Source organism: Actinoplanes sp. NBRC 103695, from assembly GCF_030269485.1.
Taxonomy (GTDB): Bacteria; Actinomycetota; Actinomycetes; order Mycobacteriales; family Micromonosporaceae; genus Actinoplanes.
In genome coordinates this window covers 53,836-111,175 of the sequence record NZ_BSTL01000013.1, presented here as the reverse complement: position 1 = coordinate 111,175, position 57,340 = coordinate 53,836, and the positions used below count along the sequence as shown (strand labels likewise).

General features: G+C 70.8%; 49 protein-coding genes and 1 pseudogene (2 of these 50 running past the window's edge). 23 read left to right on the top strand and 27 right to left on the bottom strand.

What is annotated here, in order from left to right:
* Both QSK31_RS24005 and QSK31_RS24000 read left to right on the top strand, forming a co-directional pair.
* Positions 1-382, top strand: the end of a protein-coding gene (locus tag QSK31_RS24005) for a hypothetical protein (RefSeq protein ID WP_285686547.1). It extends 482 nt beyond the left edge of the window; only the last 382 of its 864 coding nucleotides appear in the window; the start codon falls outside the window, past its left edge; the stop codon is at positions 380-382.
* A 30-nt stretch (positions 383-412) separates the two neighbouring features.
* Positions 413-853: a peptidase inhibitor family I36 protein gene (locus QSK31_RS24000; protein WP_285686546.1), complete on the top strand. Its 441-nt coding sequence runs from the start codon at positions 413-415 to the stop codon at positions 851-853.
* A 451-nt stretch (positions 854-1,304) separates the two neighbouring features.
* On the opposite strand, the gene QSK31_RS23995 is transcribed toward QSK31_RS24000, so the two are convergent.
* Positions 1,305-2,177: an AraC family transcriptional regulator gene (locus tag QSK31_RS23995; protein WP_285686734.1), complete on the bottom strand. Its 873-nt coding sequence runs from the start codon at positions 2,175-2,177 to the stop codon at positions 1,305-1,307.
* 88 nt (positions 2,178-2,265) lie between these two features.
* Here QSK31_RS23995 and QSK31_RS23990 point away from each other — a divergent pair, with 88 nt between their 5' ends.
* Positions 2,266-3,177, top strand: coding sequence for an NAD(P)/FAD-dependent oxidoreductase (locus QSK31_RS23990; RefSeq protein ID WP_285686733.1), 912 nt, complete (start codon positions 2,266-2,268; stop codon positions 3,175-3,177).
* A gap of 501 nt (positions 3,178-3,678) precedes the next feature.
* Here QSK31_RS23990 and QSK31_RS23985 read toward each other — a convergent pair.
* The 4 genes and pseudogenes from QSK31_RS23985 to QSK31_RS23965 all read right to left on the bottom strand — a co-directional run.
* Positions 3,679-3,798: pseudogene (locus QSK31_RS23985) on the bottom strand (IS6 family transposase); the annotation flags it as partial.
* Positions 3,799-5,216: 1,418 nt separating this feature from the next.
* Complete coding sequence (locus QSK31_RS23975) at positions 5,217-6,341, bottom strand: AfsR/SARP family transcriptional regulator (RefSeq protein WP_285686545.1); 1,125 nt, start codon at positions 6,339-6,341, stop codon at positions 5,217-5,219.
* A 326-nt stretch (positions 6,342-6,667) separates the two neighbouring features.
* Positions 6,668-7,453, bottom strand: coding sequence for a class I SAM-dependent methyltransferase (locus tag QSK31_RS23970; RefSeq protein ID WP_285686544.1), 786 nt, complete (start codon positions 7,451-7,453; stop codon positions 6,668-6,670).
* An 81-nt stretch (positions 7,454-7,534) separates the two neighbouring features.
* Positions 7,535-9,340, bottom strand: coding sequence for a tetratricopeptide repeat protein (locus QSK31_RS23965; protein WP_285686543.1), 1,806 nt, complete (start codon positions 9,338-9,340; stop codon positions 7,535-7,537).
* A gap of 57 nt (positions 9,341-9,397) precedes the next feature.
* On the opposite strand from QSK31_RS23965, the gene QSK31_RS23960 reads away from it, so the two are divergent.
* The gene (locus QSK31_RS23960) at positions 9,398-12,583 is read left to right on the top strand and encodes a CHAT domain-containing protein (protein WP_285686542.1); all 3,186 of its coding nucleotides are present in this window, start codon (positions 9,398-9,400) and stop codon (positions 12,581-12,583) included.
* Here QSK31_RS23960 and QSK31_RS23955 read toward each other — a convergent pair.
* From QSK31_RS23955 to QSK31_RS23940, 4 genes are all read right to left on the bottom strand, one after another.
* Positions 12,572-12,763 (bottom strand): hypothetical protein, encoded by a 192-nt coding sequence (locus QSK31_RS23955; RefSeq protein ID WP_285686541.1) that lies wholly within the window; start codon positions 12,761-12,763, stop codon positions 12,572-12,574. The two genes, QSK31_RS23960 and QSK31_RS23955, sit on opposite strands and share 12 nt — an antisense overlap.
* Entirely contained in the window at positions 12,760-13,293 is a 534-nt protein-coding gene (locus tag QSK31_RS23950) for a hypothetical protein (protein ID WP_285686540.1), read from the bottom strand. Before QSK31_RS23950 ends, QSK31_RS23955 begins: the two co-directional genes overlap by 4 nt.
* Positions 13,294-13,530: 237 nt before the next feature.
* Positions 13,531-15,039: a DUF5722 domain-containing protein gene (locus QSK31_RS23945; protein WP_285686539.1), complete on the bottom strand. Its 1,509-nt coding sequence runs from the start codon at positions 15,037-15,039 to the stop codon at positions 13,531-13,533.
* A 335-nt stretch (positions 15,040-15,374) separates the two neighbouring features.
* Positions 15,375-17,291, bottom strand: a complete 1,917-nt coding sequence (locus tag QSK31_RS23940; protein WP_285686538.1) for a Xaa-Pro dipeptidyl-peptidase — start codon at positions 17,289-17,291, stop codon at positions 15,375-15,377.
* Positions 17,292-17,601: 310 nt separating this feature from the next.
* Between QSK31_RS23940 and QSK31_RS23935 the strand changes: the two genes are divergently transcribed.
* The 4 genes from QSK31_RS23935 to QSK31_RS23920 are packed head-to-tail and all read left to right on the top strand — an operon-like array spanning position 17,602 to position 21,749.
* A complete protein-coding gene (locus QSK31_RS23935; protein WP_285686537.1) occupies positions 17,602-18,528 on the top strand; it encodes an ABC transporter permease in 927 nt (308 codons plus the stop codon).
* Entirely contained in the window at positions 18,525-19,403 is an 879-nt protein-coding gene (locus tag QSK31_RS23930; protein WP_285686536.1) for a carbohydrate ABC transporter permease, read from the top strand. Before QSK31_RS23935 ends, QSK31_RS23930 begins: the two co-directional genes overlap by 4 nt.
* 32 nt (positions 19,404-19,435) lie before the next feature.
* Positions 19,436-21,082: an ABC transporter substrate-binding protein gene (locus QSK31_RS23925; RefSeq protein ID WP_285686535.1), complete on the top strand. Its 1,647-nt coding sequence runs from the start codon at positions 19,436-19,438 to the stop codon at positions 21,080-21,082.
* Between the two features lies 1 nt (position 21,083).
* Positions 21,084-21,749, top strand: coding sequence for a hypothetical protein (locus tag QSK31_RS23920; RefSeq protein WP_285686534.1), 666 nt, complete (start codon positions 21,084-21,086; stop codon positions 21,747-21,749).
* A gap of 21 nt (positions 21,750-21,770) precedes the next feature.
* Here QSK31_RS23920 and QSK31_RS23915 read toward each other — a convergent pair whose 3' ends face one another.
* The 3 genes from QSK31_RS23915 to QSK31_RS23905 all read right to left on the bottom strand — a co-directional run bounded on the left by QSK31_RS23915 (position 21,771) and on the right by QSK31_RS23905 (position 26,231).
* Entirely contained in the window at positions 21,771-23,696 is a 1,926-nt protein-coding gene (locus QSK31_RS23915) for an alpha-glucuronidase (RefSeq protein WP_285686533.1), read from the bottom strand.
* Entirely contained in the window at positions 23,693-25,009 is a 1,317-nt protein-coding gene (locus QSK31_RS23910; protein WP_285686532.1) for a LacI family DNA-binding transcriptional regulator, read from the bottom strand. The genes QSK31_RS23915 and QSK31_RS23910 overlap by 4 nt, the downstream gene beginning before the upstream one ends.
* Before the next feature lie 316 nt (positions 25,010-25,325).
* On the bottom strand, positions 25,326-26,231 hold the full coding sequence (locus tag QSK31_RS23905; protein WP_285686531.1) for a hypothetical protein: 906 nt from the start codon (positions 26,229-26,231) through the stop codon (positions 25,326-25,328).
* Between the two features lie 362 nt (positions 26,232-26,593).
* Between QSK31_RS23905 and QSK31_RS23900 the strand changes: the two genes are divergently transcribed.
* Entirely contained in the window at positions 26,594-27,259 is a 666-nt protein-coding gene (locus QSK31_RS23900) for a DedA family protein (RefSeq protein WP_285686530.1), read from the top strand.
* A gap of 100 nt (positions 27,260-27,359) precedes the next feature.
* The gene (locus tag QSK31_RS23895) at positions 27,360-28,160 is read left to right on the top strand and encodes a slipin family protein (protein WP_285686529.1); all 801 of its coding nucleotides are present in this window, start codon (positions 27,360-27,362) and stop codon (positions 28,158-28,160) included.
* A 53-nt stretch (positions 28,161-28,213) separates the two neighbouring features.
* Here QSK31_RS23895 and QSK31_RS23890 read toward each other — a convergent pair whose 3' ends face one another.
* Positions 28,214-28,423 carry a hypothetical protein gene (locus QSK31_RS23890; protein WP_285686528.1) on the bottom strand — a complete coding sequence of 70 codons (210 nt, stop codon included), beginning with the start codon at positions 28,421-28,423 and terminating at the stop codon, positions 28,214-28,216.
* Positions 28,424-28,472: 49 nt separating this feature from the next.
* Between QSK31_RS23890 and QSK31_RS23885 the strand changes: the two genes are divergently transcribed.
* Positions 28,473-28,952 (top strand): nucleoside deaminase, encoded by a 480-nt coding sequence (locus QSK31_RS23885; RefSeq protein WP_285686527.1) that lies wholly within the window; start codon positions 28,473-28,475, stop codon positions 28,950-28,952.
* A 29-nt stretch (positions 28,953-28,981) separates the two neighbouring features.
* A complete protein-coding gene (locus QSK31_RS23880; RefSeq protein ID WP_285686526.1) occupies positions 28,982-29,947 on the top strand; it encodes a hypothetical protein in 966 nt (321 codons plus the stop codon).
* Positions 29,948-30,059: 112 nt separating this feature from the next.
* On the opposite strand, the gene QSK31_RS23875 is transcribed toward QSK31_RS23880, so the two are convergent.
* The 6 genes from QSK31_RS23875 to larB are packed head-to-tail and all read right to left on the bottom strand — an operon-like array spanning position 30,060 to position 35,398.
* Complete coding sequence (locus tag QSK31_RS23875; RefSeq protein WP_285686525.1) at positions 30,060-30,506, bottom strand: hypothetical protein; 447 nt, start codon at positions 30,504-30,506, stop codon at positions 30,060-30,062.
* A gap of 52 nt (positions 30,507-30,558) precedes the next feature.
* Positions 30,559-31,674, bottom strand: coding sequence for a sulfotransferase family protein (locus QSK31_RS23870; protein WP_285686524.1), 1,116 nt, complete (start codon positions 31,672-31,674; stop codon positions 30,559-30,561).
* Between the two features lie 59 nt (positions 31,675-31,733).
* On the bottom strand, positions 31,734-32,546 hold the full coding sequence (locus QSK31_RS23865) for a ferritin family protein (RefSeq protein WP_285686523.1): 813 nt from the start codon (positions 32,544-32,546) through the stop codon (positions 31,734-31,736).
* A gap of 35 nt (positions 32,547-32,581) precedes the next feature.
* Positions 32,582-33,397, bottom strand: coding sequence for a hypothetical protein (locus tag QSK31_RS23860; RefSeq protein WP_285686522.1), 816 nt, complete (start codon positions 33,395-33,397; stop codon positions 32,582-32,584).
* Positions 33,390-34,724 (bottom strand): nickel pincer cofactor biosynthesis protein LarC, encoded by a 1,335-nt coding sequence (gene larC / locus QSK31_RS23855; RefSeq protein WP_285686521.1) that lies wholly within the window; start codon positions 34,722-34,724, stop codon positions 33,390-33,392. Before larC ends, QSK31_RS23860 begins: the two co-directional genes overlap by 8 nt.
* Positions 34,721-35,398: a nickel pincer cofactor biosynthesis protein LarB gene (larB, locus tag QSK31_RS23850; protein ID WP_285686520.1), complete on the bottom strand. Its 678-nt coding sequence runs from the start codon at positions 35,396-35,398 to the stop codon at positions 34,721-34,723. Before larB ends, larC begins: the two co-directional genes overlap by 4 nt.
* 88 nt (positions 35,399-35,486) lie before the next feature.
* On the opposite strand from larB, the gene larE reads away from it, so the two are divergent.
* From larE to QSK31_RS23825, 5 genes are all read left to right on the top strand, one after another.
* Entirely contained in the window at positions 35,487-36,299 is an 813-nt protein-coding gene (gene larE, locus QSK31_RS23845) for an ATP-dependent sacrificial sulfur transferase LarE (protein ID WP_285686519.1), read from the top strand.
* 108 nt (positions 36,300-36,407) lie between these two features.
* A complete protein-coding gene (locus QSK31_RS23840; RefSeq protein ID WP_285686518.1) occupies positions 36,408-38,684 on the top strand; it encodes an HAD-IB family hydrolase in 2,277 nt (758 codons plus the stop codon).
* Entirely contained in the window at positions 38,681-39,874 is a 1,194-nt protein-coding gene (locus tag QSK31_RS23835) for a zinc-dependent alcohol dehydrogenase (RefSeq protein ID WP_285686517.1), read from the top strand. The genes QSK31_RS23840 and QSK31_RS23835 overlap by 4 nt, the downstream gene beginning before the upstream one ends.
* Positions 39,875-39,915: 41 nt before the next feature.
* Entirely contained in the window at positions 39,916-41,493 is a 1,578-nt protein-coding gene (gene larAH / locus QSK31_RS23830; RefSeq protein ID WP_285686516.1) for an NPN-dependent hydroxyacid isomerase, LarAH14/15/16 family, read from the top strand.
* Positions 41,490-42,473: a lysophospholipid acyltransferase family protein gene (locus QSK31_RS23825; protein WP_285686515.1), complete on the top strand. Its 984-nt coding sequence runs from the start codon at positions 41,490-41,492 to the stop codon at positions 42,471-42,473. The genes larAH and QSK31_RS23825 overlap by 4 nt, the downstream gene beginning before the upstream one ends.
* Before the next feature lie 13 nt (positions 42,474-42,486).
* Here QSK31_RS23825 and QSK31_RS23820 read toward each other — a convergent pair whose 3' ends face one another.
* The gene (locus tag QSK31_RS23820) at positions 42,487-42,747 is read right to left on the bottom strand and encodes a YciI family protein (RefSeq protein ID WP_285686514.1); all 261 of its coding nucleotides are present in this window, start codon (positions 42,745-42,747) and stop codon (positions 42,487-42,489) included.
* A gap of 9 nt (positions 42,748-42,756) precedes the next feature.
* On the bottom strand, positions 42,757-43,140 hold the full coding sequence (locus tag QSK31_RS23815) for a DUF4440 domain-containing protein (RefSeq protein WP_285686513.1): 384 nt from the start codon (positions 43,138-43,140) through the stop codon (positions 42,757-42,759).
* 427 nt (positions 43,141-43,567) lie between these two features.
* On the opposite strand from QSK31_RS23815, the gene QSK31_RS23810 reads away from it, so the two are divergent.
* Positions 43,568-47,125: an nSTAND1 domain-containing NTPase gene (locus QSK31_RS23810; protein ID WP_285686512.1), complete on the top strand. Its 3,558-nt coding sequence runs from the start codon at positions 43,568-43,570 to the stop codon at positions 47,123-47,125.
* On the opposite strand, the gene QSK31_RS23805 is transcribed toward QSK31_RS23810, so the two are convergent.
* Positions 47,110-47,487 (bottom strand): winged helix-turn-helix transcriptional regulator, encoded by a 378-nt coding sequence (locus QSK31_RS23805; protein WP_285686511.1) that lies wholly within the window; start codon positions 47,485-47,487, stop codon positions 47,110-47,112. The genes QSK31_RS23810 and QSK31_RS23805 overlap by 16 nt on opposite strands.
* A gap of 65 nt (positions 47,488-47,552) precedes the next feature.
* Here QSK31_RS23805 and QSK31_RS23800 point away from each other — a divergent pair, with 65 nt between their 5' ends.
* Positions 47,553-48,179 (top strand): NADPH-dependent F420 reductase, encoded by a 627-nt coding sequence (locus tag QSK31_RS23800; protein WP_285686510.1) that lies wholly within the window; start codon positions 47,553-47,555, stop codon positions 48,177-48,179.
* A 1-nt stretch (position 48,180) separates the two neighbouring features.
* Here the strand turns inward: QSK31_RS23800 and QSK31_RS23795 are convergent, their stop codons facing one another.
* The 5 genes from QSK31_RS23795 to QSK31_RS23775 all read right to left on the bottom strand — a co-directional run bounded on the left by QSK31_RS23795 (position 48,181) and on the right by QSK31_RS23775 (position 54,333).
* Entirely contained in the window at positions 48,181-48,849 is a 669-nt protein-coding gene (locus tag QSK31_RS23795; RefSeq protein WP_285686509.1) for a response regulator, read from the bottom strand.
* Positions 48,839-50,548, bottom strand: coding sequence for a sensor histidine kinase (locus tag QSK31_RS23790; RefSeq protein ID WP_285686508.1), 1,710 nt, complete (start codon positions 50,546-50,548; stop codon positions 48,839-48,841). The genes QSK31_RS23795 and QSK31_RS23790 overlap by 11 nt, the downstream gene beginning before the upstream one ends.
* Complete coding sequence (locus tag QSK31_RS23785; protein ID WP_285686507.1) at positions 50,545-50,922, bottom strand: hypothetical protein; 378 nt, start codon at positions 50,920-50,922, stop codon at positions 50,545-50,547. Before QSK31_RS23785 ends, QSK31_RS23790 begins: the two co-directional genes overlap by 4 nt.
* 112 nt (positions 50,923-51,034) lie before the next feature.
* Complete coding sequence (locus tag QSK31_RS23780) at positions 51,035-51,850, bottom strand: SAM-dependent methyltransferase (RefSeq protein WP_285686506.1); 816 nt, start codon at positions 51,848-51,850, stop codon at positions 51,035-51,037.
* 1,076 nt (positions 51,851-52,926) lie between these two features.
* Positions 52,927-54,333: a class I SAM-dependent methyltransferase gene (locus tag QSK31_RS23775; RefSeq protein WP_285686505.1), complete on the bottom strand. Its 1,407-nt coding sequence runs from the start codon at positions 54,331-54,333 to the stop codon at positions 52,927-52,929.
* Between the two features lie 22 nt (positions 54,334-54,355).
* Between QSK31_RS23775 and QSK31_RS23770 the strand changes: the two genes are divergently transcribed.
* The 4 genes in view from QSK31_RS23770 to QSK31_RS23755 are tightly spaced (at most 24 nt apart) and all read left to right on the top strand, a layout consistent with a single transcriptional unit that may run on beyond the window.
* Positions 54,356-55,054: an MBL fold metallo-hydrolase gene (locus tag QSK31_RS23770; protein ID WP_285686504.1), complete on the top strand. Its 699-nt coding sequence runs from the start codon at positions 54,356-54,358 to the stop codon at positions 55,052-55,054.
* 24 nt (positions 55,055-55,078) lie between these two features.
* A complete protein-coding gene (locus tag QSK31_RS23765; protein WP_285686503.1) occupies positions 55,079-55,780 on the top strand; it encodes a helix-turn-helix transcriptional regulator in 702 nt (233 codons plus the stop codon).
* 19 nt (positions 55,781-55,799) lie between these two features.
* Complete coding sequence (locus QSK31_RS23760) at positions 55,800-56,660, top strand: class II fructose-bisphosphate aldolase (RefSeq protein ID WP_285686502.1); 861 nt, start codon at positions 55,800-55,802, stop codon at positions 56,658-56,660.
* A protein-coding gene (locus QSK31_RS23755) for an HAD-IA family hydrolase (protein WP_285686501.1) crosses the window boundary here: on the top strand, positions 56,657-57,340 show its 5' portion. 69 nt of this gene lie beyond the right edge of the window; 684 of the gene's 753 nt are visible here — the first part of the coding sequence; it begins with the start codon at positions 56,657-56,659; the stop codon falls past the right edge of the window. The genes QSK31_RS23760 and QSK31_RS23755 overlap by 4 nt, the downstream gene beginning before the upstream one ends.

Sequence of the window (57,340 nt, the reverse complement as noted above, 5' to 3'; positions counted from 1 at the left end):
AACCTGGTTCCGTACCCGGACCTTGCTGGAGCGTTTGTCGTCCGACTACCGGCCGCGGGTCATCGCAGACGACCGATACCGGTCGGCGCTGACGGCCTGGGCCGCGTGCGTGCAACGTCGGGGCTACCCGGTCGAGACACCGGCCGGTCTGCGTGATCGAGTCGCGCCCGCCACGAGTGGCCGGCCCGGCAGGGCGGAGATCCGGGCCGCCGTCGCCGAGGCCGACTGCGCCGCCGCGACCGGGCTGGTTCGCAGCGCGCACAAGGTCGAGGCGGAGTATGCCGCGCGAACGTACGCGGAGAACCGGGACCTGGTCGAGCAGTACCAGAAGTTGTCCGTGCGCGCGCTCGTGGTCGCACGGGGCACCACCGGTGGCGAATGAGTCGCACCGGACAACGAGAAGGGACGCGAGATGACATTGAAAAGGATCGGGGCGGCCGTCGCGACGCTGATGATGGCGGGCGGTTTCGTCCTCGCGGTGGCGCAACCCGCGGCTGCGGACGCCACCTGTCCGGCTCAGAACTTCTGCGCGTGGGCGCTGGGGCGGCACGAGGGAACCAGATGGCAGACCCCTGGCAACGACATCAACTGGCACGACGGCCTCGGCGGCATGGCGGGCGACCGCATCGCGGACGACGACGTGTCCTGGGCCAACAACGGATCGCCGTGTTCCGGCTGTGACCACGTCCGGGTGTACCGCAACGTCGGCTACGACGCCATCACCCTCTGCATCCATCGTGGACAATGGGTGACCATCGGCCAGGGCGGTGCCGCCCAGAACGCCGGGAACCTGGGTTCGTCGCATCGCTGGGGCGGTGAGTGCGGCGCCGGGGAACCGCAGATCCCGGGCTGAACCACGCCGCCACCCGACCGGGCCGTCGTGCTCTCTGGGCCTCGCCTTCGAGGCGAGGCCCAGCCCCGGGCGGTCGCCCTTTCGAGACCCAGCAACGCTACGCCTTCTGCCGAGCCGAGCCGAACCGTTTGCGTCGTGCTGGTCACCTTCGCCTGAGCCGATGGTGAGACGGCACCGCTACCGGAGGCTCATCGATTAGGGCGTGCTCCTGCGGGCGGCTGGGTCATTGAGCGGACCCTTCAGGCAACTGGCGCATGGTCGGTATTCGTTCATGCGATATTCCCCAACCCGGTTCGGAAGGTCTCTGACCCGGACCATCCAGACGGCTCCAAACCAGCCGCCCTCCTGCGAGGCTGGGTCGCCTGCCTCGGTGACAGAAAGTTGCGACTGAGCATTCACGGGCCTCTCGCCAGTACGCTCAACTGCCGAGAATCGTGCACTCGATTATGAGCTATTCGCGGGTGGTCTGCGAGTATTGGGCACGGCGAAACGCGCCGGGGGGCATGCCGTATTGGCGGCGGAACGCGTTGGCCAGGGCGTACTCGGTGGAGTATCCGGTCCGGCGGGCGATTACGGCGAGCGGTGCGTCGGTCTCGTCGAGCAGGCGGGCGGCGTGGCTGAGGCGATGGGTCAGCAGATATGTCGCTGGGGGCTGGCCGATTGCCGAGGTGAAGCGGCGGGTGAACGTGGCTCTGGACATGCCTGCGGCCCGGCTCAGTTCTTGCACTGTCCATCGGGTGTCCGGGTGGGTATCGATGGCGTGGATGGCTGCGGTGATCTTCGGGTCGTGCGTCGCAGGCCACTTCGTCGTCTCTAGCCATCGGCGCAAAGCGTGCGTGAGCGTGAGGTCCAGCAACGCGTGGCGAGTCGCATCGACGATCAGCCCCGCCGCCTGCTGTTCGTCGAGCAGCGCGGCCACGGTATCCGACTGGCCGACTGCGGGGACGACGATCGGGTCGGGGAGCGCGGCCAGGTAGGGATGCACCGCCTGTCCGTGTCGCAGGCGGTACGCGCCGCAGAGGAATTCGAAGTCGGCGGGCGCGGGCGCGGGGTCGACGATGCCCAGTTCGACCGGCGCCAGTCCGCGCAGCGGCCGTGGTTCGGAGGCAAGTCCGTGGTCTGCACCTGAGGTGATGAGCACGACGTCGCCCGTGTTGAGTTCAACCGCTGGCCCGTCTTCGGGGAGCAGCCAGCCAGTGCCGTGAAGAACCACATGGAAACCGGTGCCGACGAGCCCGGCGTAGCTCAAGCCCCAAGCGTCGGACAGCCGGAAGCGTCGTACGGTTCCGCGACCCACCCGCAGCGCGGCAATCGCCTGACTCATCGCGTCCACCAACGCCATGCTACATACGTGCAAGTGCCTGCGCCGTCGGAGCATTTCCCCGCAGCCGGGGAGGCGGTTGGCTAGGGGAATGAGAGATTGTCTTGTCATCGGGGCGGGCGCGGCCGGGCTCAGCGCCGGTCTGACGCTCGCGCGTGCACGGCGCACGACTTTGATCGTCGACTTCGGGCGCCAGAGCAACCTGGCCGCCTCTTCCATCGGTGGCCTGCTCGGGTACGACGGACGCCCGCCCGCCGAGTACTACGCCGCCGCCCGCGCGGAGCTTGCCGCATACCCGTCGGTCGAGCTGGCTCGGGGCGAAATTAGGCAGGCGAGCCGACAGGAGGACGGCACCTACGAGGTGACGTTCGCCGACGGGCGTCTGGAGTACGCGCGCACTCTCCTGCTCGCACCGGGCATGGACTACCGGTATCCACAGGTGCCGGGACTGGCTGAGCGGTGGGGTGGCGATGTGTTCCACTGCCCGTTCTGCCACGGTTGGGAGGTCCGCGACCGTCCCACAGCCGTCCTGGCAGCAGGGGCCGTTGGTTTGCACGGCGCCATGAACTTGCGCGCTTACACCCCTGACATCACGTTGCTGACCAACGGCTCCGAGCTTTCCGACGTGCAACAGGCCCAGCTGGCTGCCGGCGGAGTCAAGTGGGACGAGCGACCACTCGCCGGCCTCGCGGGCGAAGGCTCGCGCCTGAGCGCAGTCACCTTCACCGACGGCACCGACCTTGCCGTCTCCGCCATGCTGGTCAAGGCATTCCTCTACCAGCGATCGACCATGGCCCAAGACCTCGGCGCCACGGTCACGATGTCGGACGAACACCTCGGCGTTGAGTCAATCGTCGTTGACCGATTGTTCCGCACCGGAGTCCCTGGCCTCTTCGCCGCCGGCGACGCGGCCACATCTGTCCCACCATCGATGGCGGCCGCGGTCGCCTCGGGCTACCTCGCCGGAGCGACTGCCGCCGTGCAGATAGCAGCCGGATACTGAACGCCAACAGGGGCTTGTCCGGATCTGCCGCCGAAACCGCTCGGTTGTAGGGAGTTCCTACAGCGGCGCCTCGTCGAGCGACAGTGTGAACGCGGGGCCCGGTTGGCGCCACGTCCGACGATCCTCCGACACAGTTCCGACATCACAGATCCTCTGTTTGAGCAGCCGCAATATGCCGAACCAGCTCAACCGCCCTACGATCCATGGCCGTGACTTAATCACACTGAAGTACATTTCCCGCCCATGACGCGGGCGGCCATGTCCCGTGCCCAGAGGCGGTATCTCAGCGCCGATGGTGGAAGCGGTCCCCAGCGAAGAATTCGGGCGGCGGTGTTCCGGCGGGCAAGCCGACAAAGGTGATCCGCTCCGAATCTGTGCGCAGACCTCGCGGGAGACGGCATCCAGAGCGGACGCCCGCTCGCCGAGGAAGCGCCCCAGCCGTGCCGAGAGGGTCTGTTGTGTTACGAGATCAGCGGTCACGCTGAGCTGACCGAACACGAGTCAGATGGCTGCGGCGAGTTCGGTGAACGCCGCCGCGAGCCGTAGCGCCGGGTGCGCCTTGACTCCGAGTTCGTAGTGGCCGCGGCGCGGATTCTGGACGAAGGCGTGCCCGGCGATCACCACCTTCGCTGTCCGGTCGGCCTGGGTCTTCCTCCGCAGTACCAGATCGCCTGACGGGCGTAGAAGTCGTCGCCGCACACGCGGGGGTCTTCCGTTCTTGCGCGACGACATCGAGGGGCGAGGACCGGTGGCCCCGCACGCGCGGGAGTATTTCCTAACTCGGCCAGGCTGCCGTTGAGTTTCCCCGCATTTGATGGAGCGCCTTCGGGGCGCGAGCAGTTTCCACGCATAGCGCGGCCTACGGTGCTGACCACCATGGCGGGCCCGACTCAGATGGGCGGCTGGGCCGGGCGGTCCCCGGCCTCCGTCGCGATGGTCTGCGCGCGGTCCAGTTGGTCCAGTGCCTCGCGATATCGGGACCCGTGCGACAGCGCGTGCGCGGAGAGCCGCAGGGCCAGGCTCTCGACCGCCGGTTGCGGACGTGCGCGATCGCCTCCAGCCCGGCCTGCCAGGTCGCGATGTGGTCGAGCACGTGACCGCGCCAGCGCTGGTAGGTGTCCAGCACCCAGGCGAGCTGCCACGCCTTGTCCCACCAGCGCCGGTGGATCGCGAACTCCTGCGCCGCCAGCAACCCCGGATATTCGGCGTCCATCCAGGACAGTGCGGCTGCCTCGTCGGCGACTGGAACGGGCCGCACGCTTTCGGACATCGGCCCGAAGTCCTCCGGGTGGGGTTGAGGATGCGGTCGCCCTCGGTCGCGGTCAGCAGGTAGAAGTCGAGCAGCCTGCGCAGGCTCGTCTCGCGGTCGTCCTCGGTGAGCTCCTGTCCGGCCCGCTCGGTCAGGTAGAGACGCACCAGGTCGTGCAGCTTCCAGCGCCGGCCGGGCTGTTCGCCCAGCAACGAGAACCGGTGCAGGGTGTGCAGGGCGACGAGCGCGTCGTGCTCGGGGAGACCGCTGAGCGCCGCGACGGTCAGCACGCTGACATCCGCGCCGGGGGCGAGGGCGGTGAGCAGGAGCACCCGAGCTTCCCGCGGGGCGAGCGCGGCGTAGGACCAGGACAGCACGGCGCGCAGGCCGGTGTGCGGCGGGTCCCCCTCAAGCGCGGCGAGCCGGGTGCCGGTGTCCGTCAGCTCGTCGGCGACTGCGGGCAGCGCGTATCGGGGGCGTACCGCCGTCCGTGACGCGGCGATGCCCAAGGCGAGCGGCAATCCGCCGCAGGCGCTGATCACGGCGGTGACGGAGGGGGCATCCTCGGCGAGCCGGTCCTCACCCAGGCGCGCGCTGAGCAACGCCCGGGCCTCGGTGCCGTCGAGCACATCGAGGCCGACAGGTTCCACGCCGTGGCCGGCGATCAGGCCGGTGAGCGTGCTGCGGCTGGTGACCAGCACCGTGCAGGTCGCGGACCTGGGCAGCAGCGCCGCGACCTGGACGCCGTCCCGGGCGTTGTCGAGCACGACCAGCAGGCGTTTGTCCGCCGTCACGGTGCGGTACAGGGCCGCCCGCGCATCGGTCTCGGCGGGCACGGCACCGGGTGGCACGCGAGCGCGCCGAGAAACCCCAGGAGGGCCGCGCCGGCGGTCAACGGTTCACCGCTCGGGTCGAAGCCACGGAGGTTGACGAACAACTGCCCGTCCGGGAACCGATGGCGGTGGGCATGCGACCAGCGCAGCACCAGCCAGCTCTTACCGACCCCGCCCGCGCCGTGCACGACACAGACCGCAGGCCCCGGCCGGCCCTCGCGGGAACGTCCGGAGATGGCGGTCAGGGCCGCGAGCTCGCGCTCCCGTGCGATGAAGACGGGCACGTCGGGCGGCAACTGGGCAGGTCGCGACTGGTCCTGCCGAATCACCACCGCGCCGCCGGCGGGCTCCTCATCGCGCAGGATCGCCTCGTGGAGGCGATGCAACTTGGCCCCGGGCTCGGCGCCCAGTTCCGCGCCGAGCCGGGCACGCACGTCGGCGAAGAGCTTCAACGACTCCGCCGTACGCCCGCCGGCGTGCGACGCCGTTATGAGCGCGCCCGCGATCGTTTCGTCCAGCGGAAATTCGATGGCCAGCTGGTGCAGGCCGTCGATCACCAGATCGGCGCGCCCGGCTCGAACCGCGGCCTCGGCCCACCGCACGGTGGCCTCGGCGTATTGTCGGCGCCAGGCATGTCGCACTCCGTCCGCCCAGCGGCCGGTCAACCCGGTCAATGGTTCGCCACGCCACAGTGCCCGGGCGTCGCCGATCAGCGAGAGGCGCCTTTCGTCGCCCACGGCGACGTCGTTGGCGCGCTCGACCAGAGTTCGGAACTGGAGATGGTCGACCTGCTGGGCGTCTAGGTCGAGCCGATAGCCGCCCGATCGGTGCAGCAGCCGCGCCGGACCGTCGGTACGGCTCACGAGTAACGCCCGCAACCTGGCTACATGCGACTGCAACGCCCGGCGTGCCCCGTCTGGCGGCGCGTCGTCCCAGACCCGGTCGATCAGCGTCTCGGCGGTGACCGTGCGGCCCACGTCGACTGCCAACGCCGCGAAAACATGCCGTCGCTGCGGCGGTCCGACCTCCCGGATTTCTCCGTCGAGGCGCAATTGCACCGGCCCCAGCAGGAGAACTTCCACGCTGTACCACCACCGTCCACGAAGCGTCGCCCTCAAGGACCGCAGCCGTGCCGCCGTGCGCAGTCCCGGCCGCGCCGCCCAGCAAACCTGGGCGGATCAACGGTGTGACCAGAGCAGTTGGTGATCGGCCTGGCGACCCGTGTGGCAGTGGTTTGTCTCGACCCGGACTCGCCGAGGCTAAAGCCCGGCGCTCGAAGTCGATTGAAATTCAACCGGTGAGCACAGGATCTCCAACGGTCCGCTTCGACAGGCGAGTTCACAGTGGAAGACCGTATTGCCGCGTTGCTTCTTCACATAAACCGCCGGCGGTCCGGCAGCGATGCCGATCAATCGGCACCGGCATCGCTAAGGCGGACTCGCCAGACCTCCTCACTCGGCCATCGGCGAGCCCAGTCGATATCAACGTAATCGAAAACGGTGGCAGCGCCCTGTCCCGGTTCGACCTCCAGCAGTTCTTCCACTACAAAACCGCATGTTCGCAGAAGTCGAATCATGGGACCGTGCGGCAGGTGGAAAATGACGGCTCCGTCGGCGTCCTCGATTCGCGCGAGCCCGAACTGATCCCTGCGCAGACTCGTCTCAGCTGGCCCAGCATCGGGCGTGCAAAGAGTCAGCAGATCTGAGTTTCGCATGAAGATGAGCTCGCCACCGGGGCGGAGCAGCCTGGCTGCCTCAGGGATCCATACGTACGGGTCGCACCACGCGACGGCACCGTGTTCGCTGATGGCAAGGTCGAAACTGGCGTCCGGGAAGGGAACCTGCTCGGCGTTGCCGTGCAGCAACGGGAAGTGAACGTCGAACTCATCCTGCATGGCTCGTGCCGTGGCGAGCTGCTGCTCGGAGTTGTCGATCCCCACGGGCCGACCACCCGCGCGTGCAATCCATGCGGACAGGTACCCGGTGCCGCAGCCCAAGTCGATGACGTCCTTCCCGACGAGATCGGCGGGAAGGACGGCCAGTTCTGTCTGCGGGACAGCCCAAATACCCCAGTGTGGATCGGCAGCCCACTGCCGGCGCGCCCGAGCGGCGAACCCAGCGCTGAGACCGCTGTCCCACACCATACGATTGCGACGCACATGATCCGGGAGCTCGCCGGCAATCCGATCATCCATGCCCCGAACTTGATCGCGCGAATCGCCGCGTCGCAACTGATTTCCTCCCATCCGCGCCCTGGACAGCGACGATGCCCGCGGTCAGCGCGAAACGCGGTGCAGGGCGGCGAGCGCGGCGACGATCTCATATTCGCGGTCGCGTTTTGCCTCCGCCACGACGGAGTCGATCGCCAGCCGGTATTCCCGCGCTGCCGCGTCGAACTGGTCCAGCTCGACGTACGCGTCGGCGAGTCCTCGATGGGCGGTGGAGCGGGCCCGCTGGGCGTCCGGGCTGACGAGGGCCTGGGTCAGCACGAGCTCGAACTGGCGGATCGCATCGGCCGCGTTCTGTTCCGGGTCGCCGGCCAGCCGGCGCAAGTGGGCGCGGCCGTACTGGTTGCGCAGCTCCAGCCGCAGGGCGGTGGGCGCGACGTCCGGGCCGAGGGTTTCCCTGGCCCGGTCGAGGAACATTTCGGTGGCCTCTCCAGCGTCCCGCTCGGCCTGCCGCCCCCGCAGCAAGGTGACCGCGGCGGTCTCATCGGCGGAGAACTCGTGGTCGGCCTCCGCGGCCATCGCCTGGTCGAGATGAAACGCGGAGAGGGACTCGTATTCGAGCCGGAGCAGCCGGTCGTCCTCCCGTTCGGCCAGGTGACGGTATGCCATCGCGAGCTGCGCAACGGAGTTCGGCCTCGACAGGTGGCCGAACTCGTCGGCGTGGGTCAGGCCGTTCTCGGTGTGCGTGATGCCGGCGCGCAGGTCGTTCACGTCGCCGTCGTCGCCGGCCAGCTCGAAGCGCCGGAGCAGGGCGAGGCCGAGGTTCGACGACGCCTTCGCCCACTGCTCGGCGTCGATGATCGGGGTGATGATCTCCAGGGCCGACTCGGCCGCCCGGATCGCGGCCTCGGTGTTCTCCATCGGATCGCCGAGCCTGCGGTTCGCGTACGCGAAGGCCAGGTTGTACTGCGTCATCGCCCACCGGAAGGTGTCACCGGCACGTTGCCGGGCGGGCAGCGCGGACTGCAGCGCGAGCACGGCCCGTTCCCCGTTCTCCGGATCCTGGTCGAGCAGCGAATAGCAGATCCCGAGGTTGTGCATGCTGGTGCCCCAGAGCGCGCTGTCCGCCTCCTCGTCGATTCCTTCGAGTGCGTCGAGGAAGGCGGCGACCGCGGCCTCCAGCAGTCGCTCTCTCGCCGCCCGGTCGGTGTTCTGCGCGCCCTGCACCTGCAGGTCGATCGCTCGCTGCACCAACCCCGCTGACGAGACGCTCGGCGGCGGAGCGTTCGGTGCGTCGAGGGCGTCGAACTCCCGGCGCGCCGCTTCGAGCGAGGCGCGGGTGCGATGGTGGAGCGCGGGTTCGGCATCCGGTGGCCGTACGCGGAGGGCGGCCTCGTAGGCCGCGATGGCGGCGACGATGTTGTCCCGCCGGTTCCCCTCGCGGCGATACATGTACGCCGAGCCCAGATTCTGCCGGCTCACGCCCCACTCGCGGCGGCTCGTTTCGGGTGTCTGGATTCGCAGCGCCGCCTGCAGCACCCGCAGCGCCTTCTCGTAGTCGCCCCGCGCGATCAGCACCGAGCCCAGGTTGCCGAGCGTCTGCCCCTGCAGCAGCCGCTCCTCGTGTCCGTCGAGCTGGTCGAGGACCGCGACGGCGAGTTCGTAGTAGCCGATCGCCTTGTCGAGGTTGTCCGGGCGGGCGCCGTGGATGCGTTCCTGGACGCTCATGGCGAGCTGATAGAGACCGAACGCGAGCTGCGCCGGCTGATCCCCTTCGAGCAACATGGACACGCCGGCTCCGAGAAGCTGGATCGACCGTTCGAGGTTGTCGGCGCGGTTCCCGTGCGGCAGTTCGGCGTACCGTATGCCGGCAGCGATGAGCTCGGCGGGCGATGGCGTGTCCTCGGACGTCATGATGCAATCGTCCCCATGCACGCGACTGTATCCGCGGCGCCGCATGAGCGATCGGTTGTGAAGACTCTTCGGTTCGGCTTCGGTGCCGGGGATTCGCCGCACATCTCGATCTCCCTCGAGCTGCCGGGGCTGTCCCGGCACGCCGAGGTCCCCGTGCCGTCCGTCGCGTTCGAACGCTCCGACGAACTGCTGGTCCGCTGGTACCTGGAGGACTTCCGCCGCTATCCCGCCGAGCCCGCGCCGGTGATCGCGGCCCGGGCCGCACGCCGGCTGGACGACCTCGGCGAGGCACTCTTCGACGCCCTGTTCGGCACCGGCGCGGGCGCCGACCTGTGGCGGGCGGCCCGGCCGGAGCTCTCGGATCTGCGGATCGAAGTGGATCCCGCCTGCGACGAGGCGATGCAGGTTCCGCTGGAGATGCTTCGCGAGGCCGGCTCCGGTCTGGTCCCGGCAGTCGCTGCCCGCGCGTTCGTCCACCAGCCGGCCGGTGCGGCGCCGGTCCCGCCGAGGCGGCCGGGGCCGTTGCGGATCCTGCTCGCGATCTGCCGTCCCCGGCTCGGGCGGGACGTCCCGTTCCGCTCGGTCGGCGGCCGCGTGGTGGCTCTCGGCGAGCGGTTCCCGGACCTTGACGTTCAGGTGCTCCGGCCACCGACCTTCCGCCGGCTCTCCGACGCTCTGCGGGACGCCGCGGAGCGTGGCCGGCCGTTCGACCTGGTTCATCTGGACGGGCACGGGGTTTTCGGCACGGCCCCGGCGGCGGACGGCGAACGCCTCCCGGAGGCCGACGTCACGCAGGGGTTCTTCCTCTTCGAGGACGCCGAGGTGGCGGAGAACATGATGCCGGTCGGCGGCGCCCGGCTCGGACGGCTGCTCGCGGAGTACGAGGTGCCGCTGCTGGTGCTGAACGCCTGCGGCTCGGCCCGGAGCATCCCGGCGTGGGCCCGGGACGAGTCGTCGCCCGAGCCGGTGGCGGATCAGCGCAGGACGTTCGGCTCGCTGGCCCGGGCCGCGCTCGACGGCGGCGTACAGGGTGTCGTCGCGATGCGCTACGACGTTTACGTCAGCACCGCCGCCGTCTTCGTCGAGAAGCTCTACCAGCGGATCGTCGAGGGTGACGAGTTCGCGCAGGCGGTGTCGGCCGCCCGGCGCGAACTCGCCCGGCCGCGTGCCGGCGAACGGGACGACGACTGGCTGGTGCCCGCCGTCTATGCGAACGGGCCGATGAGGATGACGACCGGCGCGCCGGCGCGGACCGCTGGGCATCCGGCTCGGGCCCCGCTCGCGGAGCTCGACAGCGCCGACGACGTGATGCTCCTGCTCGACCGGGCTTTCGACGGCGCCGATGTGGTGCACCTCCGTGGCCTCATCGGCAGCGGGAAGTCCACCGTCGCGCAGACGTTCGGCGACTGGTACCGCCGCACCGGTGGCACCGACACGGTCGTACGCGTCTCGCTGTCCGACGACGACGCCGTCTCGACGACCGGCCCGGCCGACCGGGCTTTGTGGATCATCGATGACCTCGATGTCGCGGCACCGTGGCATCCGGCCGGTCGGCCGGACGGCGACCGCGAGCGTCTCGGCGACCTGATCGGCCGACTGGCCGGCGGCGGCGCGAAGGTGCTGCTGATCGCGTGCGGCGGCCTGGACTGGCTCGGTGTCCGCGCCTCCCGGGTGACCACGCAGGTGCTGACGCCCGCCGACTGCTCGGCGGTGGCCGCGGGCCGCGGCGCTCCGGCGGACGAACGATCGCGGGGTAACCTTCTCGCGCTGCTGGGCCTGATCGACGGACCGGCGGTCACCGAGCCGGCGGTCCACGCCGCGGCCCGGGTGCTCCGGCACCGATTGGACGTCGGCGACAAGCAGATCCTGAGCCTGGTGGGTTGGTTCCACGGCACCGTGTCGGCACTGCACCTGAGCCGGAGCGCCGCCAGGCTGGGTATGCCGTTGACCTACGAGCCTGCCCGCGACCTGCTCGAATGCGTCGCCGACTGCGGTCTGCTCGCGCCACAACCGGTCGATTTCTACGCCATCCACCCGCTCCTTCCGGCGGTCCTGCGGGCCGCCGGCGTCGGCCCGCCGGACCCCGGCAGCGTCGGCGACCCGCTCAGCGCCGAGTTCGACGCGTACGGGCACGCGCTGTCCTGGGGCCATGAGATCGGCGAACGCGCCATTCTGCCGGTCATCGCGGCGGATGAGGAGAATCTGCTGGAAGCGGTGCCGGCGAGCCTGCGCAGCGGCCACCCCGAGGCGGCGCTCGGGCCGATGCAGGCCCTCCGCGCCCTTTACACGGGACAGGGCCGACCGGAGGCGTGGCTCGCGGCGCTCGACCTCCTGGTGCCCGCGATGATCGGCCCGGACGGGCTGCCGCGAATCGATCTGACCCTGGAGGCGCCGCTGTCCGCGACGATTCTGCGCGGCTACTGCCTCGAACGGGCGACCGCCCGCGGTGAGGCCGATCTGGCCGCCCGGATTCGGGACCTGCTCGGCGCCGGCCGCTCCGGCGGTGAAGCGACCCGCGCCCGCGTGCTGGAACTGGGCACGAGTGAGGACGAGGCCGACGTCCGCGAGGCGGTCAACCTGGCGAACCGCCTCGGCGATCAGCAGCTCGAAGCGTCCATGCTGATCCAGCTCGGCCATCTGCACCGCCGGACCGGCGACGCCCGGTCGGCGTCGGTCGCGCGCACCTATTTCCTGGAGGGCCTGCGGATCGTCGGGGATCGCGACTACGCGGTCATCGCCCGGGCGTTCGAGGGCCTCGGCGCGACGGCGATCCGGCGCGCCGAGATCCTGGCGCAGGAAGACGCGCAGCGCCGGTACGACGCCGGCGAGCTGACCAGCGGACCGGGCTCGATCATCGAGATCCGGTTCCCGCCGGAGGCCGCCGAACTGGTTCGTGAGGCCCGGCGCCACTACGAGAACGCGATCACGGCGGTCGCCGGCCGGCCGGACCTGCTCGCGCCGCTGTACTACAGCCTGGCGAGCATCGAACGCATCACCGGCGACCTCGGGCGCGCGGCCGACCACCTGCAGCAAGCGCTCGCCGCGTACGTCAGCCGCGGAAAACTCGCGAGCGCCGGCCACGCCCGGCACCTGCTGGCGCTGATCATGTTGAAGGCGGGCCGCACCGAGGACGCACGCATCTATGCCGAGCAGGCCGAACGGGACATCCTCGCGGCCGGTGTCACCGACGGTCTGGACGATGTGCGGCAGCTGCTGTCCGGCATCGGGCGGTCAACCGTCTGACCGGCCGGCCTCGTCCTCCGGGGGTTGCTGCGGGTCGGGCTGGTCCGCGGTCCGGGCGGGGTCGGGTGCGCCCGCCGGCCGGCGCAGCAGCAGCCGGCGGCGGTCCTCGTTCAGTTGCCGCTCGTCGGAGCGATCCCAGCTCCGCTGGAACTTCGCCGTGGAATCCGCGTCATCGGTCATGCACTGTCCTTCAATCTTGTCCACCCCGGTCCCGGAGCGATCACTGAGGAGATCCACCGGAAACCGGATCGTCGGCCGAGGGCCGGCGGCGACCAGACCTGCGCCTCGAGGCGGAATCCGGCCCGGTCGTGGTCGGCGGCGCGCCCGAGCAGGACGGTCGTCTCCTCCTGCACCTGCTCGGCCGTCTCCAGCCAGTCGTGTGAGGTGAGGATGGGAACGAGGGCGACCTTCTCCTCGGACAGCAGCGCCGGCCCGTTGCCGGCATCGGAGCGCAACTCGTAGACGTACAGAACTTTGCCGTCGTCCTTCAGCTTGAACCGGCGTACGCCGCGGTTGACGAGCGTGACCGTCGCGACCACCATGAGGCCGTCCACGCCCTCATACATCGCGGCCGTGACGGACAACTCCGCACGCGGCGCGAACAGGCGGCCGCGAGCGAACTTCAGGTAGGCCCAGCCCCCACCGACGATCAGGGCCAGAGCCGTCGTCGCGTCCTTCGCGACCTGCACTATCTGAACCGCAGTGGACACCCGCTCATCGTAACGATCCGCGTCATCCTCCCGCCCCGCTCACCCGGCACCGGAGTCGCAGCAGGATTACCTTCGGCGCCCACCACGCCAAGTTGCCTGCTCAGAGGACCGGCCATGTCGGAAACGAAGCCGCGAAGCCCGCGGGCCGCCGCCGGGAAACCGCCGCGCTCGTGGTGACCGGATCTACGACACCTGCAAGTGGACGAAGGTGGGATCTGGGCACACGGGCTGCTGAACCTACGGGACGGCGTACCCGAGGATCTGCTCTTTGGTTCTTTGCTCGCAGTCCGGTTGTGTGGAGATGAAATGGTCGCCGTTGCCGGGTATGTAGCAGCGGTAGAGGGCTACCCGGCCGGGGCCCGGATCGGTGTTGATGTGGCCGACCGGGCCCAGCGGCGGCAGGCCCTCGCAGGCCGGGTCGCGGCTGATCAGGTTGTGCTGTCCTACCCGGCATTCGAACAGCGGGATGGTGCCTGCCGCAGGTTCTCGCCAGAGGCGCCAGGTGTGCTCGGTGGTGAAGCCGGGCGGGAGGATGCGGGTGGAGGCCCAATGACCTCGCGTCTGGTGGTAGCCGCGGGTCAGGCGGGTGTACGGGAGGTGCTCGAAGCCGCACGACAACCGGGGTGGGGTCAGGTCGGATCGGTTGGCCAGCGCCCACGTTGTCCAGGCCGGCTTGGCGGTGCCGTCGGGGTTTCGCAGGCCCAGGGCGAGGCCGCCCGCTACCTCGTCGGGGTGGTCGCTCATCCGGTGGTACACGTAGTTGGTGATGCCGGGGGTGCCCAGGACGTTGCGGAACGAGTCGCAGACGGCCGCGGCCTGCCTCGCGGGGGAGGACGGGGTGCGGGAGTTGATGCCGCTCTCGGTCAGCTGGACCTGTGACCAGGCCGCTACCTCTGAGGGGAAGGTCGCGCGTAGCCAGCCGATCAGGGTGCCGACGTTGCCGTAGCTGACGATGGGGTAGTCGTCGGGGCCGGTGACGTCGCTGCGCAGGTCGGGGGCGTACGGGTGGAAGGCGACCCGCCACTGCCGGGCGCCGGCGCGGGACGCCAGGCCGCGCAGCACGGTCATGCCGGACAGGGTGGCCTCGTGCGCCGCGGGGCGGTCCAGCTCGACGCCGAACTGGTGGTCCAGCGAGATCAGCACCCGCGCGGTGGACTGCTCGGCGGCGACCCGGTCGTACGCGGCGTTGTAGTTCGCGGCGATCTCGTCCAGCCAGCGGGCGGTGGAACAGGCGACGCCCTGGCCGCAGCCGATATCGAACCAGTTGTTGGAGTTGACCTCGTTGTGCACGACGAAGTCCGCCACCCGGCCGTGCCCGTGCCGCCCGTCGTAGCGTTGGGCGAGCATGCCGGTGAAGCGGCCGTAGTCCGCCGCGTCGCCGGGTGTGCAGAACACCTCGAAGCCCGGCGCGACGGGGGAGCAGGGCTTGCCCTGCCGGGCCCAGTCCGGTGTCCCGTACGCGACCCCGGTGACGACCAGCCCGCGCGCGGACCAGTCGCTGATCTCGGCGTCCACCTCGGCCGGCACCGTGAAGCACTGGCCGTCGTACTCCTGCTCGCCGGCCGTGCACGGCGCCTGCCGTCGGGTCGGCTGCCACCGCGACCAGACCAGGTTCACGGCGACTCCGCCGGTGTTGTTGCCCGCGATCTCGTCCTTGTCCGGCCAGAAGTCCGGCTGGAGTGCCTTGATCCGGTACGCGCCGCGCTCCGGATACGGCAACGGTTCGGCGTCAGGGCTGACCGTCACGGCCGAACCCAGAACCGCGACGACTATCGCCAAGCTTCGTAAAGGTCCCATCAGATTCGCCACCTCCCGCGCTCACCCTGGCTCACGGGGCTGTCGTGGCCCTGTCGCCGAGCCTTCCCCGATTGCGGGAGATCGGCATGATGCGCGACTGCGAATCGCGGGGTGCGGAGGGACGCCGAGCGGAATGCGCCCGAGGCGGCTGTCGAATCCGACGTGGACACCGAGGTGGCAGGGCCGGCGGAGCCGGTCGTGCCGATACGGAGGCTGGTCACGCCGAGGAAGGTGAGCTCCCGGCCGGACCTCGGGATGAGCCCCGGGGCCCGGCCGTGAACTCGTCAGGGGAGCTGGAGCCGGGCTGGACGGCGCAGGGACGGCGCGGCCGGAGCGGGACCGGTCGTGACGTGCGGTGCGGTGGCTCCCGGGGCGGGCAGTGAACCGCTCGCCAGTGGCAGCGTCAGCGAACTGCCGGCCAGATCCAGGCTGACCGTGGCGCCGGTCGTCGGCGGCGTCGAGTACTCGTTGTCGCTCTGCTGCAGGATCAGGCCGAGGACGTGACCGGAACGCACGATCTGGTCGGTGGCCTGCAACGGCACGGCGATCGAGTACCAGCGGCCCGGCCTCAAGGGCGTACGGAAGGAAAGCGAGACGTGGTGCGCCGCGTCCTGCCAACCGCGGGTGAGGACCGCGTGGTCGCTGGTGACCACATCCTCGACGGTGTCGAGGTAGCAGGCGTCGTCGGCCGGGGTCGACGAACCCCAGCACGACTCGGTGCCCACCGTGGTGATGCCTTCCTCGGCGCCGAGATAGTTGACCCGGGTCGCCGTGCCGTAGTCGACCAGCCGCGCGGTGAGCTCGGTCGTCGGGCGGTCCACCTTGACCCGCAGGGTGGCCTGGGGGATGCCGGAGAGTCGCAGGTCACGCCGCAGCGGGGCGGACAGGAAGGCCACCCGCCCGGGGACGGGAGTGTTCGGCGAGCCGGTCGCCGCCGCCTCGCTCAGGTCGGGGTTGTCCGCCCAGGTGCGCGAGCCGCGTCCAGAGACGCCGCCGAGCGTACCCGTGGAACCATCGCCGTTGCCCAGGCTCACCCGCACCGGCCGGGCGCTCGGGGCCGGCCAGGTGGGCTGGTCGACCCAGGTGCCCGGGGCGGTCTGGATGCTCGCCCGCGGCTCCCGGTCGATCCCGTTGCGCAGGCCCTGCAGATAGAAGTCGAACCAGCGGTGCAGCGTCTCCACCCAGGCGGCCCGGCGGAAGTCGAACGGATCGACATGACCCGTCTGCGAGAGCCAGATCTTCTTGGGTACGCGCAGACTGTTCCACCAGAGCGCGAACTGCGAGGTGCTGACGTTCGTGTCGTTGACGCCGTGCACCACGAAGACGCTGGCCTTCACCCTGCTCGCGGCGGGCCGGTAGTTGCGTTCGGCCCAGAAGGCGTTCAGGTTGCCGGTGTCGTCGTCGCTGTCCGTGGCGAGCTCGGCGAGGTTCTGTGCGCACGCCTCCGGCCGGCTGCTGACGTACTCGCTGAGGAACGGGGCGTAGCCGGGGGAGCGGATGACGCCGTTGTAACGGGTGTAGTCGTACCAGCTGGAGATGCCGGCGATCGGCACGATCGTCTCCAGTCCCTCGACGCCGGTCGCGGCCACACCGTTGGCGACCGAACCGTCCCAGGACTTGCCGATCATGCCGACCTTGCCGTTCGTCCACCGGGTGGCGACCGCCGGGGTGCCGTCGGCGTACGTGGCCCGGGCCCGGCCGTTGAGCCAGTCGACGACCGCCTTGGCCCCGAGCACCTCGTCGCGGCCGCCGACATCCTCGCAGCCGGTGGAGCGGTTGGTGCCGGTCAGATCGGCGGCCACGAACGCGTACCCGCGAGGCACGAAGTAGTTGTCGTAGTAGAGCGGCTCCTTGGCGATGGTCCCGGCCGCGTCGTACTCCTTGAGCTCTCCCTCGTTGCCGCGGCCGCAGCACGCGTAGTAGGGCGAGGCCTCCATCACGACGGGCACGCGCAGGTGCGCGGCCGCGGTCTCCCGGGGGCGTACGAGGTCGACGGAGACCTTGTCGGGAACGCCGTCGTGGTCACCGTCCAGGGTGGTCTGCACCCAGACGCTCTCCCGGATGGCGTTCGCGTACGAGTAGGTGGGCACGGTGCCGGTGCCGCGCACGTGCGGGACGGTGGGCGCTGCCTGCGCCGGGACCGCCGCCGAGGCTAAGACGGTCGCCGCCCCCGCGACGGCGGCCAGGATGGTCTTCATCATGAGCTTCGATGAAACGGTACGGGGGGCCGGACCGCAATAGCTGCCGATAGTTCCGGCTGCGAGCGACGCCTTCCCGGTGCCGGCGGATGTGGACGATCACGTCTCCATGGGGCAGTCACTTTCTCCACGTACTTGATCAAGTGCCTGTTCACAAGCCTGCGAAGCGGTCTTGGGGACCGTCGACTGATTCGACCTGAAATCTTGACACGACGGAAACATGGGGCCTAACTTCCCATCTGCACATGCCGATGTACCGATGGAAGTTTTGTGGCTCTTCCGGTAATCGGGCGGGGCAGGAGATTGGTGGAGCATGGAGCCGTCCGTCCACACCCGCCGGCGCACGTGGCGGGCCGCGGTGCGGCGGGACTGGCAGCTGTACTCGCTGGCCGTGCTGCCCCTGCTGTTCTTCGCGGTGTTCCGCTATCTGCCGATGCTCGGCAACCTGATCGCCTTCCGGCGGTACTCGCCCGGCGGTGACCTGTTCGGCGAGTACTGGGTCGGGTTGCGCTACTTCAAGATGTTCCTGTCCGACCCCACGTTCTGGCAGGTCTTCACGAACACCCTGGTCATCGGTGGGCTGACCCTGCTGTTCTGCTTCCCTCTGCCGATCATCCTCGCCCTGCTGCTCAACGAGGTGCGCACCCGCTGGCTGAAAGGGCTCGTCCAGACCGTCTCCTACCTGCCGCACTTCCTGTCCATCGTGGTGGTGGCCGGCATGGTCCTGCAGATCGTCTCGGTGAACGGCGTCGTCAACCAGGGCCTGCTCGCGGTGGGGCAGGACGCGGTCTCGTTCATCCAGGAACCGGGCTGGTTCCGCACCATCTACGTCTCGTCCGAGGTGTGGCAGACCGTCGGCTGGGGCACGATCCTCTACCTGGCCGCGCTCACCACGATCGACACCGACCTGTACCAGCAGGCCCGGGTGGACGGCGCGAACCGGTGGCGGCAGACCTGGCACGTGACGCTGCCCGGCATCCGGCCGACCATGGTCACACTGCTGGTGCTCAACATCGGCACGTTCCTGGCGGTCGGGTTCGAGAAGGTTCTGCTGCTCTACAACCCGCTCACCTACCCGACCGCGGACGTCATCTCCACCTACCTCTACCGGGTCGGCATCGTCTCGGGAAGCTTCAGTTACGCCGCCGCGATCGGGCTGTTCGAGTCGGTGATCGGGCTGGCCCTGGTGCTGGGCGCCAACCGGCTGTCCCGCCGGGTCGTCGGATCGAGCCTGTGGTGACCGCGATCCGGCCGTCCCGTGGTTACCGCGTCTTCCAGGCGGTCAACGCGGTGGTGCTCACCGTCGTGGTGGTGGTGACGCTGTTCCCGTTCGTCAACATCGTCGCCCGGTCGTTCAGCGGCGAGCGGGAGATCCGCACGGGTCAGGTGAGCGTGTTCCCGCGCGGCTTCAACGTGACCACGTACCAGCACGTCATGTCGGACACGATGTTCTGGACGAACTACCGCAACACGGTGGTCTACACGGTGGTGGCGACGGCCATCTCGCTCGTGCTGACCACCTGTTACGCGTACGTCCTTTCGAAGCGCCAGTTGAAGGGCCGCGGTCTGCTCGTGGGCATCGCGGTCTTCACGATGTTCTTCAACGGCGGCCTGATCCCGAACTACGTGCTGATCAGCGCGCTCGGCATGCGCAACACCTTGTGGGCGATCGTGCTGCCGAACGCGGTCAGCGTCTTCAACCTGCTGGTGATGAAGGCGTTCTTCGAGAGCCTGCCGGTCGAGCTCGAGGAGGCCGCCGCCGTCGACGGGACCACCACCTACGGCACGCTGTGGCGGATCGTGCTGCCGCTGTCCAAGGCGGTGCTCGCCACGATGCTGCTGTTCTACGCGGTGTCGTTCTGGAACTCGTGGTTCGCCGGCTTCCTCTACATGGACCGGCAGGAACTGTTCCCGGTCACCGTCTACCTGCGCAATCTGATCGCCGGCGCCACCGCCGGGTCCGATCAGACCACGTCCAGCGACACCACGCTGCAGATCGCGGCCGGCATCCAGGCCGTGACCATCGTGCTCACCACCCTGCCGATCCTGCTCGTCTACCCCTTCATCCAGCGGTACTTCGTCTCCGGCGTGATGCTCGGCGCTGTGAAGGGCTAGCCCGTCCCGTCCTCACACCTTTGGAGTTCACCATGGTTCAGCTATCCCGGCGGCAACTGCTGGCCACGGCCGCCGCCACCGCGGCCGTCTCCCTCGCGGGCTGCGACGGCGGTGACGGCGAGGCGGACGCCGGCGATCTGGACGGCAACAAGGCCGGCGCGATGGACGGCTTCAAGGTCGGCGACCAGTTCAGGGCGACCGAGCCGCTCACGTTCTCGATCATGATGCTCAGCAACCCGAACTACCCGTTCAAGGCGAACTGGTCGTTCCTGGCCGAGCTCACCAAGCGCACCAACGTCTCGTTCGAGGCGACCGCGGTGCCGGGCAGCGACTACAACCAGAAGCGCAGCGTGGTGGTCAGCGCGGGCGACGCCCCGATGATCATCCCGAAGACGTACCACCCGGACGAGGAGGCCTTCATCGCCGGCGGCGCGATCCTGCCGGTCAGCGACTACGCCCACCTCATGCCGCACTACTCCGACAAGGTGAAGCGCTGGAACCTGCGGGCCAACCTCGACACCTTCAGCCAGCAGGACGGCAAGTACTACCTGCTTCCCGGCCTGCACGAGAAGCCGTGGCTGGACTACTCACTCGCGATGCGTACCGATATCCTGGAGAAGCACAGCCTGCCCGTTCCGGCGACGTGGGACGAGGTGACCACGACCCTGCGGGCGCTCCGGAAGGCGTACCCGGACCGGTATCCGTTCTCCGACCGGTGGAGCACGCCACCGCAGCCGGGCGCCAACAACCTGATCGGCATTCTCGGCACGGCCCACGGCACGCACGCCGGCTGGGCCTACAACAGCACCACCTGGGACGGCGCCGCCGGCAAGTTCGTCCTCAGCGGCGCGATGGACCAGTACCGCCAGATGCTGCGGTACCTGGCCACCCTGGTCAGCGAGAAGCTGCTCGACCCGGAGAGTTTCACCCAGACCGACGACAACGCCCGGCAGAAGTTCGCCGCCGGCAAATCGTTCGTGATCAGCACCAACGCGCAGACGCTGGTCTCCGAGAACCGCAAGGACATCGCGAAGATCCCGGGCGCGACGGTCGCGAAGATTCCGGTGCCGATCGGCCCGATGGGTGCGACGGTGCCCAGCGAGTCGCTGCTGGAGAACGGCATCATGATCAGCAAGAAGGCCCGGGAGAGCAAGAACTTCGTCGCGATGATGCAGTTCATCGACTGGCTCTGGTACTCCGACGCGGGCCTGATGTTCAGCAAGTGGGGCATCGAGGGAGACACCTACACCGGCAACGTGGAGGACGGCTCGTTCAAACTCGACCCGCGCGTCAAGTGGGGCGGGCTGAACCCGTCCGCTCCCAAGGACCTACAGGTCGACTACGGGTTCTTCAACGGCGTCTTCGCGTACGGCGGAAGCACGAAGATGTTGAACTCACAGTTCTCGGAGGAGGAGAAGGCGTTCCAGGCCGAGATGAACAAGCGCACGACGCGCGAGGTGCCGCCGCCGCACCCGCTCAGCCCCGAGGAACGCGAGCAGGCCGCCCTGTGGGAGTCGACCCTGAAGGACCACGTGTTCCAGCAGACGCTGCGCTTCGCCCTGGGCCAGCGGCCGCTGTCCGAGTGGGACGCCTACGTCGCCGAGTTGCGAACCAAGAACATGGACCAGTACGTCGACCTGGTCAACAAGGCGTACCAGCGGTTCCAGGAGAAGAAGTGAGATGACCACGACCGACACCGGGCGGCGGTTCGGCGCCGGGCCGCTCGCCCGGGCCGCCGCGCTCGTGCACACCCTGCTCGTGGTGCAGGTGCTGACCCTGCTCGCCGGCGCGGCAGGCATCGTGCCGCTGGTCCTGCTCGACCGGGATCCGAGCAACATCGTGCTCGCCGCGGTGTGCGCGATTCCGGCCGGGCCCGCACTGTCGGCGGCGCTCTACGCGCTGCGCCGGCGCAGCACCGACCTGGCCGACCTCGCACCGGCCCGCGCGTTCCTGCGCGGCTACCGGATGAACCTGACGGGCGTGCTCAAGCTGTGGGTGCCCTGGCTGGCCTGGGAAGCCGTCCTCGGGATCAACCTCGCGCACGGCCGGTGGACGATCCCGGTCGCGGCGGTCGCGCTCGCCGCCGCGCTCTGGCAGGCGAACGCGCTGGTGATCGCGTCGCTGTTCGCCTTCCGGGCCCGGGACACCGCACGACTGGCCGCATACTTCCTGGTGCGTACGCCGTTGGTGACGCTGGGCACCGCCGGCCTCCTGGCCCTCGCCGCCATCGTCGTCCTGTTCTGGTCCGAGGCCGTGCTGGCGCTGGTCGCCGTGGTCTTCGCCGCGGCGTTGCTCCGCACCGCCCGGCCCTTGCGGTCCGAGATCGAGGAGAGATTCATCCGCTGACAAACCTCCCGGGTACGGCGGTCAGTGGATCCGGCGGCCCTTCGCGTCCGGCACCCCGGATTTGCGGAAGAAGTACGTGTTGATCTGATCCCGCCACTCCTCGGCCGAACGCACCTGCTCGTCGAGCAGCTCACGGACCCTCTCGTACTTCTCCGGCGGCACCAGGCCGGCCACCTCGGCCCAGCGCTCGCGCATCTCGGCGGCCTCGCGCGCACCGGCGAAATGCGCGTCGTAGATGTGCTGGATCACCGTGCCACCGCCGGTCAGCACATGCTGGTACGGCAGGTGGTGAAAGAACAACGCCAGTTCGTCGGGGCACTCGTCCGGCGATTCGTAGATCCGTGCCCACGGCGGCGGATAGAGCCCGGCGCATCCGGTGCCGGTGGCCACGGTCCGGTCCACGCCGACACCGTCCCGGTCGGCGTGGTGGTAGGTGCCCCACCGCGTGTACTCGTAGCCGTCGACGTCGGGACCGTAGTGGTGGCCGGGACGCACCATGAAACCCACACCCAGCGGGGCGGTGTACCGCTCGTAGGTCCGCCAGGAGTCGTCCATGATCGCGTGCAGGGCGTCACGCAGCCGGGCGGGCGCCCCGGGGAACGTGAGCGTGACCCACTCGTCGAGCACCGCCGCCGGTTCCAGCGCCGGATTCCAGCCGAGCCGGCCGTACGCGTAAAGGTTTGCCTGAGCCAAGGGGTGACCGGTCCAGAACGGGTCGTCGCCGGTGTTGGCGACGGCCACGAACTCGGCGGCGAACCCGGCGAGCGCCGGCCCGTGCACCCCGCGCAGCAGTTCACTCCACATCGGAGCGAGGTAGCACACGTGCCGCTGCTGGCCGGTGTACTCCTGGGTGACCTGGAACTCGACGCCGACCCGGGTGGCCGGCATGGCGGCGATCAGCGGTGCCGCCGGCTCCCGTGCCTGGAAGTCCATCGGGCCGTGCTTGACCTGGAGGACGACGTTCTCGCGGAAGGCGCCGTCGTGCGGTGTGAAATGGTCGAAGGCCGCACGGGCGCGGTCGACGCCGCGATCCCGCCAGTCCTGCCGGTGGTTGTAGACGAAGGCCCGCCAGTGCACGACCCCGCCGTGCGGCGCGAGGGCGTCGGCGAGCAGGTTCGCCCCGTCGGCGTGCGAGCGGCCGTACGTGAAGGGGCCAGGCTGACCCTCCGAGTCCGCCTTCACCAGGTAGCCGCCGAAGTCGGGGATGGTGGCGTACACGTCCACGGTGGTGCTCTCCCACCAGTGGCGCACGCGCTCGTCCGCAGGGTCGGCGGTGTCCAGGCCGTGCAGGACCGGCGCCGCGAACGACACCGAGAGGTGCGTGCGGATGCCGTAGCGGCGGAACACCCCGGCCAGCTCGGCCACCTCGCCGAGCCGGTCGGTGAGCAGGCGCGCCTCGGTGGCGTGCACGTTGACGTTGTTCAGGGTGACCGCGTTGATCCCGCAGGCGGTCAGCAACCTCGCGTACGCGGTGACGCGCGGCAGGTCGCGACGGGGCGCGCCGTTGTGCCAGAACAGGGAGCCGCCCGCGTAGCCCCGCTCGACCTGGCCCATCACCGGGTGGACGTCCACGTTGTCCCAGTGATCGAGCATCCGTCGCGGCACCGCGGGACGGAAGGTCCCGGTGGACGACGCGTCGCCGAGCCGTACGAGGTGGAACATCCCGTGCAGCAGGCCGTGCGGGTGCGCGGCGCGGAGCACGGTGTGCTCGTCGGCGGCGGTCAGCTCGTACCCCTCGGGTCCGAGCGCGTCGTCGCCGCCGAGGCCCAGGTCGAGGTCGCATGGTTTCCCGCCGGGCCCTCGGACGACCTCGCCGCCGAACCGCGCACAGGCCCGGCGCAGCTCGTCGACGACGGTGTCCACCAGCAACCCGCGACCGGTCACCCGGATGCGGCGACCACCGATCGCACGCCAGGCCTCCGGCGGCAGCCAGGCCGCATCGTTCATGGCACGGGCCGGCGCGGCGGGGCTGTGCTCTCGCGCACCACGAGGGTGGTCGCCAGTTCGACACGGGCCTGATCCGGTCGTTCCCCCGCGGCGAGCGTCAGCACCATGCCCGCGGCGGCGGCTCCCATCTCGGTCAGCGGCTGGCGCACGGTGGTCAGCGACGGTCCGCAATACAGGGCGTTCGGGATGTCGTCGAAACCGATCACGCTGAGGTCCTCCGGGATGCGCAGGCCGCGCCGCCGGGCCGCCTCGTAGACGCCGAGGGCCTGCAGGTCGTTGCCACACAGCACGGCGGTCGGCCGGTCGGGGCCGGTCAGCAGATCCAGGCCGTGCTCGAGGCCGTCGCCGAACGAGAACAGGCCGAGGCGTACGCGCCGGTCCGCCAGCCCGATGCCGGCGGAGTCGAGTGCCGCCCGGGTGCCCTCCAGCCTCGCGCGGGCGCACAGCCGGTCGGGCGGCCCGGTGATCATGGCGATGTCCCGATGACCGAGGTCGAGCAGGTGCTGGGTCGCCACGATCGCGCCGCTCCAGTTGGTGGCGCCCACCGAGGGCACGTCGTGCGACGGCTGCCCGGTCGGGTCCAGTGCCACCAGGGGAATCCCGCTCGCCGCCAGCAGGCTGTGCTGTTCGGGCGCCGCGTCGAAGTGCGCGGTGATCACACCGGTGGGCCGCCGGGCCAGCAGGTCCGCCGCCCAGGACCGGCCGGCCGCGACGTGCGGACCGGCGTCGGTGAAGCTCACCGCCAGTTTCCGGGCCCCGACGACCCGCTGGACGCCGTGCATGATCTGGATGGCGAGGCTGCTCTGCATGCCGTAGAACACGACCTCGACGCTGGCCGCGGCGACCACCATCTCCGGACGGCGGTACTCGTGCTCGCGCAGCACCGCCTCCACCCGGCGCCTGGTCTCGGATGCGACCCCGGAGCGCCCGTTGAGGACTTTCGACACGGTCGGAGGAGACACGCCGGCGATCCGCGCGATCCGCGCGACGGTCATCTCGCCGCGCCGTCGTCCTCGCCGGGCGCCCGGCACCCGCGGGGTCGAGGCGGTGCCGGGATCGGCGGCGGCCGGTCGGGGGGCCGCGGGTGTCACGGCACGCTGCCGGCGCCTCGTTTCGCGCTCGGCCAGGAGGCGGTCACGGACCCTCGCCGCCTCGGCGGGTGCGCCCGGTCCGGCGGGAACCGTCTCGGTCAGGTGGATCCGCCTGCCCGACACCGGGTCGACGCCCGCGTAGACCCGCACGCGCAGAGACCCGCTGGGAAGGGTCTCGATCTCACCGCGTGGCTGCCGCGACGATCCGGCCGGCTTCCCCATGGAGCGAGGGTAACAGGGGAGATCGGCTCCACGACTCTGCTGGCGGGCGTCCTGTTTTCGTTTACGAGCATGGGTGGATGGAGTTCGGAGCCGGTGGATTCGGGGCGGTGACCGCCCGCACCTCAACCAGGCCGGATACGCCGCCCTCGCCGACGGGGTACTGGTGACGCTCTTCGCCGCGGGCGACTGACCGCCATCGATGGGTGTGGTGTAATCTTCACCGCCAGGACCGGCGTCTCCCCCCGTGGACGCCGGTCCCTTTGCTTGTCCGTGCCCGGCCGGCGCGCGGTCGTCGCCGCGCCGGCCGGGCGTCAGGTCAGCAGGTGCCGAGGTCCTGCCAGGTGGTGGCGCTGGTGCCGGGGCGCACGGCGGTCGACGCGACGATCGCCCGGTACTTGCGCTGATTCCAGTAGAGCTGGTCGTTGGCGACGTAGTTGCGCTTCGGCGACCAGACCGGGCCGGGGCAGGCGTTGCTCGGCGGGGTGCAGCTCTGCCAGGTGGCCGGGCTGGCGGTGTAGTTGACGTTGCGGAACTCGTAGTTCGCCTGCTCGTCGACGAAATCGAACGCCGACCCGGTCAGGTTGGTCCAGGCGGCGCTGTTGATCCGGACCTTCTGGCCGAGCATCTTCGTCGGGTTGGTGCACGAGATGACCGGCTCCGTCGCGCCCGAGTCGGCGAAGTGCTCGATGTCGTGCGTGTACATCTCCGGACCCTCGGCCCGGGGCAGGTCCTGCATCAGGTAGCGGTTGCCGACGCCGTCGTTCATGTTGACGTACAGGCAGATGTACGGGCCGTTGGCGTTGAACGCCTTGCTGGCGTTGCAGTACTCGTACACGAAGGTGACCTGCTTGCCGATCGGCAGGTTCGCACCCCAGCTGAGGCAGTGCCCACCGGTGCCCCAGGACTCGAAGCAGTCCGGGTTGTTGCCGGTCAGGCCGTTGTCGTCACCGTAGTAGTAGACCCACCAGCCCTCGGTGTCGGTGTAGTAGATGCCGCCCTCGATGTTGGAGAACCACTGGCCGACCACGCCCCAGGCGTTGTTGGTGGACTGCGGCACCGTCCAGGTGACGGACCAGGCCCGCACCGAGCTGAGGTCGGAGTTCGCGTAGGAGGTCCTCAGGGGGTAGACGCCCTGGGTACCCACCGTTCCGGGAGGCGGCGGCGGGTGCGGGACGGCGGACGCGGGCGTCGGGGCCACCGCGACGGTGAGCACGCTCGCCAACAGGGCTCCGAAAAGCCAGGTCAATTTACGGACAGCGGTACGTTTCACAGTGCTCCTCCTGCAGAAGACTGCTCGTCAGGGCAGCCGGACAAGCGGGCAGCACACCCCCGTGCTGAACCGCGGGCACGCGTCATCGCGCGCCCTGGACGGCGTATCACCAGTCTCTTTCCCCGTGTCGCCGGGACGTTCCCTCAGGATGACGTCCATCGATCCGGCTTGCCGCAGCCTATAGCGACAAGCTCCAATCGCGACACCCCGCTCGGTGGTGCTAACCCCACCTCTGATCGACGTGCTCGCACCATCGAGCGGCGTCCCCATGATCCGTACCGTCGACATCAACGACCACCAGGAGGGGGCGAACGATGATGGACCACCTGATGCCGCTGATCTCCTCGCCGTGGCTCTATGTGATCGTCTTCGCCGCGGTGCTGGTGGACGGGTTCCTCCCGGTCATGCCGTCGGAGACCGTGGTGATCGGGCTCGGCGCGCTGTCGGTGAGCGGCCGGCCGAACCTCGTCGCGCTCGCGGCGGCCGTGGCGGCCGGCGGGATCGTGGGGGACCGGGTCTCGTACTGGCTGGGGCGCAAGGCCGGCGCCCGGATGGTCAACGGCAAGCTGGCAGTGGCGCGGGCCAAGGCGGAACGGGCGCTGATGCGGTACGGCGGCGTCGCGATCATCGCCGGGCGCTTCCTTCCGTACGGGCGCACGGCCTCGACGATGGCTTCCGGTTCGGTCGCCCTGCGGCGGTTCCGGGTGTTCAGCGCGCTGGCGAGCATGGCCTGGGCGGCGTACGCGATCGGACTGGGGCGGCTGGGCGGCGCCGCGTTCGCCGGTAAACCGCTGCTGGGTGTGGCCCTCGGCCTGGCGCTCGGGATGGTCCTGGCCGGTGTGCACACCGTCGTGGAGAAACGGCGCGGCCGCGATAATGCGTTGTGGCCGGCGGCGGAGATTTGCCATTCTGATCTCGGCCCGGCGGATTCAGAAGTACGCGCTTCCGCAGCGGATGCATTGGCGATCCAACCACGCTGATCCGCTGTCCTCCTGGCGACCGATCCTTCACATCGGAACCGCTACGGGCCGCCCTAATTCTTTCCAGAGAAATGCTAGGAAAATGTCCCACCATCACGAGGTGATCGTTCACAGCGGATTCCGTGGCCTGCGTTACACCGACGGCCGTTTCGACCGGGTGCTCGAGCCCGGCCGTTACGAGCTGCCCAAGCGGCGTTACCCGCGGCAGCGCATCCCGCGCGTCACCGTCGTCCCGGTCGACGTGCGCGAGCGGGAGCTCAACATCAAGGGCCAGGAGATCCTCACGGCCGACAAGGTCGCCGTCCGGGTCAACATCATCACCCATTTCCGGGTGGTCGACCCGACCGCGGCCGTCGAGCGGGTCGCCGACTACAACGACCGCATCTACAGCGACGTGCAGCTGGCCGCGCGCCGGTCGCTCGCGTCGATGACGCTCGAGGCCATCCTGACCAACCGCAACCAGCTCAGCGAGGACATCCTGCGCGACGTCGAGGGCGTTTCCGCGGGCTACGGCGTGCAGATCATCCGGGCCGACGTGAAGGACCTGGCCTTCCCGGGCAACCTTCAGGAGATCATGAACCGCGTCCTCACGGCGCAGCGCATGGCCGAGGCGCAGATGGTCGAGGCCCGCACCCGGGCCGAGCGCGACACGCTGGAGGCGAACTCGAAGGCGGCGGCCCAGCGGCTGGCCGCCGAGGCCGACGCGGAGGCCAAGCGGATCCGCGCCGACGCCGAGGTGGACGCGCTGCGCCGGCTCGCCGCGGCCGCCGAGGCGTACGCGGAGCACCCGGCCCTGCTGCGCCTGCGTGAGCTGGAGACGCTCGGCGCGCTCGGCGCCAACGCGGAGGCCCGCATCTACATCGGCTTCGACAAGCACGCCGAACGCCCCACCGGCGACTAGGTGGTGTTTCAAACCCGGCCAGGCGCGAGGCGCGGCCCGGGTTTGAACACCACCTAAGCCTTGGTGCCGGCGGCCACCCACATGGTCAACGTGGCCACCTCGCCGTTGCCGCACCCGGCGTCGAGCAGCTGCCCGGTCGTCTCCCACAGGGCCAGCCCGGCCGGCCGCACCCGGCGGATACCGCTCGCGCCGGCGGCGTTGGCGAGGTACTCACGGAGGTACTGCGGTTGCTCGGTGCTTCCGAACGATGAGAACGCGATCATATCGCCCTGCTACGTGCGTTCCGGGCCGATGTTCACCAGAGTGGTGGACATGACGACCGACCCGCGCGACGAGGCGCATCTGCGACGGTGTGTGGAACTGGCCCGAGAGGCGATGGCGGACGGTGACGGCCCGTTCGGTTCGGTGCTCGCCGGCCCGGACGGCGAGGTGCTGGCCGAGGACCGCAACCGCGAGACCAGCACGTCCGATCCGACCGCCCATCCCGAGTTCGCCCTGGCACAGTGGGCCGCCCGGCACCTGCCGCCGGAGACGCGGGCCGCCGCGACCGTCTACACCTCCGGTGAGCACTGCCCGATGTGCGCCGCGGCTCATGCGTGGGTCGGCCTCGGCCGGATCGTGTACGCCGCGTCGAGCGCCCAGCTGGCCGGTTGGCGTGCGGGCTGGGGGCTGCCGGCCGCTCCGGTGGCGGTCCTTCCGATCACGGCGATCGCCCCCGGCATCGTCACCGCCGGGCCGGTCCCGCCCTTCGACGAAGAGATGCGGCAGCTTCACGAACGGGCCGCCGGGTAGGTGCGGGCGGCTCGATAACATGGCCGGTCATGAACCCCTTCACGGCCGGAGAGGATGTCGAACGATCCGTACGCGAATGGGTGTTCGCCGAGCGGCTCCAGGAACTGGTCGCGATCTTCGGGGAGAGGATCCCGGCCACCGGCACGCGCGCGGCGCTCGCGTGGCTGGACGAGTTCTCCCTGCGCCGGTGGGATTTCCGGGGCGGCCGGGAACGCTCGGCCATGCGGCACCACGAGTTCACCTTCGCCGAGAGCGCGGCGATCATGGCGACGATGCCCGACCTGGGGCTCAGCGGCCGGATCACGCCGAGCCGGTCCTCGTACGACCGGATCCTCATCCTGGGTGGCGGCGCGCCGGCCTGCCTGACCAGGCCGGCCTATGCCGCGAGCCTGATCGCCGGTGGCCTGACCGCGGGCGGCGTCGCCGTGCTGGGCAGCGACCGGCCGCTACGCGAGCGAGAGGCGGCGTTCCTGGCGGAAGAACGAACGTTCTTTCCCCATGTGAACGGGGCAGCCGCGGTGACCGAGGCGGACGCCATCGAGCTCGGGGCGCGGGCGGCCTTCGGTGACGGGCTACCCATCGAGGTGGTGTGCGCCCAGCACCAAGCCGGGGGTGGCGGCCAGGGTGGTCGCGGTGCGGAGGGTGGTCGCGGTGCGGAGGGCGGGCGCGGCGGCCTGCGGAAAGGCCGCGCCAACACGGCCGACACCTATGTGGCGTGGCGTGCGGCCGACCCCGCCGACCTGGACAGTGTCCTCATCGTCACGACCGACATCTACGTGCCGTTTCAGCACTTCGACGCCGTACGCAAAATCGGTCTTGCTCTGGGGTGCTCGGTGGAGACCGTCGGCGTCCCGGCGGGATATGAGCTGCCGACCGGCTACCGGGTGCGGTTCACGCTCACGCATTACCTGCAGGAGGTGAGGTCGGCCATCCGGTCGCTGCGCCGCCTGCTGGCCGCGGTGGACGGCGACGTCGCGATGGCCGACTCGCGGTAGACGGGTGACCGGGGCGCCCGCCGCGCCCGGCTGAAGGGCCCCGCCGCGCCCGGCTGAAGGGCCCCGCCGCGGCCTGGCTGAAGGGCAGGGCGCGGCGACCGGGACAGGGCCGCTAGGCGACCGGGGCGGTTTGCAGGGCGTCGGCGAGGAGCTGGGCGTTCTTCTTGTCCGAGCGGGGAAACGTCAGCGAGATGCCGTCGCCTTGGTCGCCGAAGGCCAGGCGGAGCAGGCTGACGAAACCCATCTCCGCCTCGGCCAGCCGGACCTGGTGCCGGGGCAGCTCGCCGAGGCACTCCTTGCCGGGTCCGCCCATGAAGGTCTGCGGCAGGAAGAACACCCGCCGGTCGGTGACCACCGTGAACTGCTTCGAGCCGGCGGTGAGCAGGTGCGAGCCGAGCCCGCCCGCGGCGTCCAGGATCAGGCCCTGCTTGACGACGGTGCCCATCCGGCCGGCCGTGAACTTGCCGACCAGCGCCCGCGCGGCCGCTAGCGGCTTCTCGCCGGGCTGGAGGCGGTCTGCGAGGCGCTCGAAGGCGCGCTCCTGAAGCTTGAGATTCACGAGGACGAATGATAAGCGAGCCCCCGACGGCCGGGGAAGGCGTCCTCCCGGCTCACCGAGGGCTGAGGCGGGCGCGCACCTCCGCCGGGTCCAGGCCGTACTCGCGCGGGGTGCGCGGGTGCCGCCGCGGCCGGCGTGCCGCGGGGGCGGGCGCGACCTCCCCGGCGGCGTCGTCGAGCCCGCGCCAGATCTCCGCGGCCGTGCCGGACGGATCGTCGGCCAGCCGGTGGTGGTCGACATCGACGAAGCGGTCCGGATGCGCCGCGCGGACCGCACTCGACCGCTGTACCGCCAGCGCCCAGATGTCCAGCCACTCGGGGCCGATCATGGCCGGGTCGGACGGCTCGTTCTGCAGCAGCCGGATCGCCTCGACGAGCTGGCACCACGACGTCAGCGCGCGCACCGGATCGCGCCGGGTGTGCACGATGGTGGCGTCCGGGAACACCCGCAGCAGCGCGTCCAGGTGGTGCAGATGGAAGGGTGATTTGAGCACCCAGCGTTGTGCCGGCCGCCGCCACTGCAGAGCCTGCAGGTACCCGCGCAGGTGGCGGTAGTCGTCGTCCGCCGGCCGCGCCTCCCACCAGCGGCGATAGCCGGGCATCGGGGTCCGCGCGAGGTGCCCGAGGTGATGCGGCAGAGCAAAGAGACATTCCTCGGGTACGCCCGGAGCAAGCGGATGCAGATCCCGCAGCACCGGGACCGCCGCGTGGTAGAAGCGCGCCATGCACGTCACCGACCACCGGGCCCGCCGCCGGGCGATCGGGCCGCGTGCCAGCGGGTGCATCAGCTCCCACAGCAGTGGAGCTCGCGCCACGGGGTGCCTGGCCAGCAGACCGTGCAACAGGGTCGTGCCGGTCCGCGGCAGCCCGGTCACCACGATCGGACGGTCGACCGGCTGCGCGAAGACCTCGGGCGGCAGGCGCCTCAGCGCGTCCTCGTTGACGAGCCGGCGCCGCACCTCGGACCGCGCCCCGCACTGCCCGATGGGTGTCAGCGGCGCAGCCGTCAACGCGTCGTGCAGGACCCGCATACCGCCCGCGAAGTCGCCCGGGCCGGGTGGACCGTCGAGAGTCGGCGGCGTACCGGTGGCCCGCTCGTGCCGGCCACCGACGGCAGGAGCCAGCACGGCGTTGAGCGGCCGTACCCACCACGCGCGATGCACTGTCACCCGCGCATCATGGCCCGGTCTCGTGGGCGAGTGGCGGACCGTCGCCCGGGTCGAGCGGGTCAGGCGGGGACGGGGGCGGCTCCCTCGGCGAGCAGGCGGCCGAAGGAGTTGGCGAAGATCTGCAGGCCGGACAGGCCGGGCAGGGCGCTGATGCTGGCGTCCAACCGGCGGGCCTCGGCGGCGCCGGCGGGGCCGCTCATCAGCTGGCCGAAGACGTACACGACCTCCTCGTGCGGCATGATCGACGAGCCGACCGGGCGCCACACCTTGTCCAGCAGGAAGCGCGTGATGATCTGCGCCTTGCGGCTGTCGGCCAGGCGTTTGCGGGCCTGGGACACGTAGAAGGCGACGTGTTTGCTCTCCTGCTGGGCGATCCGGCGGAGCAGTTCGGCGAGCACCGGATCCGTTTCCAGCGCGGCCATCCGCTTGTACGCCGAGACGGCCGTGTACTCGTTGGCCGCACCCCAGCTCATGTGCACGGCGATGAAGTCCTTGCCGACCAGGCGGCTCAGCGTGGACTGGGTGGCCGGATCGAGGTAGTCGCGCCAGCCGAACTTGAGGCGGTTGGCCCGCAGCTCGTCGAAGCCGACCTCGATGTCGTGCATGCGCAGCACCGACGCCAGCGCCTCGCCGTGCCAGAACTCCTCGCGGTTCCACGTCACCATGAAACGGGCCACGTCGTCGTCGGTGTGCGACGGCGTCGTCAGCAGGTCGCGGGTGTAACAGATGGTGTGGTACTCCACGTCGGTCATGTAGCGCAGGGTGCGCAACGTGTCCGGCGGGAGGGGATTGTCGCGGAAGTGGTCGAAGTCGAGGTCGTCCCATCGCACGGCGCGGGAGCCGGCCGCGTATTCGTCGATGTCGAAGGCCATGGTCGAGACGCTACCTAACTGTCGATGCCGGTTGTCTATCGTTTCCGGAGTCTCGCGGCAATCCTGGCACCGATGCGTCTGGTGAGGCCCGGAATGGCCGCCACCTTTTTGCCGATCGCCTCGGCGCGGGCCCAGCCGTCGGTCGCGCCGAACACCGCCTCGTGGAACCGGCGGCGGTCACCGGGCGCGCGGCGCAGCGACCCGATCGGCCAGACGGCGTGCTTGAGCTCGCCACGCGCGACCCGCACCGCGCGCACCGAGGCGGTCAGCCGCCGGTGCGTCTCGGCGGCGAAGAACTCCTCGTGCCGGCGCTTGATCGCCGCGATGCGGTCGATCACCTTGCGGAGCGCGCCGTTGCCGGCCCGCTCGGCCAGCACCTGGTACGCGGCGCCGAGCACCCACTCGTCGATCAGCCCGGCGGCCATGTGCGCCCCGACGACGGCGTCCCGCTGACCGACGGCGATCACCGTGCGCCACAACGGACCGCGCCACGCCCGCCGCTCGCCCCACCGGCGCCGGGCGCGTTCCTCGGCCACCGCCCGGGCGCGCGGGTCGCCGTGCGCCTCCAGCACCGCGTCCAGCGCGTCCGCGATCCAGGACCGCTCGTACGCCCACGTCACCAGGAACGCGGTCACCCGGGCGTCCTTGTGTGTGGCCGTCATCAGCACGTCCCGGAAGTGCTCCATGGTCGCGCTCTCGACCCGGCCGATGAATCGCACCAGGTCACGGTCGGCGGGGTCGAGCGGTTCCGCGGCGAACGGCGCCAGGTCCAGTTCGTCGCGGAACGGGCCCTGCGCGTTCCGGGCGAAGGCACGCACGTCGAAGTCGGTTCGCTCCTGCACCTCAGTCACTGCCGGTTGCCTCCTTGCGGGCCAGGTCCAGCACGTGGGCGATGGGCAGGCCGGCGGCGGTCGCGGCGGCCTTCGCGTCGTCGTACTCGGGTTGCGCGGTTATCAGGTCGCGGCCGAGGTAACCACGCTTCACCCCGATCACTTGTCCGGCGACAGTGACCTTGACCTCGTCACGGCGAAGATGCAAGCGGCGCACGCCATGGATTCGGAGACCGAGGGTCGTCGTACTGGTGAAGATCAGGCGGCAGATCAGGTCCACCCGGGACGGCTCGGCCAGCACGGTGAGCACCTGACCCGGCCGGCCCTTGCGCATCAGCACGGGCGTACTCCAGGCGTCGGCCGCACCGACCGACCGCAGGCTCTCCAGCAGATCGGGCCAGACCCGCGGGTCGAGGTCGTCGATCGTCGCCTCGATCTGGCTGAGTTCGGCCGCCGACCAGTCGGCCTCGCCGGCCGCCGCAACGGTGGCCGCATCGGCCGTCGCCGCCCCGGCCGTGCCCGACGTGCCCGACGTGCCGGTCGTCGCCGTGCCTGACGTGCCGGCCGTCGCCGTGCCCGACGTGCCGGTCGTCGCCGTGCCCGACGTGCCGGTCGTCGCCGTGCCGACCAGGACCCGCACCACGTTCGGGTGGGTGTCCGGGTCGCGGGTTCCGGCGCCGATGCCGACCGCGCGGGTGGTCATGGCGGGCGGCGGTCCCCACGAGGTGGCCAGCGCGACCAGCAGCGCCGCGCCGGTCGGGGTGCAGAGCTCCATGGTCGCCGGATGCGCGGCCATCGGCGCCCCGGCGGCGGTCAGGATCTCCAGCACCGCGGGGGCGGGCAGCGGCATCCGGCCGTGCGCCGCCCGAGCCGTTCCGGAGCCGGCCGCGACCGGTCCCACCACCCGGACCGCGCCCTCGCCGAGCAGGCCGAGATCGTGCAGCGCGAGCGCGCAGCCGACCACGTCGGCGATCGCGTCGAGCGCGCCCACCTCGTGGAAGTGCACCTCGTCGATCGGGATGCCGTGCACGCGCGCCTCGGCCTCGGCCAGCCGGGTGAACGCCGCCACGGCGAGGTCGTGTGCGGGTGCGGGAAGCCCGGCCGCGGCGACGATGGCGAGCAGGTCGGGAAGCCCGCGGTGGGTCGACGTCTCGGGCGCCTCGACGTCCGCCTTGGTGGCGCGGAAGCCGTGCCGGCGTACCCCCGACGTGGTCAGCGTGATCGGCTCCACACGCAACGCGCTCAACCCGGCCCGGACCACCTCCTGGCTCGCGCCCGCGTCCAGCAGCGCGCCGAGCAGCATGTCGCCGGCGGCGCCGTTGGAGGGATCGATCCAGAGGAGGTTCATCGCGCGATCCGCCGGGCGATCCGGGCCGCGGCGACACCCGCCCCGAAACCGTTGTCGACGTTCACCGTGAGGATGCCGGGCGCGCAGCTGTTCATCATCGCCAGCCAGGCCGTCACGCCGTCCATGTTCCAGCCGTAGCCGACGCTGGTCGGCACCCCGATCAGCGTGACGCCGGTCAGCCCGCCGAGCACCGACGGCAGCGCGGCCTCCATGCCGGCCACCGCGACCACCACGTCGGCGGCGTCGATCCGGTCACGTTCGGCGAGCAGCCGGTGCAACCCGGCGACGCCGACGTCGACCACCATGTCGGGCGCCGAGCCGAACACCCGGACGGTCGCGGCGCACTCGGACATCACCGGCAGGTCGCCGGTGCCGGCGCCGACCACCGCGACCACCCCGACCGGCGTGGGCGGCGGCCCGAGCACCGCGGTCCGGGCCACCTCGTCGAGATCGGCGTCCGGGAGTTCGGCGCGGCACCGCTCCATCGCCTCGGCGGACAGCCGGGTGGCGAGCACCGCCCGATCGGGGTGCGCCCGGTGCAGTCCGGCCAGGGCGCCGACGATCTGCTCGGGCGTTTTGCCGGTCCCGAACACCACCTCGGGATCACCTGTCCGGGCGGCACGATCGACGTCCAGGCGCGCGAAACCGAGGTCGTCGATTGGTGACCGGGACACCCCCTGGTTAGCTTGAGCCATCGCTCCCCGTCTCGATCGGAGTCGTACCGTGGTCGTCTCGCCCGCAGTTTCCCCTGATGTGGACCGCATGCTCGGCGACATCGCCGGTTACGGCCGCACGCTGGTGGCTTTCTCCGGCGGCGTCGACTCTAGTGTCGTGGTGGCCGCCGCCGCCCGTGCTCTCGGCAGGGAGCGCGTGATCGCCGTCACCGCTGTGTCACCCGCTGTGCCCGCCGCCGAGGTGGAGTTCGCCGGAGAGTTCTGCGCGTCGCTCGGCGTCGAGCACCGCCTGCTGCGTACCGACGAGATGGCCGTGGCCGGCTATCGCGAGAACGGGCCCACCCGCTGTTACTTCTGCAAGAGCACGCTGCTCGACACGGTGGCCGAGCTCGCCGAGCACGAGCACTTCGACAGCATCGCCGTCGGCACCAACGCGTCCGACCTGGCGGCCGGCTTCCGTCCCGGCATCCGGGCTGCGGCCGAACGCGGGGTGCGGACGCCGCTGGCCGACGCGGGGCTGGACAAGGCCGCGGTCCGGGAGGTCGCCCGGGCATGGTCTCTCAACACGTGGGACAAACCGGCGGCTGCGTGCCTGTCCAGCCGGATCGCGTACGGACTGACCATCACCCCAGCCAGGCTGTCGCGCGTTGAAGAGGCGGAGCGCGAGTTGCGACGCGTTCTTACCCCGCACGGGGTACGGGACCTGCGCGTGCGTGATCTTGGCGATAGCGTGCGGGTCGAGGTAGATGCGAGGCTGGTCGGCCAGGCGCGGAGTGACGAGGAGGTACGGCGGACCGTCGAGCGGGCAGGCTTCGGCAGCACACCGATGGTGGTGGAGCCGTTCCGATCCGGTTCGATGAACGACATGCTCGCGGACCCCGACCGATGGCGTCATGCCTGAGGCCGAAGTCCGTCGATCTCGTCGCACGATGTGAGCTCACGCATCCTGTAACGTAATCGGCATTGCCGATGATCAACGTCTTAGCAGGCCCGTTCGGTTAGGTGGACATTGGGGACTATCGATCAGGCCGAGGGGCAGGAGCAGGACGGACACCTGCTGCTGACGGGGGCGACAGGCTTCCTCGGCCAGGCGACGTTGGAACGCATCCTGGCCAGTCATCCGCGGCTGCGCGTCACGCTCCTGGTGCGCGGCAGGACAGGCACGACCGCTCAGGAACGCGTCGACCGGCTGCTACGCCAGCCGGTCTTCTCGCGCTGGCGCGAAAGGGTCGGCGCGGAGGTGGCGGCCGCTGAGGTCGCCGCACGCGTCCGTGTCCTCGACGCCGACCTGGGCAACCGTGACCTGACCCTGCCCGACGACCTCACCGCGCTGGTGCACGGCGCCTCGACGGTGTCCTTCGACCCGCCGGTCGACGAGGCGTTCCGCACCAACGTGCAGGGCGTTCGCGACCTGTACGAGGCGGTGCTGCGCTCCGGTGGCAACCCGCACGTCGTGCACGTGTCGACGGCGTACGTCAACGGCGTGCATCACGGCCCGGTGCCGGAGATGTCGCTGCGCCACGACGTCGACTGGCAGTCCGAGCTCGCCGCCGCCGAGGCCGCGCGGGCGTTCAGCGAGGCCGACTCGCGACGTCCGGCCACCCTGCGCGGCCTGTTCGACGAGGCAAAGAAGGTGCACGGCAAGTCCGGGCCCCGGTCCACCGCCGTCGCCGCCGAGGCCCGCCGCCAGGAGTGGGTGGAGAAACAGCTGGTCGAGCACGGCCGGCTGCGCGCCAAGGTGGCCGGCTGGCACGACGTCTACACGTTCACCAAGGCGCTGGGGGAGCGGGTCGCCGAGACGCTGCTGACCGGCAGACGGCCGCTGACCGTGGTCCGCCCGGCGATCGTCGAGAGCGCGCTGCGCCACCCGTACCCGGGGTGGATCCAGGGCTTCAAGATGGCCGAGCCGCTGATCCTGGCGTACGGGCGCGGCCAGCTGACCGAGTTCCCCGGCCGCCCGGACGGCATCCTCGACGTGATCCCGGTCGACATGGTGGTCAGCGCGGTGCTCGCCGCGGCGCTGCGCCCGCCGGAACCGGAGAAGCCGCACTACCTGCACGTGAGCTCGGGCGACCGCAACCCGCTCACGTTCCGGGAGATGTACGAGCAGCTGCACCGGTTCTTCACCGACAACCCGATGACCGACGGCGGCTATGGCCACGTGACGCCGCCGACCTGGGAGTTCCCCGGTGCCACGCGAGCCGATCGGCTGCTGCGTACCGGTGAGAAGATCTTGGATCTGGCGCAGGACGCCCTGCTCCGCGGCCCGCACTCGGAACGCACCCGGCGCTGGCAGGACGACCTGACCCGCACCAGGGAGGACACCGACGCCCTGCGCAGGCTCTCCGACCTGTACGGCGACTACGTGCAGAACGAGGCCGTCTACCGCACCGACAAGCTGCTCGCGCTGCACCACAGCCTGACCGGCGACGAGGCGGCGACGGGCGGCTTCGACCCGGCGGACATCGACTGGGGCCACTACCTGCGCGAGGTGCACTTCCCGGCGGTCACCGGCAGTCGCCGCGGGCCGGACAAGCGACGCTCGCGCAGCCGCGGGCCGAAAGAGGTCAACCCGACCGGCGACAACCGCACGGTCGCGATCTTCGACCTCGAGGGCACGATCGTCAGCTCGAACCTGATCGAGACCTACCTGATGGCCAAGCTGAACGAGCTGCCCCGGGGCGAGTGGGCCGGCGAGATGGCCGACCTGCTCCGCCGGATGCCGCGCTACCTGAGCGCCGAGAGGCACGACCGGGGCGAGTTCATCCGCACGTTCATGCGCCGGTGGGAGGGCTTCGCCGAGGCCGACCTGCGCAAGATCGTGGCCGACAAGGTGGGCGACGCGCTGCTGCGCCGGGCCCACCCGCAGGCGATCCGCCGGATCCGGCAGCACCGCAAGGCCGGGCACCGCACGGTGCTGATCACCGGGACGCTGGACATGCTGGTCGAGCCGATCGCGCCGCTGTTCGACGAGACGGTGACCTGCCGGCTGCACGTCCGCGACGGGATCTGCACCGGGTTCCTCGACCGGCCTCCGCTGGTCGGCGAGGCCCGGGCGGCCTGGCTGGTGCAGTACGCCGAGGCAGCCCAGCTGGATCTGGCGTCGTCGTACGCGTACGGCGACAGTTATTCCGACCGTCCGCTCCTGGAGGCGGTCGGCAACCCGGTCGCGGTCAACCCGGACACGCGCCTCTACCGGCACGCCACCCGCAAGCGCTGGGCGGTGGCCGACTGGACGGCGCACACGATGAGCGCGGTCGACTCGATGGTGGAGACGGTCTGGTGAAGCAAGTCGCCCTGGAGTACCACCGGTCGGTCGGCCGCTACCTCGCCGGCCGGGCGATCACCGGCACCCGGCTGGGCGGCCGGGCCGCCGGGTCGGTGGCCGCCGGACTGGCCCCGCTGCGTGTCGTGCAGCGGCCCGACCCGACTCTGCCCGCCTCCGGCTGGACCCGGGTCCGCCCGCTGCTCTCCGGCATCTGCGGCTCCGACCTGGGCCTGCTCACCGGCCGGAACTCGCCGTACCTGGCGTCGCTGGTCTCGATGCCGTTCGTGCCCGGTCACGAGGTGGTCGGCGAGACCCTGGACGAGCTGGACGGCCTGCCCCGCGGCAGCCGGGTGGTGCTCGACTCGGTGCTCGGCTGCGTCACCCGTGGGCTGACACCGTGCGCGAGCTGCGCCGCCGGCAAGCACGGCCGCTGCGACAACATCACCACCGGCCACCTGGCGCCCGGCATTCAGACCGGCTACTGCGCGGACACCGGCGGTGGCTGGAGCCGGCAGTTCGTCGCCCACCGCACCCAGCTGCACGCGGTGCCGGACGAGCTGACCGACGAGGCCGCCGTGCTGGTCGAGCCGTTGGCCTGCGCGATCCACGCGGTCCGGCGGGCGGACGTGCCGACCGACGCGACCGTACTGGTGATCGGGGCCGGCACCGTCGGCCTGCTGACCGTGCTCGCGCTGCGCGCCTTCACCAAAGCCGGGCCGATCATGGTCATCGCCAAGCACGCACGGCAGCGCGAGCGGGCCCGCGAGCTCGGCGCCACCGAGGTGATCGGCTCCGATCGGGCCCTGCGGACGCTGCGCCGCAAGACCGGCGGCTTCGTGGTGAAACCGGAGATCGGCGAGGAGTTCCTGCTGGGCGGTGCCGACGTGTCGTTCGACTGCACCTCCGGCTCCGGGCTGACCACGGCGACCCGGGCGACGAAAGCCGGTGGCACGGTCGTGATGGCCGGCATGCCGAACACCGATGTCGATCTGACCCCGGTGTGGTTCCGGGAGCTGACCATCGTCGGCGGCTACGCCTCCAGCGGCGAGGACTTCCCGGATGCGATCAGTTTGGCGCAGGATGCTCCGCTGGGTGGATATGTCGACGCGGTGTACTCGCTGCGCCGGTGGTCCGAGGCCATCCAGCACGCGACATCAGCCGGACGGCTGGGTTCCATGAAGGTCGTCTTCAACCCGAGACTGGACTGAGGAGCGACCATGAACAACGAAGTAGCAGAAGAGGGAGACCGATGAGCCGGCCCGGGTTCGTGCTCGAGGTGGACGAGCGTACGCCCGCATTGCTGATGCACCAGGGCGAGGGCTTCCGCCTGGAGAAGCTGCCGATGGGCAGCCGTGTGATCTATCCGCCGGAGTCACTGCCCGGCCTGCGCGACGTGGACGAGGAGATCCGCAAGGCCCTCGCCGCCCCGGTCGGGCGCCCGCCGCTGTCCGAGCTTCTGTACGCCGGCATGCGCCTGACGATCGTCTTCGACGACCTGTCGCTGCCGCTGCCGCAGATGCAGACCCCGGACATCCGGCAGCGGGTCATCGAGCACGTGCTCGAGGCGGCCGCGGCCAAGGGCGTCGACGACGTCGAGCTCATCGCCGGCAACGCCCTGCACCGGCGGATGACCCCGGCCGAGCTCAAGCGCACCGTCGGCGACCGGGTCTACCGCTCGTTCTTCCCGCACCACCTGAAGAACCACGACGCCGAGGACAAGGAAAACCTCAAGGAGATCGGGCACACCCGGCACGGCGAGGTCGTCGAGATCAACCGCCGGGCCGCGGAGAGCGACCTGATCGTGTACGTCAACATCACGCTCACCCCGATGAGTGGCGGCCCCAAGTCGGTGTCCGTCGGCCTGGCGTCGTACCGCAGCCTCAAGCATCACCACAACGTGCAGACGCTGCGGAACTCGAAGTCGTTCAACGACCCGCCGAACAGCGCGATGCACCACTCGTACAACCGCATGGCCGCGCTGCTGGCCGAGAACGTCAACGTCTTCCAGATCGAGACGACGGTCAACAACGACATGTTCCCCAAGCAGATGGACTTCCTGAACAAGCGGGAATGGGAGTGGAACCTCAAGGACCAGGCCGCGTTCCTGGCCGTCCGCCGGGCCAACGAGCTGGTGCCCCCGGCCAAGCGCCGGCAGATCTGGCACCGCACCGCCGCGCCGTACGGCATCACCGGGGTGAACGCCGGCGCGCCTGAGGACGTGCACCCGATCACCCTGAAGAACGTGCTGCGCCAGCAGCTCACCGAGGTGAACGGGCCGTCCGACATCGGCATCTGGGGCCTGCCGTACATCTGCCCTTACAACGTCAACTCGATCATGAACCCGATCCTGGTGATGAGCCTCAGCCTCGGCTACCTCTTCAACATGTACCAGAATCAGCCGATCGTCCGGCCGGGCGGCGTGGCGATCTTCTACCACCCGGTGCCCAACGAGTTCCACTCGGTGCACCACCCCAGCTACATCGACTTCTTCGAAGAGGTGCTGGCCGAGACCACCGACCCGGTGGCCATCGAGACCAAGTTCGAGGAGCAGTTCGCCACCGACCCGTGGTACATCCACCTGTACCGGAACAGCTACGCCTACCACGGCGTGCACCCGCTCTACATGTGGTACTGGGGTGCTCACGCGCTGGAGCACCTGGGCGACGTGATCTTCGTCGGCGGCGACCGCAAGACCACCGAGCGGATGGGCTTCCGGTCCGCGTCCACGCTGCAGGACGCGCTGGAGATGGCCCGCGAGCGGGTCGGCAGCAGCCCGACGATCACCTACCAGCACACGCCGCCGATCGCGATGGCGGACGTGCGATGAAGAGGCGGTGGTTCGCCGGGCTCCGCGACGACTGGCGGATGGTGCGGCAGGCGCGGGACATCCAGGGGCAGACGCGTACGCCCCGGACCGCGCAGCCGCACGAGCTCGTGCACCGGCCGAGCCCGTTCGGCACCAACTGGGCGCGCACGCCGGGGGTCCAGGCGGCCCGGCAGGTGATCCAGACCGGGCTGCTCAAGCCGGTCACCTGGAACACCGTCAAGCCGGACGTCGAGGGCCTGGACCACCTGGACAACCTGGACGGCCCGGTGGTCATCGTGGCCAACCACTCCAGCCACCTGGACGCCCCGCTGATCATCGGCTCGCTGCCGTGGCGGCTGCGGCGCCGGCTGGCGGTCGGCGCTGCCGCGGACTACTTCTTCGACAAGAAGTGGGCCGCGGTCATCACGGCGCTGGTGTTCAACGCGTTCCCGATCGAACGCCGCGGCTCCGACCGCCGCCGCAGCCTGGCGCCGCAGCTGCTGGCCGACAACTGGAACCTGCTGCTCTTCCCCGAGGGCACCCGCAGCGAGGACGGCTGGATGACGCCGCCCCGGCTGGGTCCGGCACACCTGTGCGTCCAGCGCCGGGTGCCGATGGTCCCGGTCGTGCTCCGCGGCACGTTCGCGGCGATGCCCCGGGACCGCAACTGGCGTCCCGGCCAGCACCGGGTCGTGGTCCGCTACGGCAAGCCGATCCACCCGGAGCCGAACGAGGGCGCCCGCGCGCTGCACGCCCGGATGATGAACGCGCTGGCCCGGCTCTGGGCGGAGGACGAGCTCGGCTGGTACGGCTCGCTGCGCGCCCAGGCCAAGGGCGAGCTGTCCCTGCCGACCGGCCCGCTGGAGATCACCGCGGCCGAGTCGGAGTCCGAGTCCGGCGCCGGCTCGACGGACGGACGGCCGAGGCCGGTCGTCCCGTCCGGTTCGTGGCGCCGTGTCTGGGAGGCCAGCCGCCCGATGCCGCCCAAGCGGAAGGACTGACGCCGAACGGGCATCAGGTGAGAATGGGCGACCACTCCCGGACGGCCGCGATGGTGACGCCCTCGGTGCGGAAGTAGGGGTCGGCGGCGATCACGTCGTCGACCGTCTCACGGTCCGGCGCGTCCAGCACGATGAGCGCGCCACTGTCGTCGGCGAACGGCCCGGCCGTCTTGACGACGCCCTGCTCGTGCAACTGGGTCAGGAGCACGCGATGCGCCGGCCGGGCCGCCAGCCGTTCCGCGGCCGGCGTGAAGCTCAACTCGATGATCCACATGCGAGCACGCTACCGCTCGTCGTCCCAGGCGGCCGCGCTGATCCGCCAGCCCGCGCCGGTGCGCACGAGCTGGAGGGACTTCATGCCGCGGCCACCGGTCTTGCCGTAGGCGCAGAAGTGCTGGGCGATGTCGCCGTAGAGGTCGGTGTGGCCGTCCTCCGCCCACTCGCGGAAGTCGGTGAGCGTGCCGTCGGTCAGCAGGGCCTGGCGCGGGGCGATGAACGACTCCACGTCGTAGACGGCCGGCTCGCCGCCGCAGGTGCGGATGATGATCGCCTCGGGCAGGAAGAGGGCCCGCAAGGCGGCCATGCGCTCGGCGACGCCGTCATCGGTGGAGAACGCGGCGAAGAAGACCCGCACGATCTCGGCGATCTCGTCGCGGTCGGTGGTCACGCGCGCGGCCGGGGGAGATGGTCGAGGGGGAGCGCGGCGCGGCTCTTCACCGTACGGATGGCGAAGGTGCGCCGGGCGTCCACCACCGGCGGGATGGCCAGGATCTGTTCCAGTCGAGGATGGCACGATCTGTCGTGTCGAAGGCGATCACCGCAACATTATTGCGCCGTTGCCCCCGAGGACGCCCAGCTTTGCCATCGTGTGCGGCGATGATCTCGCGATGATTGCGTCATGTCCCTCACCGCCACCCGCGGCGTCGGCGGTTACGCGCGGCAGGGACTCGGTGGGCGCCTGGCAGCCCGGCTCGCCCCGCGTCACGCGCGAGCGGCGGCAGTGACGGTGAGTGGGCAGCTCGGGGCGGCTGTCCGGCCGCTGTCGACGATGTATCGATCAATGCCGGACAATGTCGCCGACACATGGGGGTGTGATGGGGCGCAAGGAACGTCCGGTCGATCCGGCCGAGGGGCCACTGCAGCGTTTCGCATGGGAACTGCGGCAGCTGCGCGAGGCGGCCGGGCGGCCGACCTATCGATCGCTCGCCGCGAAGGTGCACTACTCGGCGTCGATGCTGGCCGAGGCGGCGGGTGGGCGCGAGATGCCGACGCTGGCGGTGACCCTGGCGTACGTCCGCGGCTGCGACGGTGACGTCGAGGAGTGGCAGCGACGCTGGAAGGAGCTCACCCCCGACGACATCCCGGTGTCCGGGGAGTCGCCCTACCAGGGACTGTCCACCTTCGAGGCCGCCGACGCCGACCGGTTCTTCGGGCGCGCGGACCTGACCGCCGAGCTCGTCGCGCGGATGGCCGAGGCGCCTCTGCTCGCGGTCTTCGGCGCCTCCGGCAGCGGCAAGTCGTCGCTGCTCCGGGCCGGGCTGGTGCCGGCCTGGGAGGGGCCGAGCGTCGTGTTCACCCCGGGCGCCGAGCCGCTGAAGGAGCTCGCCGCCGCGCTACCGGCGGAGCCGGACGACGTCCTCCTGGTCGTGGACCAGTTCGAGGAGGTCTTCACGCTGTGCCGCGACGAGGACGAGCGCACGCGGTTCATCGACTCCCTGCTGGACCTCGCCGGCCCGGCCCGGCTCGTCCTCGGCGTGCGGGCCGACTTCTACGCCCACTGCGCCTCGCACGCCCGGCTGGTCGCCGCGTTGCGTGACCGGCAGCTGCTGGTCGGCCCGATGAGCGACACCGACCTGCGGGCCGTGATCACCGGACCGGCGCAGCAGGCCGGCTGCAAGGCGGAACCGGCGCTGGTCGAGGCGATCGTGACCGACGCGGCCGGTCAGGCGGGAGCGCTGCCGCTGGTCTCGCACGCCCTGCTGGAGACGTGGCACCGCAAACAGGGCAGCACTCTCACCCTGGACGGTTACCGGGCGGCCGGCGGTGTGGCGGATGCGATCGCGCAAACCGCCGAACGCGCGTACGCCAGATTGGACGGTGCGAAGCAGAAGCTCGCCGAGCAGGTCTTCCTACGGCTGACCGCCCTCGGCGACGGCACCGAGGACACCCGCCGGCGGGTCGCCCAGGCCGAGCTGCCGGACGGACCCGAGGCCCGCGACGTGCTCGCCGGCCTCACCGCCGCCCGCCTGATCACCTACGACCACGACACGGTGACGGTCGCCCACGAGGCGCTGATCCGGTCCTGGCCGCGGCTGCGCGGCTGGCTGACCGCCGACCGCGAGCTGCTCCGTGAGCACCGCCGGCTGACCGAGGCCACCGGCGAATGGGAGCAGCACGGCCGCGACGAGGCGTTCCTCTACCGCGGGAAGCGGCTGGCGCCCTGGGACGGCCGGCCGTCCGACCACCTCAACCCGGCCGAGCTGGCCTTCCTCGCGGCCGGACGGCACCGCGAGCAGCGTGAGCTGAACGTGGCGCGGCGGCGTACCCGGCGGACGGTGTCGCTGCTCAGCGCGGCGGTCGTCGTGGTCACCGCGCTCGGCGTGGTCAGCGCGGTGCAGGCCCGGCGGGCGGCCGGGGAGCGCGACGTCGCCTATGCCAACCAGCTCGCCGCGGACGCCCGCGAGCAGCTGTCGCTCAAACCCGACCTGTCGCTGCTGCTGGCCCGCCGGGCGATGACGATCCGGAGTACGCCCGCCGCCGAGAGCGCCCTGCGCCAAGCCGCCGCCGACTCCCGGGTCCGGGCCATGGCCGCCTCCGGGCAGGGCCAGGTCTTCGGGGTGAGCTACGACGGCACCGGCAAGGCGATTGCGACCAGCCACGACAACGGCACCGTCCAGGTGTGGCGACAGGGCGCCGACGGCGCCGCGATGGGACCGCCGCGCGTGCTCCGCGGGCACAAGGGCGAGGTGTGGAGCCCGGCGTTCAGCGCGGACGGGCGCATGCTCGCCGCCGCCGGCATCGACGGCACGGTCACGGTGTGGGACGTCTACGGGAGCGACAAGCCACGGATCCTGAGCGGGCACGACGCTCGCGTGTGGACTGTGGCGTTCAGCCCCGACGGACGCAGCCTGGCGAGCACCGGCGACGACGACGCGGTGCACATCTGGGATCCGGCGACCGGCGCCGAGCGGGCCGTGCTTCCGATGAGCGGGGGCGTGGCCAAGGGTGGCGGGTGGCAGATCGGCGTCGCGTACAGCGCCGACGGGCGCTTCCTGGCCGCCGGCGGCGGTGACGGGCTGGTCCGCGTCTGGAACGCGGCGGGCACCGGGAAACCGCGGGAGCTGCGCGGCCACACCGGTTCGGTGGAGAGCATGGCGTTCAGCCGGGACGGCCGCACCCTGGTCACCGGCAGCATCGACGGCACCGCCCGGGTGTGGCCGATCGGCCGGTCCGGATCCCCGGTGGTGCTGCGCGGGCAGAACGGCGGCACGGTCGAGACGGTCTCGATCAACCCGACCGGTGACCGGGTCGCCGCCGGCGGCAGTGACGGCACGATCCGGGTGTTCAACACCGACAGTGACACCGACCCGCTGCTGCTGCCCGGGCACGACGGGCCGGTCTGGAGCGTCACCTTCAGCCCCGACGGGCGGCACCTGCTCAGCGGCAGCGGCGACGGCACCATGCGGGTCTGGGACGCCACCTATCCGGGCGACGCGCACCTGCGGCGCGGCCACGCCGGCGCGGTGTGGACGACCGTGCTCGCCCCGGACGGGCGGAAGGTGGTCACCGGCGGCGACGACGGCACGGTGCGCATCTGGCCGGTCGCCGGCGGCGAGGCGCAGGTTTTTAAGGGTGAGATCGGCGCGATCCAGGGCGTGGCGATGAGCCCCGACGGCGCCCGGGTGGCGGCCGGGGGTGACCGTCTCCAGGTCTGGGACATCGCCACCGGCCGGACGCTCGCCCTGAGCGACGACAGCGCCTTCGACGTGGCCTTCCTGCCCGACGGCCGGGTGGTCAGCGTCGGCGACGACGGCCAGGTCCGGGTGTGGGACGCGACCACGCGCAAGTCCACCGTCCTGCCCGGACCCGCCGGCTCGACGCGGTCGGTGGCCGCCTCCTCCGACGGCCGCCACGTCGCCGCCGCGGGCCGTGACAGCACCGTACGGATCTGGGACGTGACCGGCGACGCTCCCGCCACCGTCCTGCGCGGCCACGAGGGCGGCCTGGTGTGGCGGGTCGTCTTCAGCCCCGACGGCCGGTACCTGGCCAGCGGCGGCAGCGACGGCAAGATCATTATCCGGGACGTGACCGGCGCCCGGCCGCCGGTCGTGCTGCGCGGCCACCGGGGCAGCGTGTGGGGCCTGTCCTACAGCCCCGACGGCCGGATGCTGGCCAGCAGCGGCGCCGACGGCGGCATGCGCATCTGGCGCCTCGACCAGCCGTCGACCGCGACCGTCCTGCGCGGCTTCGGCAGTCCCGTGGAGGGCGTCGCCCTCGGACCGGACGGCTACACCACCGTCCACGACGACGGCACGGTGCGCCTGTCCCGCTGCGACGTGTGCGCCCCGATCGACCGCATCGAGGAACTCGCCGAGCGCCTCACCACCCGCGACCTCACCGCCGACGAGAGGAAAAACTACCTGACCTCCTGAGGTCGTTCCTGTGCCTCGAAAAGCGCGTCGCCGTGGCGGATGATCCAGTCGGCGAGGGCGCGCATCGGCCCGTCGGCGAAGGTCCGGCCGAGGGATGTCAGCGTGTAGTCGACGCGTGGAGGCGCCTCGGCGTAAGACCTCCGTTCGGCCAGGCCGTTGGAGACGAGCCGGTGGAGCGCCTCGGTGAGTGCCTTGTCGCTGATGCCGCCGATGCTCGCCCGGAGCGCGCGGCGCCGTTGCGGGCCGGACGTCAGCGCGGCCAGAACCACCGGATCCCACACGTGCGCGAACAGCTCCGTGCCCATCCGCAGCCGGCAGTCCGCCACGAAACTCTGGCAGTCGCCGTCCGAATCGCGAGACATGCGGTCATCGTGCCACGGCCGATGCGCACCGGGTGGTGTGCGTCGGACTTCCTAGGGTCGACGACATGCGTATCGGAATCCTCGGCACCGGAACCTTCGCCACGGCGCTCGCCACCGGGTGGACCCGCGCCGGACATGACATCAGCATCGGCGGCCGCTCGCCCGAACGCGCGGAGGTCGCGGCCAAGGCGTCCGGGGCGCGAGCCCGGCCACTGCCCGAGGTCGCCGGGGACGCCGACGCCGTCCTGCTCTCCGTGAGCTGGGAGGGCATCGCCGACATCCTCGAGGCGGCCGGCGCGCCCACCGGGTCGCTCGCCGGCAGACCGCTCATCGATCCGACGAACGCGGTCGAGCACGGCGTCGGCGTGCTGCGGACGGAGCCCGGACGCGCGGTCGCGGATCAGGTCGCGGACCTCGCCCCCGGCGCCCACGTGGTCAAGGCGCTGCACCTGTTCCCCTCGACGCGGTGGACGGCCCCCGCGTCGTCACCGGTCACGGTCGCGATGTGCGGCGACGACCCGCGAGCGCTGACGATCGTCGGCTCGCTCGTCCGCGACCTCGGAGGCGTCCCGGCCGTGATCGGCGGCCTGAACCGGGCCCGGCAGCTGGAGGAGGTCGCCGGTTTCGTCATCGCGCTCGCCTTCGCCGGCGTCGACCCGCAGCAGGCCGTCCCCGCCGTGCCGACCGCGTAGCTCAGTCCAGGAGGCCGGTGCGGTGGGCCAGCAGCGCCGCCTGCACCCTGTTCTCGCAGGCCAGCTTCTGCAGCACCCGGCTGACGTGGGTCTTGACCGTGCTCTCGGAGATGACCAGGCGTTCGCTGATCGCGGCGTTGGACAGCCCCTGGGCCAGCAGCTTCAGCACGTCGCGTTCGCGGTCGCTGAGCTGGGCCAGGCGGGCGGTCACGTCCTCGCCGGGCGGGGTGGGGAGCAGGCGCCGGAGTTCGGTCACCGCCCGGCGGGTGGCCGGTGGCGACAGGTACATCTCGCCGGCCGCCGCCGCCCGCAGCGCCGGCTCCAACTCGTCGGCGGCCGAGCTCTTCAGGACGAAACCCGCCGCCCCGGACGCCAGCGCCTCGTCGATGTAGTCCTCCGCGCCGAACGTGGTCAGCATCAGCACCGCGGCCGACGAGCCGCGGCCGATCTCCCGGAGGGCGGCCAGGCCGTCCAGCACCGGCATCCGGATGTCCAGCAGCACGACGTCCGGGCGGTGGCGGATCGCCAGGTCACGCGCCTGCACGCCGGTGCCGGCCTCGGCCACCACCTCGATGCCGGGGATGCCGCCGAGGATGAGCCGGATGCCGCCGCGGGTGAGCGCGTCGTCGTCGGCGATCAGGACGCGCAGCGGGCGCGGGTCAGCCGACATCGTCGAGGGCCTCCTTCGAGATCAGGGTGTCGCCTTGGAAACAGAACCGGTAACCCTTGTCGGCCGCGTCGCCCCGCAGCGTGGGTGAGGCGCGGTAGGCCACACAGTCGGCGCCGGGCGATGCCGGCGGTTCGACCTTGGCCGGGTCCAGCTCGGCGGTTCGGTCCGGCAGTTTTTCGCGTACGCCCGGAGCACGGTCCCCGACGCGCAGCTCGTTGTAGGTCTTCCGGCTGACCGTGCCCTGCACGACGGCCAGCCACACGCCGCCGACGCACAGCGCCAGCACCAGCGCCGCACCCAGCCCGACGCCGATCGTCCAGGCGCGACGCCGCCGGTCGACCCGCCGCAGATCCTCGCCGAAGTCGTCCGGCGGAACCGGCCCGGCGTCACGCGGCTCGGAGGTGCGCGCGGCGCTGCCGGTCATCGTCGGCGCGGCGTTGCCGGTCGACGCCCGTGCGGCGTTGGCGATTGACGTTCGCGGCGCGTTGGCGGTCGACGTTCGCGGGGCGTTGGCGGTCGACGTTCGCGGGGCGTTGCCGGTCGACGTTCGCGGGGCGTTGGCGGTCGACGTTCGCGGGGCGTTGCCGGTCAGGGGAAGCGTGGCGGCGAGCCGGAACCCGCCGCCGGGCTCGGCACCGTGATAGAGGACGCCGCCGGCGAGCCGGACCCGCTCGGCCAGCCCGTACAGGCCCTGACCTCCGGAGACGCCGTCGTGGGGACGGCCGGGACCGTTGACCACCTCGACGATCAGGGCGTCCTCCTCGTACCGGACGGCGGCCCGGATGGCACCACCGCGAGCGTGCCGCAGCGCGTTGGTGAGGCCTTCCTGCAGCGTCCGGTACGCGGCCTGATCGATCATCGCGGGCACCTCGACCGGTTCGCCGGCGCGGACGAGTTCGGCCTTGGCGCCGGCCGACCGCGCGTGGGCGACCAGGTCGTCGACGTCGGCGAGCGTGGCACGCTGCCGGGGCTCGTCGCCGGGCGCCTCCTCGCGCAGGATCGTGACGATGTGGCCGAGTTCGTCCATCGCCGCCGTCGAGGCCGCGTGCAGCAGCCGGACCGTCTCCTCGGCCTTCTCCGGCGCCGACCGCAGCGCACCCGCGTAGAGCGAGATGAGCGTCAGCCGGTGACCGAGCGAGTCGTGCATCTCCCGGGCGATCCGGTTCGCCTCCCGCACGCGGGCCTGCTCGGCGACGATCCGCTGCTGCTCGCTGAGCTGCAGCGTCCGCTCGTGCATGAGCGTGAGGATCCGCCTGCGCTGCGCGGACATCCGGGCGAGGGTCGCCGGGAACAGAATCACCGCGACGAACATGCCGGCCGCCAGCAGGACCAGCGGCAGGTTGATCATCCCCGCCTTGACCCACCCGGCGCCGACCTGCCCGGCCAGCGCCGCGGCCAGCGCACCGGTCAGCCGCCACACACCGCTGATCCGGTACCCGGCGGCGAACGCGAGCCCGAACAGGAGCAGGAAGTCGATGCCGCCGAGCAGGGTGCCCGCGACGGACGCGACGATCAGCACGGTCGCCGGGAACCGGTGTCGCAGACCGACCAGCGCCAGGTCGAGGACGGCGAGCCCGGCCACCGCCACCGGCGGCGGATCGCCCACGGCCAGCGTCAGACCGGCCGTGACACCGGACAGCGCGACGGCCAGCCCGACCTCGTACGCGAGACGCCCCCGCCCGGCCCCGGCGATCCTCATTCCCCGACGACCCTGATCTGCTTCTTCTCGGTGAGCTTGCCGCCGGCGAAACAGAACCGGAACATCGGCCGGCCCTTGCCCTCGGTCAGCGGCTTGACCATGTAGTAGACACACGAGGCGCCGGCGGGTTTGCCCTGCTCGGTGGGGTCGTTCGTGCCGTAGAGGTCGCGCTCGTCGATGTCCTTCAGCGGCACCGGCAGCGCGTCCCGGACGGTGGTCTCCGCCCCGCCGAGCTGCTGCGTGTCGAACTCGGCCTGGGTGATCGACGACTCGGCGATGTCGGTGCCCAGGTCGTAGGCGCGGTAGGCGAACCAGCCGCCGGCGCCGCACAGGACAACGCCCACGCCCAGGACGATCGGAAGAACCTTGCGCATCTGCTGTCTCCTCGTTGCTGGCAGGTGCGTCCAGACTCGCGAGAAAGCGGCCGCGTTCCGACAGCCCGGCGATCGATCTTCGTGGTTGACCGATGGTACGAAAGTGCCGCCATCAGGGCAGGCGGGCCACAGCTCCGTAGACGGCCGCGTCGGCCGGGACCGCCCGGTCCTCGCCGTCGTCCTCGGGCCGCCACTGCGAGACCGGGACGATGCCCGGCGGCAGCAGGTCGAGGCCGTCGAAGAACCTGGCGAACTCGGCACGGGTGCGCGGCGCGGCCGGCTCGCCGCTGCGGGCGAACGCGGCGCGCAGCTCGGCGGCCCGCTCCGGCGGCAGGGCGTCCAGCGTGCCGTTCGACATGACCAGGTAGCTGCCCGGGGGCATGGCCTCGACGTAGCGCGCGACGATGCCGTACGGATCCATGTCGTCGGTGATGAAGTGCATGATGGCCACCAGCAGCAGGGCCACGGGGCGGGAGCGGTCGAGCGTACCCCAGAGATCTTTGCCGTTGAGGATCTTGTCGGGGTCGCGCAGGTCGGCGTCCACATAGGCGGTGGCGCCCGCGTCGGAGCTGGTCAGCAGGGCGCGGGCGTGGGCCAGGACCATCGGGTCGTTGTCCACGTAGACCACCCGCGACTCGGGCGCGGCATCCTGCGCGATCTCGTGCACGTTGGGGCTGGTGGGCAGGCCGGCGCCGATGTCCAGGAACTGCCGGACACCGGCGCCGCGGGCCAGCGTGGCGACCGCGCGGCGCAGGAACCTGCGATTTTCCACCGCCGCGACCCGAGCCGCCGGAAAGATCTTGGTGAGCATCTCGGCGTTCGCCCGGTCGGCCTCGAAGTTGTCCTTGCCACCGAGCAGGTAGTCATACCGCCGCGCCGGATGCATCCGGCTGGTGTCGATTCCGGGTGGAACGTCGCGGTCGCCCATGACCGGTAGATGCTACATCGTCCGGTTCACATTCGTCGCCCGTGTCAGTCCATGGTGGATGATGCGGCGCTGTTCCCACCGGATCTCGTTGCCTCCCTCGACGTCCGATCTGACGGCGGGTGTGACACTCCACCCCGGCCCCGCAGGCGATCATCGAGTCGTTGAGTGGACGGCGCGATGCCCGGCAGATCAGGCTGTCCTATCACCCGGACAACACGGCGGCCGCCCGGTTGTACGAGCGGGCCGGCTTCCGCCCGACCGGCGAAACCGAGGACGACGAGGTCGTGGTCGCCCTGATTGAGAGATCTTTCGCGGTGATGGTCTGGTCGGGGCTCGCACGGCCGGCCTCTTCTGGTGTTGTCCTTGCTGCCGCCGCTTGCGTTGGGGGTGGGATCGGGCCTGGTTGCCAGGCGGTGGGGGTGCCTACTTGCTGTTGCTGCCGCCGCTTGCGGTGGGGGTGGGATCGGGCCTGGTTGCCAGGCGGTGGGGGTGCCTACTTGCTGTTGCTGCCGCCGCTTGCGGTGGGGGTGGGATCGGGCCTGGTTGCCAGGCGGTGGGGGTGCCTACTCGCTGTCGCTGCCGCCGCTTGCGGCTGCTGCCGGACACGCAGTGGTAGATCCCAGCGCGACTGGTAGGACCGGGCGAGGGTGGTAGCCCTTGGCGGTATTCGGCCCGAAATACCGCGCTGAGCCACCACCATCCGCGCGCGTGGTAGCTCAGGGCGGTCAGCCTGGGCGGGATGGCGCTCGGTCCTACCACGGGCGAGAGAGTGGGACGGGTGGGCTGGCCGGCGGCGTCCGAGATGCCGCTCTGGGCTACCACTTTCGTGCCCGTCTACCACTTTCGTGCCCGTCTACCACTTTCGTGCCCGGCTACCACCGTGCCCGGCTACCACCGTGAGTGGCGGCAGCGACACTGAGTAGGCAGCCGGGGGCCTGGCATCCGGGCTCGACCCCACGCCCGGCGTGAGTGGCGGCAGCGACGGTGAGCAGGAACCCGGCCGGCCGGCGAGACCCACACCCGGCCGCCTGGCACCCCGGCGAAACCTCACGCATCGCGGAAAGGCAGCAGGACGGTCATGTGTTCAGCGGGCGCCGGGCGACGAAGAAGACGTGCGTGACCGGCCAGTCCAGGGGTTCGCCGTCGAGGCCGGCCAGGGCGGACACGGGCGCGAGGCGGTTGTCGACGATCCAGTCGTTGCGGATCGTGCGGCTCGCCGGGTCGATCTCGAAGCCCACGTCGGTGAGCAGTTGCTTCCAGTCGGCGAACTCCAGGCCGCAGAACTGCTCCTGCGTCTCGGACAGCCAGTTGTCCTGGTAGTCCTTGCGGGTCAGGAAGTCCATCGCGTCGGCCAGGCGGAGGATGACCGTGTCGTCGCCGTCGGTGGTGTGGGTGAACGGGAACTTGTAGTCGACGACGAAACGGTCGAAAAGGGCGCGGGTCTCGGGGTCGAAGAGGCGCAGCCGGACCGTGGCGTCCTTGTTGTCGGGACCGCAGACGTCGCTGTTGATCCACACCCCGCCGGGTGCGGTGTGGTCGTAGATGGCCTGCACGAACGCGCGGATCGACGCCGCCTGCGAACCGTAGGACCAGATTTCGTGGGTCAGCGCGAACGTCAGCGTGGTGTCGATCGACCGCGGCTCGAAGACGGCGCCGCCCAGCACGTTGCGGCGGTAGAAGTAGACGTTCTCGTTCCGGAAGACGCCCTGCGACTTCTTGTGGACGCACTCGTCGAACAGGTGCCGGGCGACCTCCACACCGATCAGGTCGCTCTCGCGCAGCGCCGGCTCGCGGTCGGCCATCTCCAGGACCGCGCCGGCCCCGCAGCCGATGTCGACGATGCGGCCGGGGCGCACGTGCTCGCTGACCAGCGCCCATTTGCGCTGTGCCGCGTCGGCGAAGGCCTCGGCGTACGTGCGGTAGTCGCGGGTGGCCGTGAGACCGCCCTCGTCGCCGACCACCGGGTCGTTCACCACGGTGCGCACCGTCTCGTCGAGGCGGTAACGCTCGTACACGTCGATCGTGGCCGGATGGGTCAGCTCACGCCAGGCCGGGTCGCCCGCGGCCAGCCGCAGCAGCACGTCCCACGGCCGTTCCGGCGCCGGGTCGTACGCCGCCTCCACCTCGTCGATCTCGAAGCCGAGCTCCCGGTACAGGGCGGCCACCGCGGGTGTCGAGCAGGCCACCACGGTGTTGTCCGGCGTGAGATCCAGCCCGGTCGCCACCGCGATGCTCTTCACCGTCACCGAGGCGAACCGGTCGGTCGGCGCGGTGTCGAAGATCGGGACGACCACCGAACGCAGGCCGGTCTGCACGCTGAACCGTTCGATCGCCGCCTCGCGCCGGTGGTACGGCACCGGGTTGCGCTTCGTGTTCTCGTGGTTGGCCGAGGTGACCGCCCACACCACGGTCCCGCCCAGCTTCGTCAGGTGCTCGGCCTGGAAGCGGGTGAGCAGGTGGTGCCGGCCAGGGAAAAGGATCACCGGTCAATGATAAAGATGGAACATGCGACGCAGACTGCTCTTCAGCGCGAGTGCCGGAGTCCTCGGCGTGACGGTTCTTTCCGCCTGCTCCGCCGAGACGCCTGAAAAGCCGAAAACGCCCGCCAGCTCTGCCGGAACAGAATGGCAGCGCGTCAACCTCTCGTTCGTGTCGGCATACCTGCTGGTCCGGGGGAGTGAGGTGGCGATCGTCGACCTGGGCACCCCGGGCTCCGAGAGCGCGATCGAGCAGGGCCTGAAGGCGGCCGGAGCCGGGTGGGACAACGTCAAGCACGTGATCCTCACCCACAAGCACGACGATCACGCCGGTGGGCTGGCCGGTGTGCAGCCCCACGTCTCCGCCACCTGGTACGCGGGCGAGGCCGACGTGTCCGGCATCCGGTCGGAGACGGCGCTGACCCCGGTCAAGGACGGCGACGAGGTGTTCGGCCTGCGGATCATCGGTACGCCGGGGCACACCGCCGGGCACGTGTCGGTCTTCGACCCGGCCAACGGTGTGCTGGTCGCCGGTGACGCCCTGCGGACGACCGACGGGCTGGCCGGCAGCGACCCGCAGTACACCGCGGACGGGAAGCAGGCGGCCGCCTCGATCAAGAAGCTGGCCGCCCTCGACATCAAACAGATCCTGCCCGGCCACGGCGACCCGTTGACCAGCGGCGCGGTGGACGCGCTCAAGAAGCTGGCCGCGTCCCTTCCGTCCTGACCAGGCGGTACCTATGTTCAAGGGGTGTGTTTCCGGCTTGCTGACGCTGTCGCCGACGTCTACGGCGACCTGCGGCTGGCGCCTGTGCTGGGCCGGCTGCTGCGGCACACCTCTCGCCTCGCCGGGTCGGCGGCGGGCAGTGTCTCGCTGATCGACGCCGCCGCGGGCCGCTACGTGAAGGCCGCCGAGCATGGCCTGTTCTGCCGGCTCGGCGACTCGTTCCCGCTCGACGAGGGCGCGACCGGGCGGGCGTTCGGCAGCCGCCGGCCGGTGCTCATCCCGGAGTACGGCCAGCTGCGTGCCGGTCACCTCGCGGGCACCGATCCGGCGCGGCGCGGCCCGGCCGCCGCGGTGCCGATCTGGTGGCGTGGCGATGTGATCGCGGTCAGCGTGACGTTCGCGCCGCGTACCGGATCGTTCTCCCGCCAGGACCTCGACGACCTGGAGACGCTGACCCAGACGGCGGCCGCGGCGATCGTCCGCAGCCGCGGCGCCGTGCCGAGCGCCGCGAAAGAGCCCAGGAACGGGTTCACCGAACGCCAGGCCGACGTGCTCGAGCTGATGCGGCACGGCCTCACCTACCGCGAGATCGCGACCCGGCTGAGCCTGTCACCGAAGACCGTGGAGAAGCACGTCGGCGCGATCCTGCGGAAGACCGGGACCTCCAACCGGACGGCCGCCGTCGTCGCGACCATGGGGGATTCACCCCATACCGTGTTCAGGTGACCATGGCTTGACTGGGCGCATGCCCGTCGTGCCGCTGAAGGAGATCCTGGACCGCGCGCTCGCCGACCGGTACGGGGTCGCCGCGTTCAACGTCGTCAACGATCTCAGCATCGAGGCGGTGCTGGCCGCGGCCGTCGAGGAACGCGCGCCGGTGATCCTGCAGACCTCGGTCAAAACCGTTCGTCAGTACGGCCGCAAGCAACTGCACGACATCGTCACCGCCCTGACCGCCGGCGTGGACGTGCCGGTCACCCTGCACCTCGATCACTGCCCGGACCGCGCGGTCATCTCCGGCTGCCTGGCCGGCGGCTGGAACTCGGTGCTGTTCGACGCGCATGAGCTGGACGTCGCCGAGAACCTGCGGCAGACCACCGAGGTGGTGGCGGAGGCCCGGCGTACCGGAGCGCATGTCGAGGGCGAGATCGAGGGGATCCAGGGCGTCGAGGACGACCTCGGTTCGGACGAGGCGTCGACGATCCAGTCGCTCGAGGTGGCGGTGGACTTCATCAAGAACACCGGGGTGGACTGCTTCGCGCCGGCCATCGGCAACGCACACGGCCAGTACCGGCAGGCGCCGACGCTGAACGCGCAACGGGTCAGCGACCTGGTCGCCGCGACCGGTGTGCCGATGGCGCTGCACGGCGGCACCGGCCTGTCCGACGAGCAGTTCACCGACCTGATCGCCCGGGGCTGCGCCAAGGTGAACATCTCGACGGCGCTGAAGGAGAGCTTCATGCAGGCGGGCCTCGCCTTCCTGAAGGAGGCCGAGGAGCGGAAGAAGTGGGATCCGCCGTCGCTGTTCCGGCACCAGAGGGCGGCCGTGATGGAGATGGCGCGGCGGCACATCCGGCTCTTCGGCGGCTCGGGGCGTGCCTGGTGACCGCCCTGATCTTCGACTGCGACGGGGTGCTCGCCGACACCGAGCGGCACGGCCATCTGCCGGCCTTCAACGCGACCTTCGAACGGTTCGGCCTGCCGGCCCACTGGAGCGAGCAGGCGTACGGCGAGAAGCTCGCCATCGGCGGCGGCAAGGAACGCATGGCCAGCCTGTTCGACGATCCCGCGTTCGCCGCGGCGGTCGGTGACGCCGACCGTACCCAACTGCTGGTGACCTGGCACCGCGCCAAGACCGTGGCGTTCAAGGAGCTCGTGGCCGAAGGCCGCGTCCCACCGCGGCCGGGCGTCGCGCGGATCATCCACGCCGCCCTCGACGCGGGCTGGACGGTGGCGGTCGCGTCGACGTCGGCCGAGGAGTCGGTGCGCGCCGTGCTGGCCAACGCCGTCTCCGAGCGGATTCCGGTCTTCGCCGGCGACGTCGTGCCGGCCAAGAAGCCCGACCCCGCGATCTACCGGCTGGCCGTCGAGCGGCTCGGCCTGAAGACCGAGGAGACCCTGGTGGTCGAGGACTCCCGCAACGGGCTCCTGGCCGCGACCGGCGCCGGGCTGCGCTGCCTGGTCACGGTCAACGACTACACCCGCGGCGAGGACTTCACCGAGGCCGCCCTGGTGGTGTCGGAACTGGGCGAACCCGGCCGCCCGCCGATCGAGGTGCTGGCGAAC

Coding starts and splice junctions, on each gene's coding strand:
- QSK31_RS24000 (WP_285686546.1), top strand. CDS start 413: ATGACATTGAAAAGGATCGGGGCGGCCGTCGCGACGCTGATGATGGCG.
- QSK31_RS23995 (WP_285686734.1), bottom strand. CDS start 2,177: ATGAGTCAGGCGATTGCCGCGCTGCGGGTGGGTCGCGGAACCGTACGA.
- QSK31_RS23990 (WP_285686733.1), top strand. CDS start 2,266: ATGAGAGATTGTCTTGTCATCGGGGCGGGCGCGGCCGGGCTCAGCGCC.
- QSK31_RS23970 (WP_285686544.1), bottom strand. CDS start 7,453: ATGGATGATCGGATTGCCGGCGAGCTCCCGGATCATGTGCGTCGCAAT.
- QSK31_RS23965 (WP_285686543.1), bottom strand. CDS start 9,340: ATGACGTCCGAGGACACGCCATCGCCCGCCGAGCTCATCGCTGCCGGC.
- QSK31_RS23955 (WP_285686541.1), bottom strand. CDS start 12,763: ATGACCGATGACGCGGATTCCACGGCGAAGTTCCAGCGGAGCTGGGAT.
- QSK31_RS23940 (WP_285686538.1), bottom strand. CDS start 17,291: ATGATGAAGACCATCCTGGCCGCCGTCGCGGGGGCGGCGACCGTCTTA.
- QSK31_RS23935 (WP_285686537.1), top strand. CDS start 17,602: ATGGAGCCGTCCGTCCACACCCGCCGGCGCACGTGGCGGGCCGCGGTG.
- QSK31_RS23925 (WP_285686535.1), top strand. CDS start 19,436: ATGGTTCAGCTATCCCGGCGGCAACTGCTGGCCACGGCCGCCGCCACC.
- QSK31_RS23920 (WP_285686534.1), top strand. CDS start 21,084: ATGACCACGACCGACACCGGGCGGCGGTTCGGCGCCGGGCCGCTCGCC.
- QSK31_RS23915 (WP_285686533.1), bottom strand. CDS start 23,696: ATGAACGATGCGGCCTGGCTGCCGCCGGAGGCCTGGCGTGCGATCGGT.
- QSK31_RS23910 (WP_285686532.1), bottom strand. CDS start 25,009: ATGGGGAAGCCGGCCGGATCGTCGCGGCAGCCACGCGGTGAGATCGAG.
- QSK31_RS23900 (WP_285686530.1), top strand. CDS start 26,594: ATGATGGACCACCTGATGCCGCTGATCTCCTCGCCGTGGCTCTATGTG.
- QSK31_RS23890 (WP_285686528.1), bottom strand. CDS start 28,423: ATGATCGCGTTCTCATCGTTCGGAAGCACCGAGCAACCGCAGTACCTC.
- QSK31_RS23885 (WP_285686527.1), top strand. CDS start 28,473: ATGACGACCGACCCGCGCGACGAGGCGCATCTGCGACGGTGTGTGGAA.
- QSK31_RS23880 (WP_285686526.1), top strand. CDS start 28,982: ATGAACCCCTTCACGGCCGGAGAGGATGTCGAACGATCCGTACGCGAA.
- QSK31_RS23865 (WP_285686523.1), bottom strand. CDS start 32,546: ATGGCCTTCGACATCGACGAATACGCGGCCGGCTCCCGCGCCGTGCGA.
- larC (WP_285686521.1), bottom strand. CDS start 34,724: ATGAACCTCCTCTGGATCGATCCCTCCAACGGCGCCGCCGGCGACATG.
- larE (WP_285686519.1), top strand. CDS start 35,487: ATGCTCGGCGACATCGCCGGTTACGGCCGCACGCTGGTGGCTTTCTCC.
- larAH (WP_285686516.1), top strand. CDS start 39,916: ATGAGCCGGCCCGGGTTCGTGCTCGAGGTGGACGAGCGTACGCCCGCA.
- QSK31_RS23825 (WP_285686515.1), top strand. CDS start 41,490: ATGAAGAGGCGGTGGTTCGCCGGGCTCCGCGACGACTGGCGGATGGTG.
- QSK31_RS23820 (WP_285686514.1), bottom strand. CDS start 42,747: ATGTGGATCATCGAGTTGAGCTTCACGCCGGCCGCGGAACGGCTGGCG.
- QSK31_RS23810 (WP_285686512.1), top strand. CDS start 43,568: ATGGGGCGCAAGGAACGTCCGGTCGATCCGGCCGAGGGGCCACTGCAG.
- QSK31_RS23805 (WP_285686511.1), bottom strand. CDS start 47,487: ATGTCTCGCGATTCGGACGGCGACTGCCAGAGTTTCGTGGCGGACTGC.
- QSK31_RS23800 (WP_285686510.1), top strand. CDS start 47,553: ATGCGTATCGGAATCCTCGGCACCGGAACCTTCGCCACGGCGCTCGCC.
- QSK31_RS23795 (WP_285686509.1), bottom strand. CDS start 48,849: ATGTCGGCTGACCCGCGCCCGCTGCGCGTCCTGATCGCCGACGACGAC.
- QSK31_RS23790 (WP_285686508.1), bottom strand. CDS start 50,548: ATGAGGATCGCCGGGGCCGGGCGGGGGCGTCTCGCGTACGAGGTCGGG.
- QSK31_RS23785 (WP_285686507.1), bottom strand. CDS start 50,922: ATGCGCAAGGTTCTTCCGATCGTCCTGGGCGTGGGCGTTGTCCTGTGC.
- QSK31_RS23780 (WP_285686506.1), bottom strand. CDS start 51,850: ATGGGCGACCGCGACGTTCCACCCGGAATCGACACCAGCCGGATGCAT.
- QSK31_RS23770 (WP_285686504.1), top strand. CDS start 54,356: ATGCGACGCAGACTGCTCTTCAGCGCGAGTGCCGGAGTCCTCGGCGTG.
- QSK31_RS23760 (WP_285686502.1), top strand. CDS start 55,800: ATGCCCGTCGTGCCGCTGAAGGAGATCCTGGACCGCGCGCTCGCCGAC.